The 56,194-nt window shown below is 69.8% G+C and carries 53 protein-coding genes and 1 tRNA gene (1 of these 54 cut by a window edge); 24 read left to right on the forward strand and 30 right to left on the reverse strand.

Going from position 1 to position 56,194, the window contains the following annotated elements:
• Both AB4079_RS14120 and AB4079_RS14125 read left to right on the forward strand, forming a co-directional pair.
• Positions 1-246, forward strand: a 246-nt coding sequence (locus tag AB4079_RS14120) for a Dyp-type peroxidase (protein ID WP_441787945.1), incomplete at its 5' end; no start/stop codon positions are given.
• Between the two features lie 76 nt (positions 247-322).
• A complete protein-coding gene (locus AB4079_RS14125) occupies positions 323-604 on the forward strand; it encodes a hypothetical protein (RefSeq protein WP_441787946.1) in 282 nt (93 codons plus the stop codon).
• A 35-nt stretch (positions 605-639) separates the two neighbouring features.
• On the opposite strand, the gene sufU is transcribed toward AB4079_RS14125, so the two are convergent.
• The gene (gene sufU, locus AB4079_RS14130; RefSeq protein ID WP_441787947.1) at positions 640-1,077 is read right to left on the reverse strand and encodes a Fe-S cluster assembly sulfur transfer protein SufU; all 438 of its coding nucleotides are present in this window, start codon (positions 1,075-1,077) and stop codon (positions 640-642) included.
• Positions 1,074-2,363 carry a cysteine desulfurase gene (locus AB4079_RS14135; RefSeq protein WP_441787948.1) on the reverse strand — a complete coding sequence of 430 codons (1,290 nt, stop codon included), beginning with the start codon at positions 2,361-2,363 and terminating at the stop codon, positions 1,074-1,076. Before AB4079_RS14135 ends, sufU begins: the two co-directional genes overlap by 4 nt.
• A 99-nt stretch (positions 2,364-2,462) precedes the next feature.
• Between AB4079_RS14135 and AB4079_RS14140 the strand changes: the two genes are divergently transcribed.
• The gene (locus AB4079_RS14140) at positions 2,463-2,660 is read left to right on the forward strand and encodes a hypothetical protein (protein WP_441787949.1); all 198 of its coding nucleotides are present in this window, start codon (positions 2,463-2,465) and stop codon (positions 2,658-2,660) included.
• A 56-nt stretch (positions 2,661-2,716) separates the two neighbouring features.
• The gene (locus AB4079_RS14145; protein WP_441787950.1) at positions 2,717-3,520 is read left to right on the forward strand and encodes an alpha/beta fold hydrolase; all 804 of its coding nucleotides are present in this window, start codon (positions 2,717-2,719) and stop codon (positions 3,518-3,520) included.
• 30 nt (positions 3,521-3,550) lie between these two features.
• On the opposite strand, the gene AB4079_RS14150 is transcribed toward AB4079_RS14145, so the two are convergent.
• Positions 3,551-4,954 carry an MFS transporter gene (locus AB4079_RS14150; protein ID WP_441787951.1) on the reverse strand — a complete coding sequence of 468 codons (1,404 nt, stop codon included), beginning with the start codon at positions 4,952-4,954 and terminating at the stop codon, positions 3,551-3,553.
• A gap of 257 nt (positions 4,955-5,211) precedes the next feature.
• Between AB4079_RS14150 and AB4079_RS14155 the strand changes: the two genes are divergently transcribed.
• Both AB4079_RS14155 and AB4079_RS14160 read left to right on the forward strand, forming a co-directional pair.
• Positions 5,212-7,839 (forward strand): DUF4062 domain-containing protein, encoded by a 2,628-nt coding sequence (locus AB4079_RS14155; RefSeq protein WP_441787952.1) that lies wholly within the window; start codon positions 5,212-5,214, stop codon positions 7,837-7,839.
• Positions 7,836-8,657, forward strand: a complete 822-nt coding sequence (locus AB4079_RS14160; RefSeq protein ID WP_441787953.1) for a hypothetical protein — start codon at positions 7,836-7,838, stop codon at positions 8,655-8,657. Before AB4079_RS14155 ends, AB4079_RS14160 begins: the two co-directional genes overlap by 4 nt.
• Here the strand turns inward: AB4079_RS14160 and AB4079_RS14165 are convergent, their stop codons facing one another.
• Together AB4079_RS14165 and AB4079_RS14170 are read right to left on the reverse strand one after the other, a co-directional pair.
• The gene (locus AB4079_RS14165; RefSeq protein ID WP_441787954.1) at positions 8,658-9,077 is read right to left on the reverse strand and encodes a type II toxin-antitoxin system VapC family toxin; all 420 of its coding nucleotides are present in this window, start codon (positions 9,075-9,077) and stop codon (positions 8,658-8,660) included.
• Entirely contained in the window at positions 9,074-9,319 is a 246-nt protein-coding gene (locus AB4079_RS14170; RefSeq protein ID WP_441787955.1) for a type II toxin-antitoxin system Phd/YefM family antitoxin, read from the reverse strand. The genes AB4079_RS14165 and AB4079_RS14170 overlap by 4 nt, the downstream gene beginning before the upstream one ends.
• 126 nt (positions 9,320-9,445) lie before the next feature.
• Between AB4079_RS14170 and hpaH the strand changes: the two genes are divergently transcribed.
• The 6 genes from hpaH (at position 9,446) to hpaD (ending at position 16,000) form a co-directional block, all read left to right on the forward strand.
• On the forward strand, positions 9,446-10,231 hold the full coding sequence (hpaH, locus tag AB4079_RS14175) for a 2-oxo-hept-4-ene-1,7-dioate hydratase (protein WP_441787956.1): 786 nt from the start codon (positions 9,446-9,448) through the stop codon (positions 10,229-10,231).
• Positions 10,216-11,043 carry an HpcH/HpaI aldolase family protein gene (locus tag AB4079_RS14180; protein WP_441787957.1) on the forward strand — a complete coding sequence of 276 codons (828 nt, stop codon included), beginning with the start codon at positions 10,216-10,218 and terminating at the stop codon, positions 11,041-11,043. The genes hpaH and AB4079_RS14180 overlap by 16 nt, the downstream gene beginning before the upstream one ends.
• Before the next feature lie 85 nt (positions 11,044-11,128).
• The gene (locus tag AB4079_RS14185) at positions 11,129-12,562 is read left to right on the forward strand and encodes a fumarylacetoacetate hydrolase family protein (protein WP_441787958.1); all 1,434 of its coding nucleotides are present in this window, start codon (positions 11,129-11,131) and stop codon (positions 12,560-12,562) included.
• A complete protein-coding gene (locus AB4079_RS14190) occupies positions 12,544-13,221 on the forward strand; it encodes a GntR family transcriptional regulator (protein WP_441787959.1) in 678 nt (225 codons plus the stop codon). The genes AB4079_RS14185 and AB4079_RS14190 overlap by 19 nt, the downstream gene beginning before the upstream one ends.
• A 26-nt stretch (positions 13,222-13,247) precedes the next feature.
• Positions 13,248-14,795, forward strand: a complete 1,548-nt coding sequence (gene hpaE, locus AB4079_RS14195) for a 5-carboxymethyl-2-hydroxymuconate semialdehyde dehydrogenase (protein ID WP_441787960.1) — start codon at positions 13,248-13,250, stop codon at positions 14,793-14,795.
• A gap of 71 nt (positions 14,796-14,866) precedes the next feature.
• On the forward strand, positions 14,867-16,000 hold the full coding sequence (hpaD, locus tag AB4079_RS14200; RefSeq protein WP_441787961.1) for a 3,4-dihydroxyphenylacetate 2,3-dioxygenase: 1,134 nt from the start codon (positions 14,867-14,869) through the stop codon (positions 15,998-16,000).
• A 100-nt stretch (positions 16,001-16,100) separates the two neighbouring features.
• Here hpaD and AB4079_RS14205 read toward each other — a convergent pair whose 3' ends face one another.
• Positions 16,101-16,439 carry a hypothetical protein gene (locus AB4079_RS14205; protein WP_441787962.1) on the reverse strand — a complete coding sequence of 113 codons (339 nt, stop codon included), beginning with the start codon at positions 16,437-16,439 and terminating at the stop codon, positions 16,101-16,103.
• 48 nt (positions 16,440-16,487) lie between these two features.
• Complete coding sequence (locus AB4079_RS14210) at positions 16,488-16,877, reverse strand: VOC family protein (protein ID WP_441787963.1); 390 nt, start codon at positions 16,875-16,877, stop codon at positions 16,488-16,490.
• A 99-nt stretch (positions 16,878-16,976) separates the two neighbouring features.
• Here AB4079_RS14210 and AB4079_RS14215 point away from each other — a divergent pair, with 99 nt between their 5' ends.
• Together AB4079_RS14215 and AB4079_RS14220 are read left to right on the forward strand one after the other, a co-directional pair.
• Entirely contained in the window at positions 16,977-17,558 is a 582-nt protein-coding gene (locus AB4079_RS14215; RefSeq protein ID WP_441787964.1) for a cyclodeaminase/cyclohydrolase family protein, read from the forward strand.
• A complete protein-coding gene (locus AB4079_RS14220) occupies positions 17,555-18,490 on the forward strand; it encodes a bifunctional methylenetetrahydrofolate dehydrogenase/methenyltetrahydrofolate cyclohydrolase (RefSeq protein ID WP_441787965.1) in 936 nt (311 codons plus the stop codon). The genes AB4079_RS14215 and AB4079_RS14220 overlap by 4 nt, the downstream gene beginning before the upstream one ends.
• On the opposite strand, the gene AB4079_RS14225 is transcribed toward AB4079_RS14220, so the two are convergent.
• The 9 genes from AB4079_RS14225 to AB4079_RS14265 form a co-directional block, all read right to left on the reverse strand.
• The gene (locus tag AB4079_RS14225) at positions 18,487-19,074 is read right to left on the reverse strand and encodes a hypothetical protein (protein WP_441787966.1); all 588 of its coding nucleotides are present in this window, start codon (positions 19,072-19,074) and stop codon (positions 18,487-18,489) included. The genes AB4079_RS14220 and AB4079_RS14225 overlap by 4 nt on opposite strands.
• Before the next feature lie 273 nt (positions 19,075-19,347).
• Positions 19,348-19,419 (reverse strand) — tRNA-Gln (locus tag AB4079_RS14230).
• Positions 19,420-19,476: 57 nt separating this feature from the next.
• Positions 19,477-20,457, reverse strand: a complete 981-nt coding sequence (locus AB4079_RS14235; protein ID WP_441787967.1) for an NAD(P)/FAD-dependent oxidoreductase — start codon at positions 20,455-20,457, stop codon at positions 19,477-19,479.
• A gap of 5 nt (positions 20,458-20,462) precedes the next feature.
• Positions 20,463-21,980: a glutamate--tRNA ligase gene (gene gltX, locus AB4079_RS14240; protein WP_441787968.1), complete on the reverse strand. Its 1,518-nt coding sequence runs from the start codon at positions 21,978-21,980 to the stop codon at positions 20,463-20,465.
• A 24-nt stretch (positions 21,981-22,004) separates the two neighbouring features.
• The gene (locus AB4079_RS14245) at positions 22,005-22,790 is read right to left on the reverse strand and encodes a fumarylacetoacetate hydrolase family protein (RefSeq protein ID WP_441787969.1); all 786 of its coding nucleotides are present in this window, start codon (positions 22,788-22,790) and stop codon (positions 22,005-22,007) included.
• Positions 22,787-23,662 carry a ketopantoate reductase family protein gene (locus AB4079_RS14250; RefSeq protein WP_441787970.1) on the reverse strand — a complete coding sequence of 292 codons (876 nt, stop codon included), beginning with the start codon at positions 23,660-23,662 and terminating at the stop codon, positions 22,787-22,789. Before AB4079_RS14250 ends, AB4079_RS14245 begins: the two co-directional genes overlap by 4 nt.
• Positions 23,663-23,909: 247 nt before the next feature.
• Entirely contained in the window at positions 23,910-25,040 is a 1,131-nt protein-coding gene (locus AB4079_RS14255; RefSeq protein ID WP_441787971.1) for a branched-chain amino acid aminotransferase, read from the reverse strand.
• A gap of 25 nt (positions 25,041-25,065) precedes the next feature.
• Positions 25,066-26,121, reverse strand: coding sequence for a 3-isopropylmalate dehydrogenase (locus AB4079_RS14260; RefSeq protein WP_441787972.1), 1,056 nt, complete (start codon positions 26,119-26,121; stop codon positions 25,066-25,068).
• Positions 26,122-26,212: 91 nt separating this feature from the next.
• The gene (locus AB4079_RS14265; protein WP_441787973.1) at positions 26,213-27,748 is read right to left on the reverse strand and encodes an MFS transporter; all 1,536 of its coding nucleotides are present in this window, start codon (positions 27,746-27,748) and stop codon (positions 26,213-26,215) included.
• 59 nt (positions 27,749-27,807) lie between these two features.
• Here AB4079_RS14265 and AB4079_RS14270 point away from each other — a divergent pair, with 59 nt between their 5' ends.
• Positions 27,808-28,371 carry a TetR/AcrR family transcriptional regulator gene (locus AB4079_RS14270; protein ID WP_441787974.1) on the forward strand — a complete coding sequence of 188 codons (564 nt, stop codon included), beginning with the start codon at positions 27,808-27,810 and terminating at the stop codon, positions 28,369-28,371.
• A 13-nt stretch (positions 28,372-28,384) separates the two neighbouring features.
• On the opposite strand, the gene AB4079_RS14275 is transcribed toward AB4079_RS14270, so the two are convergent.
• The 11 genes from AB4079_RS14275 to AB4079_RS14325 form a co-directional block, all read right to left on the reverse strand.
• Positions 28,385-29,608, reverse strand: a complete 1,224-nt coding sequence (locus AB4079_RS14275; RefSeq protein WP_441787975.1) for an RNA polymerase sigma factor — start codon at positions 29,606-29,608, stop codon at positions 28,385-28,387.
• 18 nt (positions 29,609-29,626) lie between these two features.
• Positions 29,627-29,992 (reverse strand): YciI family protein, encoded by a 366-nt coding sequence (locus tag AB4079_RS14280; RefSeq protein ID WP_441787976.1) that lies wholly within the window; start codon positions 29,990-29,992, stop codon positions 29,627-29,629.
• A gap of 93 nt (positions 29,993-30,085) precedes the next feature.
• Positions 30,086-31,678 (reverse strand): phosphoglycerate dehydrogenase, encoded by a 1,593-nt coding sequence (gene serA / locus AB4079_RS14285; RefSeq protein WP_441787977.1) that lies wholly within the window; start codon positions 31,676-31,678, stop codon positions 30,086-30,088.
• 195 nt (positions 31,679-31,873) lie between these two features.
• Positions 31,874-32,902 (reverse strand): ketol-acid reductoisomerase, encoded by a 1,029-nt coding sequence (ilvC, locus tag AB4079_RS14290; RefSeq protein WP_441787978.1) that lies wholly within the window; start codon positions 32,900-32,902, stop codon positions 31,874-31,876.
• A gap of 60 nt (positions 32,903-32,962) precedes the next feature.
• Positions 32,963-33,472: an acetolactate synthase small subunit gene (gene ilvN, locus AB4079_RS14295; protein WP_441787979.1), complete on the reverse strand. Its 510-nt coding sequence runs from the start codon at positions 33,470-33,472 to the stop codon at positions 32,963-32,965.
• A gap of 2 nt (positions 33,473-33,474) precedes the next feature.
• Positions 33,475-35,280, reverse strand: coding sequence for an acetolactate synthase large subunit (locus tag AB4079_RS14300; protein WP_441787980.1), 1,806 nt, complete (start codon positions 35,278-35,280; stop codon positions 33,475-33,477).
• Positions 35,281-35,333: 53 nt separating this feature from the next.
• Positions 35,334-37,028: a dihydroxy-acid dehydratase gene (ilvD, locus tag AB4079_RS14305; protein ID WP_441787981.1), complete on the reverse strand. Its 1,695-nt coding sequence runs from the start codon at positions 37,026-37,028 to the stop codon at positions 35,334-35,336.
• A 105-nt stretch (positions 37,029-37,133) separates the two neighbouring features.
• Entirely contained in the window at positions 37,134-37,946 is an 813-nt protein-coding gene (gene otsB / locus AB4079_RS14310; RefSeq protein WP_441787982.1) for a trehalose-phosphatase, read from the reverse strand.
• Positions 37,947-37,995: 49 nt separating this feature from the next.
• Positions 37,996-39,468 (reverse strand): alpha,alpha-trehalose-phosphate synthase (UDP-forming), encoded by a 1,473-nt coding sequence (gene otsA / locus AB4079_RS14315; protein WP_441787983.1) that lies wholly within the window; start codon positions 39,466-39,468, stop codon positions 37,996-37,998.
• Between the two features lie 153 nt (positions 39,469-39,621).
• The gene (locus AB4079_RS14320) at positions 39,622-40,527 is read right to left on the reverse strand and encodes an SGNH/GDSL hydrolase family protein (RefSeq protein ID WP_441787984.1); all 906 of its coding nucleotides are present in this window, start codon (positions 40,525-40,527) and stop codon (positions 39,622-39,624) included.
• A gap of 34 nt (positions 40,528-40,561) precedes the next feature.
• The gene (locus AB4079_RS14325) at positions 40,562-41,224 is read right to left on the reverse strand and encodes a TetR/AcrR family transcriptional regulator (protein WP_441787985.1); all 663 of its coding nucleotides are present in this window, start codon (positions 41,222-41,224) and stop codon (positions 40,562-40,564) included.
• A 119-nt stretch (positions 41,225-41,343) separates the two neighbouring features.
• On the opposite strand from AB4079_RS14325, the gene AB4079_RS14330 reads away from it, so the two are divergent.
• Positions 41,344-44,256 carry an MMPL family transporter gene (locus tag AB4079_RS14330; protein WP_441787986.1) on the forward strand — a complete coding sequence of 971 codons (2,913 nt, stop codon included), beginning with the start codon at positions 41,344-41,346 and terminating at the stop codon, positions 44,254-44,256.
• Complete coding sequence (locus tag AB4079_RS14335) at positions 44,256-46,136, forward strand: YhgE/Pip family protein (protein ID WP_441787987.1); 1,881 nt, start codon at positions 44,256-44,258, stop codon at positions 46,134-46,136. The genes AB4079_RS14330 and AB4079_RS14335 overlap by 1 nt, the downstream gene beginning before the upstream one ends.
• A 6-nt stretch (positions 46,137-46,142) precedes the next feature.
• On the opposite strand, the gene AB4079_RS14340 is transcribed toward AB4079_RS14335, so the two are convergent.
• Complete coding sequence (locus AB4079_RS14340; RefSeq protein WP_441787988.1) at positions 46,143-47,321, reverse strand: SLC13 family permease; 1,179 nt, start codon at positions 47,319-47,321, stop codon at positions 46,143-46,145.
• A 38-nt stretch (positions 47,322-47,359) separates the two neighbouring features.
• Between AB4079_RS14340 and AB4079_RS14345 the strand changes: the two genes are divergently transcribed.
• Both AB4079_RS14345 and AB4079_RS14350 read left to right on the forward strand, forming a co-directional pair.
• Positions 47,360-47,578 (forward strand): hypothetical protein, encoded by a 219-nt coding sequence (locus AB4079_RS14345; protein WP_441787989.1) that lies wholly within the window; start codon positions 47,360-47,362, stop codon positions 47,576-47,578.
• A 154-nt stretch (positions 47,579-47,732) separates the two neighbouring features.
• On the forward strand, positions 47,733-48,185 hold the full coding sequence (locus AB4079_RS14350) for a hypothetical protein (protein ID WP_441787990.1): 453 nt from the start codon (positions 47,733-47,735) through the stop codon (positions 48,183-48,185).
• 31 nt (positions 48,186-48,216) lie between these two features.
• On the opposite strand, the gene AB4079_RS14355 is transcribed toward AB4079_RS14350, so the two are convergent.
• Positions 48,217-49,593, reverse strand: a complete 1,377-nt coding sequence (locus AB4079_RS14355) for a glucose-6-phosphate dehydrogenase (RefSeq protein WP_441787991.1) — start codon at positions 49,591-49,593, stop codon at positions 48,217-48,219.
• A 29-nt stretch (positions 49,594-49,622) separates the two neighbouring features.
• On the opposite strand from AB4079_RS14355, the gene AB4079_RS14360 reads away from it, so the two are divergent.
• The 3 genes from AB4079_RS14360 to AB4079_RS14370 are packed head-to-tail and all read left to right on the forward strand — an operon-like array spanning position 49,623 to position 52,203.
• Entirely contained in the window at positions 49,623-51,398 is a 1,776-nt protein-coding gene (locus AB4079_RS14360) for a glycoside hydrolase family 15 protein (protein WP_441787992.1), read from the forward strand.
• A 14-nt stretch (positions 51,399-51,412) separates the two neighbouring features.
• Complete coding sequence (clpS, locus tag AB4079_RS14365; RefSeq protein WP_441788135.1) at positions 51,413-51,700, forward strand: ATP-dependent Clp protease adapter ClpS; 288 nt, start codon at positions 51,413-51,415, stop codon at positions 51,698-51,700.
• Positions 51,697-52,203, forward strand: a complete 507-nt coding sequence (locus tag AB4079_RS14370; RefSeq protein WP_441787993.1) for a DUF2017 domain-containing protein — start codon at positions 51,697-51,699, stop codon at positions 52,201-52,203. The genes clpS and AB4079_RS14370 overlap by 4 nt, the downstream gene beginning before the upstream one ends.
• A 39-nt stretch (positions 52,204-52,242) precedes the next feature.
• Here AB4079_RS14370 and AB4079_RS14375 read toward each other — a convergent pair whose 3' ends face one another.
• On the reverse strand, positions 52,243-53,364 hold the full coding sequence (locus AB4079_RS14375) for a baeRF8 domain-containing protein (RefSeq protein ID WP_441787994.1): 1,122 nt from the start codon (positions 53,362-53,364) through the stop codon (positions 52,243-52,245).
• A gap of 180 nt (positions 53,365-53,544) precedes the next feature.
• Here AB4079_RS14375 and AB4079_RS14380 point away from each other — a divergent pair, with 180 nt between their 5' ends.
• Together AB4079_RS14380 and AB4079_RS14385 are read left to right on the forward strand one after the other, a co-directional pair.
• On the forward strand, positions 53,545-55,620 hold the full coding sequence (locus tag AB4079_RS14380; RefSeq protein ID WP_441787995.1) for a hypothetical protein: 2,076 nt from the start codon (positions 53,545-53,547) through the stop codon (positions 55,618-55,620).
• Positions 55,617-56,194: the 5' portion of a LacI family DNA-binding transcriptional regulator gene (locus tag AB4079_RS14385; protein WP_441787996.1), read on the forward strand. Its footprint extends 445 nt past the window's final position; 578 of the gene's 1,023 nt are visible here — the first part of the coding sequence; its start codon is at positions 55,617-55,619; its stop codon lies off the right edge, out of view. The genes AB4079_RS14380 and AB4079_RS14385 overlap by 4 nt, the downstream gene beginning before the upstream one ends.

Consider the following 56,194-nt stretch of genomic DNA (forward strand, 5'->3'; position numbering starts at 1 on the left):
GAGGCGGGCGTCGAGCACGAGATCCTCCGCGACAACATGCCGTTCGGGCGACCCGGCCACGGCGAGTTCGGCACCTACTTCATCGGCTACTCGCGGGCGCTGTGGGTGATCGAGCGGATGCTGGAGCGGATGTTCGTCGGCGACCCGGCTGGCAGCTACGACCGCATCCTCGACTTCTCCACCGCCACCACCGGCGTGACCTTCTTCGCGCCGACCCGATCGTTCCTCGAGGCTCTCGGCGACTGAGCGCGGCGGCACGTTTCGCAACAGGTCGTCATCTTGTTGGCGACGGGATGCGGCGGCGCGGTACAAACAGTCGATCATGTCGCGCATCTTCACGAGCAAGTTCAACCCGGGTCGAGCCCGCTGGGAGCTGGTCGTCACCCCCGAAGGCGACGTCTACGCCTTCCCGCTGACGCTGCCGATCGCCCAGCGGCAGGCGCGGGGCGGCCACAGGCGGTACCTCGTCGGTCACGTCGTGAAGCGCACTCAGGCGTGGACGGCGTCCGGCCCGTCCGGACTGGTCTACGGGACGACGTTCCCGTCGCTGCCCTCCGCCCTCGAAGCCATCGCGGACGAGGTCGACCTGGCGCCGGTGCCCTAAGCGGGCGGATCAGGGACGCGGATCAGGCGGGCGGATCAGGCGGACTTGAGCAGCGCATCCTCCAACGCCACCCAGGGCAGCATCGCGCACTTCACCCGCGTGACGTACTTCGAGACGCCGGCCAGCGCGACCGCGTCGCCGAGCAGCTCCTCGTCGCCCTCCAGGGACCCCTTCGACTGCATGAGTTTGCGGAAGGCTCCGATGGACGCGGCCAGCCGCTCTCGGTCCACCTCGTGCACCAGATCGCTCAACAGGGACGCCGACGCCGTCGAGATCGAGCAGCCGTGGCCCTCCCAGCCGATCGAGAGGATGCGGCCCGCCGCGTCGGTTCGCACGCCGACGGTGACCTCGTCGCCGCAGGTCGGGTTGAACTGGTGCGAGCTCGCCGTCTCGTCGCCCGCGATTCCGTAGCCGTGCTTCTCGCGGGCGTGGTCGAGGATGACCTGCTGGTACAGGTTCTGCAGGTCGCTCATCGCGCACCACCCGTGGTGACGCCGAAGAACACGCGGGCGTCGGCGATCGCCTCGACCGCCGCATCCACTTCGTCGGCCGTGTTGTAGAGGTAGGTGCTGATGCGTGTGCTCGCGGTCGCCCCGAACCGGCGGTGCACGGGCTGCGCGCAGTGGTGGCCGACGCGGACGGCGATACCCCGGTCGTCGAGGAACTGGCCGACATCGTGTGAGTGGATGCCGTCGACCACGACGCTCGCGAGGCCCACGCGCGGCACGCCAGGGCCGGGGCCGAGGATGCGAACGCCCTCGAGCGCGCCGAGCCCGGCCAGCAACCGCTCGCCGAGCGCCTCTTCGTGCGCCTCGATCGCGGGCATCCCGACGCCCTCGAGGTAGTCGACGGCGGCGGCCAGCGCGACGGCCTGCGACACCCGCTGGGTGCCCGCCTCGAACCGCTGCGGGGCCGGGAGGTACTCGGCGCCTTCGAGGGTCACCTGCGTGATCATCGACCCGCCGGTCAGGAAGGGCGGGAGCGCGTTGAGGAGCTCACTGCGGCCGTACAGCGCGCCAACGCCCGTCGGGCCGAGCATCTTGTGCCCAGAGAAGACGGCGAAGTCGACGTCGAGCGCCGGCAGATCAACGGGAAGGTGCGGCACGGACTGGCACGCATCGAGCACGACGACAGCGCCCTGCTCGTGCGCCAGTGCGACCAGTTCGGCGACCGGGTTGATGCCGCCGAGGACGTTGGAGACGTGGGCGAAGGCGACGACCTTCGTCCGCGGCCCGATCAGCTCGGCCGCCTGATCGAGACGCAGTCGCCCGTCGTCGGTGAGCCCGATCACCCGCAGGGTCGCGCCGGTGCGCGCCGCCAGCTCCTGCCACGGGACGAGGTTGGCGTGGTGCTCCGCCTCGGTCACCACGATCTCGTCGCCGGCGGCCAGACGGAACCGTTCGGCGGCGGCACCACCGCGACCGAGGGATGCGTTGGACATCCCGTAGGCGAGAAGGTTGATGCCCTCGGTGGCGTTGGAGGTCCAGACCAGCTCGTCCGGCCGCGCGCCGACGAAGCCGGCGACACGCGCGCGGGCATCCTCGAACAGTTCCGTCGCCTCGCCGGCGACGGTGTGCGCGCCACGGTGCACGGCCGAGGTGTACCGCTCGACGAAGGCACGCTCGGCGTCCAGCACCTGGCGCGGCTTCTGCGAGGTCGCGCCGGAGTCGAGGTAGACGAAGGGGTGGCCGTTCACCTCCCGGGAGAGGATCGGGAAGTCCGCGCGGAGGGCGGCCGTGTCAAGGGTTTCAGTGCGCATACCGGCAACAACGCTACCGGGGCTCTCTTCAATCCCGCTGTATGTGTCGCGGGCGATCGCGCATCCGCGCACCGCACCGGTCGCCAGTAGGCTCTGGACATGGTCGAGCGGACGAACGGATCCCCCTGGTTCTTCATCGTCGGGATCCTGCTCGTCGTGGCCGGGCTGGCCGGACCGCTGCTGGTGGATGCCGCACTGGGCGACGTGCAGTGGCTGGTCCGCGGCGCGGGTGTCCTGGTCGCGATCGGCGGCGGCGTGTTGATCGGGTTCGGGGTGCGGCGGCGTCAGGGACGCTGACGGCGCACGGGCTCGGGCTCTGGCTCGGGCTCGGCGAGGGGCTACGCTGACGTGGCATGAGCACGCTCACCTCCTCCGACGGCAGCAGCATCGCGTACGAGATCGACGGGAGCGGCCCGGCCGTGATCCTCGTCGACGGGGCGCTCTGCTTCCGCGACTCCGGGCCGATGCGTCCGATCGCCGCCGCCCTCCGCGACCGGCTGACCGTCGTGCTGTACGACCGCCGCGGCCGCGGCGCGAGCACGGATTCGCTGGCGAACCCGTCGGCCCGTGCCGATGCGGTCGCCCGTGAGATCGACGACCTCTCCGCCCTGATCGGCGCGGCGGGGGGCTCGGCGGCCCTGTTCGGGATGTCGTCCGGCGGCGGTCTCGCACTGGCGGCCGCGGCGGCGCTCGGTCCGGACATCATTCCGCGGGTGGCGGTCTACGAACCGCCCTACCTGCCGGATCCGATGCTGCCCTCCGCCGAGGCATACACCCGCCAGCTGCTCGCCGCGCTGGCCGAGGGCGACCGTCCCAGCGCCGTCGAACTGTTCCTGCGCCGGGTCGGCGTGCCGGAGGCGGGCATCGAAGGGATGCGGCGCTCCCCCGGCTGGGACGCGACACTCGCCCTCGCGCCGACCCTTGCCTACGATGACGCGGCAATGGGCGACAGCCGCATCCCGGACGAGCTGCTGCAGGCCGTGAGGGCGCCGGTCCTGGGCCTGGCCGGCGAAATGACGCCCGACTTCCTGCGCCTGGGCGCCGAAGGCGTGGCCTCCGGCGCCCAGGACGGGACCTTCGAGATCGTCAGCGGCCAGACCCACGACGTGTCGGGCGAGGCGGTCGCGCCGCACCTGATCCGCTTCGTCGGGGTCTGAGCCCGGCGTCGGCTTCGCGGGCCCTGCGCATCAACCCCGCGCTGTGGCGCCGGCGCGCTCCGGCCGCTCCGCGAATCCGCGAATCGGGCTGACCGTCTGCTCGGCCTCATGGTCCGGGCCGAGCGCGATGCCGGTACGGTCACGCAGAACCAACGTGGCCAGGAGTCCCAGCACCGTCATTCCGGCGAGGTACCAGGTCACCGACAGCGTCGTGCCCGTGGCCTGCACGAGTGCGGTCGCGATGGTCGGCGCGAACGCGCCGCCGATGATGGCGCCGATCGCGTACGAGATCGACACACCCGAGAAGCGGATGGAAGCGGGGAACAGCTCCGAGTACAGCGCCGCCTGCGGCCCGTAGGTGAAGCCGAGCCCGATCGTCAGGATGGCGAGACCGAGGAACAGCAGCACGACGTTCGCCGTGTTGACCAGCGGGAACAGGGTGAACACGCCGACGAGCTGCAGGATCCAGCCGATGATGTAGGTGCTGCGGCGGCCGATGCGGTCGCTCAGCCAGCCGGCGAACCAGGTCGCCGCCAGCCAGGTCACCGCGGAGGCGGCGACCGCCCAGAGCACCGGGCCGCGCTCCAGTTTCAGCGGTCCGTCCGGGCTCGTCGCGTAGTTCTGGATGTAGCCGCCGGTCGTCATGTAGCCGACCGCGTTGTTGCCGGCGAAGACGAACGCGGCAACGATCACGAGCAGCCAGTGCTTGCGGAAGACCTGCACGATCGGCATGCGGGTGCGCTCGCGGCGCTCCGCGATCTCGGTGAAGACCGGGCTCTCCTCGACCCGACGACGCACCCAGTAGCCGATCGCGATGAGGACCACCGAGAACAGGAACGGCACGCGCCAGCCCCACGCGAGGAACGCATCCCCAGGGGCGATCAGGGTCATCAGGGCCATCGCGCCCGACGCGAGCAGCAGGCCGAGCGGGACGCCGATCTGCGGCGATGCACCGAATAGCCCGCGCTTGGCGGTGGGCGCGTGCTCGACGGCCATCAGCACGGCACCGCCCCACTCACCACCGGCAGAGATCCCCTGGAGGACCCGCAGCAAGATGAGCAGGACGGGCGCGGCGACACCGATCGCGTCGTACGTGGGAAGCAGACCGACCAGGGCGGTGGCGAGACCCATCAGGATCAGGGTCACCACCAGCACCTGACGCCGCCCGTAGCGGTCGCCGAAGTGACCGGCGAGGAACGCCCCAAGCGGCCGGAACAGGAAACTCACGCCGACCGTGAGGAACGACAGCACGGTCGCGAACTGGGGACCGGCCGGCGCGAAGAACAGCTGGCCGAAGACGAGGCCGGCCGCCGAGGCGTAGATGAAGAAGTCGTACCACTCGACGGTGGTACCGATCACCGTCGCGAAGACGACCCGGCGGCGGTCCACGTGCGATCGAATGCTTCCGGTGGGTGTGAAAGGGGATGTGCTCATCGTTGTGTACTCCCGAGGTGGTGCAGACATCATTGTCCGGAGCGGCGCTCCGATTCCGGCAATGATATACGATTTCACATCCAACGCAACGGCCCCTGACCGCACCGTGTTCGCCCCGCCATCGAGTCCTCACAAAGTGCACGCGACACGCCACGTGGGCGTGCACTTTGTGAGGACTCGACGGTGGGGCGGTGGAGAGGTGGAGAGGTGGAGCTGGGGCCTGGTGCGAGGCGGGTCCGGGGGCAGACAATGCGGACATGAGCGCGGGGCATCCCGTGATCCGTACGCCCGACCAGCGGCTGCGGGTCTTCGTCAGTTCGACCCTCAAGGAGCTCGCCGCCGAACGGCATGCGGCACGCTCCGCCATCGAGCGTCTGCATCTCGCGCCCGTGATGTTCGAACTCGGCGCGCGACCGCATCCCCCGCGGGAGCTCTACCGCGCCTACCTCGAACAGAGCGACGTCTTCGTCGGCCTCTACTGGGAGCGCTACGGCTGGGTCGCACCCGACGAGCAGGTCTCGGGCCTTGAGGACGAATACAACCTCTGCCCGCCCGACCTTCCGCGCCTCATGTACATCAAGTCCCCCGCGCCCGGCCGCGAGCCCCGGCTGACGGAGTTGCTCGACCGCATCCGAACCGACGACCGTGCGTCCTTCAAGTACATCGAGTCCTCCCAGGAGCTGGAAGTGCTGCTGGAGGCGGACCTCGCCGTGCTGCTCGCCGAGCGGTTCGAGCTGAGCCGCGCCGCGACCACGGGGAGGACGACACCGGTCGCGTCGCTCGCGACCGCGAGCCCCGAACCAGCGGTGTCCCTCCCGTCCCCGCTGACTCCGCTCATCGGCCGCGAAGAAGACGTCGCGGCCGTGCGCGCGATGCTGGTCGGGGGCGCCCGGCTGCTGACCATCACCGGCCCGGGCGGGATCGGCAAGAGCCGGCTGGCGATCGCCGCCGCGTCCGGGATGAGCGAGAGCTTTCCCGACGGCTCCGTGTTCGTCGACGTCGCGCCCGTCCACGACCGGGCGGGCCTGACCGGCGCGCTCGCCCGGGCACTCGGGGTGCGCGACACAGGCGACGCACCCCTGGACGAGAAGGTGTCCACCGCGCTCGGGAACCGCCGCATGCTGCTCCTGCTCGACAATTTCGAGCAGGCGCTCTCCGCCGCGCCGGCCGTGACAGCGCTTCTCGCTGCCGCACCCGCGCTGAGCGCCCTGGTCACCAGCCGGTCGCTGCTCCGGGTGAGCGGCGAGCGCAGCTACGACCTCGGCCCGCTGCCGGCCGACACCGCGGCGGCGCTCTTCGTCGAACGCGCCCATGCGGTGCGTCCTGACTTCGAGATCACGCCCGCCAATGCGAACGATGTCGCGCGGATCTGCGCGGCGCTCGACGGCGTCCCGCTGGCCATCGAGCTGGCCGCTGCCCGCATCCGGGTCCTGCCCCCGGCCGACCTGGCACGCCGCCTCGACCGTCGCCTTCCCCTGCTCGTGGGCGGCGCGCGCGACCTCCCGGAGCGCCAACGCACCCTGCGGGCGACCATCGAGTGGAGCACGCAACTGCTCGATGCACCGGAACGCACGCTGCTGGCGCGGCTCGGCGTCTTCGAGGGCGGCTTCAGCCTGGAAGCGGCCGAGTCGGTAGCCGCAGCGTCGGTCGCCGAGACGGCACCGCCGGACTCGAGTGTCGCCGACACCCTTTCCTCGCTCGCCGCGCTGGTGGACAGCAGCCTCGTCCGCCAGCACGACGATATGCACGAGTCCCGCTTCTCGTTGCTGGCCACCGTTCGGGAGTACGCGCTGGAGCAGCTGGAGCGAGAAGGTGCCCTGCCGGACGCGCGTGCGGCGCACGCCGCCTACTTCGCGGCGCTCGGCGAGCGCGCGGACCCCGAGCTGGAGGGCGGCGCCCAGCACGACTGGGTGATGCGACTCGGCAACGACGCCGGCAACCTCCGCGCCGCCGCGCGCTACCTGCTCGGCCAGCGCGACTGGGAGCGCGCGGCGCACTTCGCCTGGAGCCTGTACGTCTACTGGTGGGTGGCCGGACTGCTCGGCGAGGTGAGGGGGTGGATGGAGCAGCTGCTCGCGAGCGGCGACCCACTCACCGACCGCACCCGCGCCATCGCGCTGTATTACACCCAGGCGATCGCGTTCTGGCAGGACCACGAGGGCACCGTCGTCACCCGGCTGACGGAGAGCGCCGACCTGTTCCACCGCTCGGACGACGCCGACGGGGAAGCGCTGGCCCTGATCTCCTACGCGCTGGCCGTGCTCGCGTCGCCCGAGCCGGATCCGGCCGCCGCCGACCAGGCGATGGAGAACAGCCTCGCGCTGTTCCGCACCCGCGGCGATCGCTGGGGGCAGGCGATGGCGCTCGTCATGCTCGGGCGCGTCGCCCTCCTCCGGCAGCAGGTGGATTCGGCCCTCGGGAACTTCGAGGAAAGCCTGACCTTGGCCCGCGAGAACGGGGACGAGCTCGGCGTCACGATCGCCCAGCACCACCGCGGGTGGGCACGCCTGCTTCTCGGCGACCCGGCCGGCGCGACGTCGGACTTCGCCGCCTGCCTGGCACTGTCGAGCCGGCTCCAACATGTGGAGGGGGTCGCCTACGCGCTGGAGGGGCTCGTGGCGGTTGCGGCTCTCGGCGGGGATGTCGTGCGGGCCGGCCGGCTGCTCGGCGCCTCCCGCACCCTCCGCGAGCGCACCGGGTTGCACAACGCTCCCGCTTTCTCGTTCCATCAGCTTTTCGTCGACCGGATGCTGGCGGCGGGAGCCGACCCCGGCGCGTTCGCTGTGGCGGTCGACGCGGGGCGGGCGCTCTCGGTGGCGGAGGCCGAGGCGGAAGCGAAGGGCCACGAGGCGCACGGTGACGGATCGCCGAGGCAAGCGGAGTGAGCGACCGCATCCATCCCTACACGCGCGTCGTCGGCGCGATCATCGTCCCGTTCCTCGTGGCGGCGTTCATGCTGCTGTACCCGCTGGCCGCCACGACGGACCGGTTCTTCGCGTGGACCATCCTGCCGCCGATCACCGCGATGCTCCTGGGCAGCGCCTACGGCGGCGGCATCGTGTTCTTCGTGCATGTGGTCCGGCCGAACCGGTGGCACGCGGTCCGCTACGGTTTCCCCGCCGTGCTCCTTTTCTCCGTACTGCTCGCGATGGCGACATTCATCCATCTCGACAGGTTCCATTTCGGCTTCCTGGCCTTCGACGTCTGGGTCACGCTCTACGTCACGACGCCCTTCCTCGTCGTCGCCGCGATGATCGTCAATCGCGGCGAGGACTCTCGTCGCCCGGCCGAGCGCGACGTCGCCCTGCCGGGTTGGGTCCGCCTCCTCTTGGCTCTGATCGGTCTCTGCTCGCTGGCCGTCGGACTCGTCCTGTTCGTCGCTCCGCAGTTCGGCATGTCCGTGTGGGCGTGGACGCTCACCCCGCTGACGGCCCGCGTCTGCGGCGCCATCCTGACGCTCCCCGGGATGGTGAACCTGTGGATGCTGCGCGACGCACGGTGGAGCGCCTTCCGCCAGATCTTCCAGGCGCAGTTGGTCGGCCTGGGCCTGATCCTGCTCGCCCTCGCGCTGCGGGGAGGAGAGCTGCTGTGGACGCGACCCGCGGCGCCGGTGCTGGTCTGCGGCCTGGTCCTCTCATTCATCGCCTATTCCGCCCTGTACATCTGGGCGGAACGGCGGCGGCCCGGACACCAACGTGTCTGACTAAGCGCCGCTCTCCCACGGGCTGAAGAGCGGGACACGGAACGTGCGGAAGTTGCGCGTATTCCGTGTGACGACAGCGAGGCCGTTCACCTCGGCGGTCGCTGCGATGAGCGCGTCTGCCTGGGGCCGCGGATCTGGCACGTGGTAACCGGCAGCCACGGCGGCGACCTCCTGGTCGACGGGGAGGATGCGTTCGGCGAAAGCCTCCAGGACCTCGTCGATCCAGACCCGCAGGTCGGCTCCCTGCTCCGGATCGCTGCGCTCTTTGCGTGCAGCGCCCAACTCGATTTCGAACACCGTCATCGCGGACAGGTGCAGCGAATACGGATTCTGCGACTCCAGCCACCGCACGACAGCGGCATCCGCACGATCAGGCCGTCGCGTCGCGGAGAGCACCATCGTGTCGATGAGCCACTTCACAGCTCGACGTCCCGGGCGTCGATGGTGGCGCGTGGGAATTCGTAATCGAAGTCGCCCCTGGTGTCTTGGCGGAGCATTTCGACGATGTTGCGCTGCCTACCGGAGAGTCGTTCGTACTCCGCGTACGTCAGGAGCACGAACGACGGCTCCCCGCGGTCGGTGATGATCAGCGGTTCCGAGGCCGCGCTCCTCTTGGCCGCGGAGGTGTCTTGGTTGAATGCTCGTGCCGTGATGATCGCCATACCGCCTCTTCGATGTTTCTACGTAGACACAACATAACACGACCGATGGATGCCCGCGCGGCCGGAAATGATATACGATCCCTGGCAGGGCGATCGCCCTCCTCCGACGTCGAAGGGAGCCCTCCGGTGCTCGACAGCCCGACCATCCGGCAGATCGCGGACGAGCTGGCCGCGGCCGAGCGCGACCGCACCACGGTCCCGCTCCTCACCGCCCGCCACCCGGACATGACGGTCGAGGACTCCTATGCCGTCCAGAGGGTGTGGGTCGAACGCGGCCTCGCCGATGGCCGGAGGCTGGTCGGCCGCAAGATCGGCCTCACGTCGAAGGTGATGCAGCAGGCCACGGGTATCACCGAGCCGGACTACGGCGCCATCTTCGCCGACATGGTCTACGAGACCGGGTCGGTCATCCCCTTCGACCAGTTCTCCAACGTCCGCATCGAGGTCGAGCTGGCGTTCGTGCTGCGGTCCGCGCTGGAGGGCCCGGAGGTCACGCTGTACGACGTGCTGGATGCGACGAAGTACGTCGTCCCGGCGCTCGAGATCCTCTCCTCCCGCATCGAGATGCAGGGCCGCACCATCGTCGACACCATCTCGGACAACGCCGCGATGGGCGGGATGGTGGTGGGCGGCCGCCCCGTCGCGGTGGATGCCGTCGACCTGCGCTGGGTCGCCGCCCTGCTGTACCGCAACGAGACGATCGAGGAGTCCGGGGTCGCCGCCGCCGTCCTCGACCATCCTGCGTCCGGTGTCGCCTGGCTCGCCAACAAGCTCGCCCAGCACGGGACGCGGCTGGAGGCCGGCGACATCGTCCTCGCCGGCTCGTTCACCCGCCCGATGTGGGTGGAGCGCGGCGACACCGTCCACGCCGACTACGGAACCCTGGGGGCCGTCACATGCCGATTCGTCTGAACCCGTTCGAGCACACCCCGACGCCGACTTTCGCCGACCGGCTCCGCGAGGCCGACCGCACTCTGTTCGGGATGTGGTCGTGCGGCGGCAGCCCGCTGGTCGCCGAGATCTGCGCGGGCAGCGGCCTGGACATCGTGCTGATCGACGGCGAGCACTCCCCCGTCGGGCTGGAGTCGATCCTGAGCCAGCTGCAGGCGGTCGCCGCCTATCCCGTCGTGCCGGTCGTGCGTGCGCCATACGGCGACACGGTCATCCTCAAGCAGCTGCTCGACCTGGGCGCGCAGAACGTCCTCGTACCGATGGTCGACAGCGTGGAGCAGGCCGAGGCGATGGTCCGCGCTGTCCGCTACCCGCCGCAGGGTGTGCGCGGCGTCGGCAGTGCGCTCGCCCGCTCGTCGCGCTGGAGCCGCATCCCGGACTACCTGGCGCGCGCGAGCGAACTGGTCTCGTTGAGCGTGCAAATCGAGACGGCGGATGGGCTGGACGCCGCAGCCGGGATCGCGGCGGTCGACGGCGTGGACGCGCTCCTGGTCGGCCCCGCCGACCTCGCCGCCTCGATGGGGCTGCTCGGCCAGCAGAACCACCCGGATGTGGTGGCGGCTGTGGAGCGGGTGATCGTTGCCGGAGTCGACGCAGGCACCCCCGTCGGCGTGAACGCCTTCGACCCTGCCACCGCCGAGCGCTACGCCGCCGCCGGCGCGGCCTATGTGCTCGTCGGAGCCGACGTGACGCTGCTCGCCCGAGCCTCCGAGGCGCTGGCCGAGCGGTTCATCGGCGCCTCCCCCGAGGCGCCCGCTGCTGCGAGTTATTGAACGCATTGCCAACGGTGGACAAATTGTATATGATTTCGGATATGGTCCGCGAGACCCAGTCCCCGACGACGAGGAGCCCCACCCCGTGAATGACATCAGCCGGCCCGGCAAGATCATCGCGGTGCACCTCAACTACCGGTCGCGTGCCGCCCAGCGTGGCCGCACTCCGGCCCAGCCGTCGTACTTCTTCAAGCCGTCCTCCTCCATCGCCGGCACCGGCGGCGAACTGGAGCGCCCAGCCGGCACCGAACTGCTGGCTTTCGAGGGCGAGATCGCCCTGATCATCGGCCGCACCGCCCGGCGCGTCAAGCCAGAGGAGGGCTGGGAGTTCGTCTCCGGCGTCACGGCCGCCAACGACTTCGGCCTCTACGACCTGCGTGCTGCCGACAAAGGCTCCAACCTCCGCTCGAAAGGCGGCGACGGTTTCACACCGCTCGGGCCCGTCGTCCTCCCGGCCGCCGAGCTCGATCCGGATGCGCTCCGCGTCCGCACCTGGCTCAACGGCGACCTGGTCCAGGAGGGCACCACCGACGACCTCCTCTTCCCCTTCGGGCGCCTGATCGCCGACCTCTCGCAGCTGATGACCCTGGAGCCCGGCGACATCATCCTCACCGGCACCCCGGCGGGCTCGTCGGTGACCGTTCCCGGCGACACCGTCGAGGTGGAGGTGGATGCGCCCCGCGCACCCGGAGCTCCCAGCACCGGCCGTCTGGTCACGCGCATCACCGAGGGCAGCATCCCCTTCGGCGACTTCGGCACCAAACCCAGCGTCGACGACCTGCAGCGCGCGGAGGCGTACGGCACCCCTCCGACTCCGGGGTTCGTGCTGACGGACGAATTGCGGGCCAAGCTGGCCAGCGTCGCCACCGCCACCCTCAGCTCGCAGCTGCGCAAGCGCGGACTCGACAATGTGAGCATCGACGGCCTCACCTCCACCCGCCCTGGAGTGAAAGTGGTCGGGACGGCGCGGACGCTCCGCTACATCCCCAGCCGCGAGGACCTCTTCGCCTCCCACGGCGGCGGGTACAACGCCCAAAAGCGTGCCTTCGACTCCGTCGGCGCCGGCGAGGTGCTGGTCATCGAGGCGCGAGGAGAGCGCGGCAGCGGCACCGTCGGCGACGTGCTGGCTCTCCGCGCGCAGGTCAACGGCGCGGCCGGTATCGTCACCGACGGCGGCGTGCGCGACCTCGCGGTGGTCGCCGCTCTCGACATCCCGACCTACCACAACGGTCCCCATCCCGCGGTCCTCGGCCGGAAGCACGTGCCCTGGGACACCGACGTCACCGTCGCCTGCGGCGGCGCGTCCGTACAGCCGGGCGATGTGATCGTCGGCGATGCGGATGGGCTGCTCGTCATCCCGCCGCCCCTCGTCGAGGAGGTCGTCGCCGACGCCATCGAGCAGGAGCGCCAGGAGGAGTTCATCGCCGAGCAGGTGTCGGAAGGCGCCCGCGTCGACGGCCTGTTCCCGATGAACGCCGAATGGAAAGAGAGGTACCGCGCATGGCTGACGCAGCGCTGAAGGCCGCGCCGAGCAAGTCGCAGCTCGCCTACGACTTCGTCCGCGCCCGCATCGACGACGGGCGGTACGTCTCCGGCTTCCGGCTCGTGCTCGGTCAGATCGCCGGCGAACTCGGCGTCAGCGTCGTCCCGGTGCGTGAGGCCATCCGGCGACTAGAGGCGGAAGGCTTGGTGACGTTCGAGAAGAACGTCGGCGCCCAGGTCGCCCTGCTGCAGGAGGCCGAGTACACCTACACGATGGAGACGCTCGCGCTCGTGGAGGGCGCGGCGACCCAGCTGTCCGCACCCCTGCTCACCGCGGACCACCTCGAGCGGGCCCGGGCGGTGAACCGCGAGATGATCGCGTGCCTCGACGACTTCATCCCGCACCGTTTCACGCAGCTCAACCAAGAGTTCCACGCGGTGCTGTTCGAAGAGTGCCCGAACCCGCACATCCTGGACCTCGTGCACCGCGGCTGGAACCGCCTCACGGTGCTGCGCGACTCCACCTTCAGCTTCGTGCCCGGACGCGCCCGCGAGTCGGTCGACGAGCACGAGCACATCGTCGCCCTCATCGAGTCCGGCGCCGACGCGCTCGAGATCGAACTCGCCGCTCGCCGCCACCGGCTGGCGACGCTGGACTCGCTGCACGCGTACCAGAACGAGCACAAGCAGCACTGACCGTACCCACCGACAGGAGGCCGCGCATGGCGCAGCACCACATCCCCGAAAACCTTCCGGAGAACATCCAGCACTTCATCGACGGCGAGTTCGTCGACAGCGTTTCGGGCAAAACGTTCGACGTGCTCGACCCGGTCTCCAACGAGACCTACGTGCAGGCCGCCGCCGGGCAGAAGGAGGACATCGACCTCGCCGTCGCCGCCGCCAACCGGGCCTTCAGGGACGGCCCGTGGCCCCGGATGAAGCCGCGCGAGCGCGCTCGGGTGTTGAACCGCATCGCCGACGCCGTCGAGGCTCAGGATGCGCGCCTCGCGGAGCTCGAGACCTTCGACACCGGGCTGCCGATCACGCAGGCCCTCGGCCAGGCCCAGCGCGCGGCCGAGAACTTCCGCTTCTTCGCCGACCTGATCGTGGCGCAGGCCGACGACGCCTACAAGGTGCCGGGCAGCCAGCTCAACTACGTCAACCGCAAGCCGATCGGCGTCGCCGGTCTGATCACGCCGTGGAACACGCCGTTCATGCTGGAGAGCTGGAAGCTGGCGCCCGCACTGGCGACGGGCAACACGGTCGTCCTGAAGCCGGCCGAGTTCACGCCACTGTCGGCCAGCCTCTGGGCCGAGATCTTCCGCGCTGCGGGGGTTCCCGACGGTGTCTTCAACCTCGTCAACGGACTCGGCGAGGAGGCGGGCGACGCACTGGTCAAGCATCCGGATGTGCCGCTCATCTCCTTCACCGGCGAGAGCCGTACCGGGCAGATCATCTTCGCCAACGCCGCGCCGTTCCTGAAGGGCCTGTCGATGGAGCTCGGCGGCAAGTCCCCCGCCGTCGTCTTCGCCGACGCCGACCTGGACGCCGCGATCGACTCCACCCTGTTCGGCGTGTTCTCGCTCAACGGGGAGCGCTGCACGGCCGGCTCGCGCATCCTCGTCGAGCGTCCGGTCTACGAGGAGTTCCTCACCCGGTACGCCGAGCGGGCGAAGAACATCGTGGTCGGTGACCCGCACGACCCGAAGACCGAGGTCGGCGCGCTCGTCCACCCGGAGCACTACGAGAAGGTCATGAGCTACGTCGAGATCGGCAAGCAGGAGGGCCGGCTCCTGGCCGGCGGCGGCCGCCCGGAGGGTCTGGAGACCGGCAACTACGTCGCCCCGACCGTTTTCGCGGACGTCGCACCCGACGCTCGGATCTTCCAGGAGGAGATCTTCGGCCCGGTCGTCTCGATCAGCCCCTTCGACACCGACGAAGAAGCGCTGGAGCTCGCCAACGGCGTCCGCTACGGGCTCGCCGCCTACCTCTGGACCAGCGACCTGCAGCGCGCGCACACCTTCGCACAGAACGTCGAAGCCGGGATGGTGTGGCTCAATTCGCACAACGTCCGCGACCTGCGCACACCGTTCGGCGGAGTGAAGGCGTCCGGACTGGGGCACGAGGGCGGGTACCGCTCCATCGACTTCTACACCGACCAGCAGGCCGTCCACATCACGCTGGGTCCCGTCCACACCGCCCGGTTCGGAGCGACCGTCCATCAGCCCGAGGAGGCTGCGGAAGCCGCCGAAGACGCGGGCGACGCCTGACCCGGCACACGAGAACGCACCGGACCCACACACTCGACCCACGACGCACTCAACGCAGAGGAAGCACCACCATGACCATCACCCACGGCTCCCCGGAGCCCACTGTGACCGAGACCAACCCGATCCCGGCGCCGACCGACCGCATCCGCACCCCGAAGTCCGCCCCGCCGGATGTGGTCCGCTGCGCCTACATGGAGCTGGTCGTCACCGACCTCGCGGCCAGCCGGGAATTCTACGTCGACGTGCTGGACCTGGTGGTCACCGAGGAGGACGAGAACGCCGTCTACCTGCGGTCGTTCGAGGAGTTCATCCACCACAACCTGGTGCTGCGCAAGGGTCCGGTCGCTGCCGTCGCCGCGTTCGCCTACCGCGTCCGCACCCCCGAAGACCTGGACCGTGCCGTCGAGTTCTACACCGAGCTCGGCTGCCGCGTCGAGCGCCGGGCGGACGGGTTCACGAAGGGCGTGGGTGACTCCGTGCGCGTGGAGGACCCGCTCGGCTTCCCGTACGAGTTCTTCTACGAGGTCGAGCACGTGGAGCGTCTGGCCTGGCGCTACGAGCTGTACACGCCGGGCGCCCTGGTCCGCATCGACCACTTCAACCAGGTCACTCCCGACGTGCCGCGTGCCGTCGCCTACATGGAGGACCTGGGCTTCCGGGTGACCGAGGACATCCAGGACGAGGCGGGCACCACCTACGCCGCCTGGATGCGCCGCAAGCCGACCGTGCACGACACCGCCATGACCGGCGGAGACGGACCGCGGATGCACCACGTCGCCTTCGCCACGCACGAGAAGCACAACATCATCGCGATCTGCGACAAGCTCGGCGCACTCCGCCGCAGCGACTGCATCGAGCGCGGCCCGGGACGCCACGGCGTCTCGAACGCGTTCTACCTGTACCTGCGCGACCCCGACGGCCACCGCGTCGAGATCTACACGCAGGACTACTACACGGGAGACCCGGACAACCCTGTCGTCACCTGGGATGTGCACGACAACCAGCGCCGCGACTGGTGGGGCAACCCCGTCGTGCCGTCGTGGTACACCGAGGCGTCGACCGTGCTCGACCTCGACGGCAACCCGCAGCCGCTGACCACGCGCACCGACGACTCCGAGATGGACGTCACCATCGGCGCCGACGGCTTCTCGTACACCCGCAAGGACGACGAGCCGCAGGGTTTCAAGCTCGGCGCCCAGCTCTAGCCGGCCTCCTGCGCCATCCGCGGCGGCGTCTGCGGTCGTTCGTCACGTGCGCGGCGGGGCGCCCGCCCGCGAACGTGACAAACGGCGGCGCTGAAAAGCGCTAGCGGGAGCCGAGCTGCGAGCCCACCATGCTGTAGCCGCCGCGCGGGTCGGGCGACGGCTGGGGTTCGTCGAACCGGGGATTGGGGCGGCCGGATGCACTTTCGGGTACGCGGTGGGCGCGCCGGGCGGCGAGGATGCCCACGACGGTCGCGGCGAGCAGCACGACACCGAGGGCGACGAGCGCCCATCCGACCGGCTCACCACGCGTGAGCAGGACGACACCGAACGGCGCGGCCAACCACGTGCCGAGACCCGTCACGCAACTCAGCACCACCAGCAGCGTCACCCGCCGTCGCCGACGTTCGTCCCGCTGCAGACCCTCCATCAGTGCGCTCATGAGCGAACACCCCCTCGGCCACACACTAGTGGAGGAGCGGGTCGGGCGTCAGGGGCTCTCGACCACCTCGAACCGGTTGCCGTCCGGGTCGTGGGCCGCGAACATCGCCGGCACTCCCGGCCAGCGCAGCAGCTCCCCCACCTCCGCCCCGCGCTCGCTCAGCGCCTCGTACGCGCGCCCCGCGTCCCGTGCCTCGAAGCGGATACCCGTCTCCACGCCCGAGGGTGTCGACTCGTTCGCGAGAACGAGGGACACCGACACCGCGGCTCCCGTCGGCGCGAGCATGATCCAGCGTCCGCCGATCTGCGGGAGCGGGGCGTCGACGCGCACCTCGAGCCCGAGCACGTCACGGTAGAAGGCGAGCGCGCGATCCTGGTCCACGACCGGGATGCCGATGGTGTTCACGCCGACGATGCCGACGCCATTCGTGTCCGTCATGGCGGCATCCTGCACCGTCGGTGAGGCGTTGGGAAGACTGGGGGTGGCCGCCGTCCTGCACGTGCCGGCGTCGCTGACGGGCGCGGATAGGCTTGACGGGTGCATCAGGGCTTGTGGACCATCCCCACCGCGGAGTTGCTGTCGAGGACAGCGTCGGCCGAACCGACCCCCGGCGGCGGCTCGATCGCGGCGATGAGCGGAGCGCTCGGTGTCGGCCTCATGCAGATGGCGGTCGCGATCACCGCCGACCCCGAGCTGGAGGGGTTGGATGCCCGGCTCGGCGACGTGCAGGCGCGGATCGTCCCCGCCGCCGATGCGGACGTCGCCGACTTCGAGAGCGTGATGTCCGCCTATCGTCGACCTCGCTCGGACGAGACCGAGCGGCAGGAGCGATCGCAGGCGATCGAGGCCGCGACGATCAGCGCCACCGAGAGTCCACTCCGGCTCGTCGCCGCGCTCGTGGACGCGCTCGATCTGTCGCACGACATCCAGCCGGCGGTGAAGCAGGCCGTCGTCAGTGATGTGATCGCCGGACGCGACATCGTGACCGGGGCGGCGTGGGCGGCCATCCGCACCGTCGACATCAACGTCGCTCAGCTCCAGCGCTCCGACTCCGCACGTGCACCCGAACTGCAGCGGACCCGTGACGAATTCGCCCGCCGTCTCCAGGAGGCCTCATGACCGCCCGTGTGCTCGACCCGTCCCCCGTCGCCGCCTCCTACCGCGACGAAGTGCGTCGCGACGTGGAGCGCCTGGCGGCCCGGGGCCGCCGCCTTCGCGTCGTCGGCCTCCTCGGTCAGGACGACGGTCCCGCCGCAACCTATGCGCGGTTCGCGCGCCGCGGCTTCGACGACGTCGGCATCGAGTTCGACCTGCGCCACGTCACGCCGGACGAGACCGAAGCCGCCGTCGCTGCCGCGAACGTCGATCCTGACGTCGACGGCATCTTCCTGTACTACCCCCTCACCGACCGCCGCGGCGACCGCTGGCTCCGTGAGCTGGTCGACCCCCGCAAAGACATCGAGGGGATGCACTCGTTCTGGAGCCGCCTCCTCTACGAGAACCAGCGGTTCGTGGACCCGGAGCAGGACGTCCGGGCGATCCTGCCGTGCACTCCCCTGGCGATCCTCAAGCTGTTGGACCGGGCCGGGATGCGCGGCACCCGCGAGAACGCCCCGCTCGACGGCGTCACCGCCTGCGTCATCAACCGCAGCGAAGTCGTCGGTCGGCCCCTGGCGGCGATGCTCGCCAACGACGGAGCCGTGGTGCACTCGCTCGACATCTCCGGAGCCGTCACCTTCGAGCCCGCCATCGGCCGTCACACCCACGAAGTACGGGACTCGGGGATCGACCGCGCGAGCGCTCTGGCCGCCGCCGACGTCGTCATCTCGGCCGTGCCTTCACGCGACTTCGAACTGATCCGCGGCGACGAGATCCGCGCCGGCGCGATCTGCGTCGACGTCGCCGAGTTCACCAACTTCGACGAGTCGGTGAAGGAGCGCGCCGGCGTCTTCGTGCCGCGCGTCGGCCCGCTGACCATCGCGATGGCCGCACGCAATCTCGTGCGGTTGGCGGGCATCGCGGAGGCGCAGACGGCCGTCGACGCCGGCTAAGCGCGCTTCACCGGGAAGCTCGTCGCCCGGAAGTGCTTCCGGTCAGCGGTGACATCCCGAAAGTACCGGTTCGCATCCGGCAGCCACAGCAGCACGACACTGGCCGCTACGACCACGGTCGCTACGTCGGTGATGACCGTTTGCACAGCCCCGACAGCTGCGACCATCCCGCCGAGTTCTCCCACCATCCCGACCAGCCACACGGCGGCCAGAAGCGAGACGACGATACGCGCCCAGCCGGAGCCGCGCAGGAACGCCAACGCGACGATCACGTGTACGGCGGCACCGATCAAGACGATAGCGATGGTGAGGACGATGGTGCCGATCACGATCGCAGGTGTGACCTCCACCGTGTGGCCGTTGTGCACGAAGGAGTGCACCCGGCTGGTCACATAGTCATGCAGGTCCGTCGTGGCCCACCGGACGACCAGGAGGACGACGCTGATCGCGGAATCCGCAATCGCCACCCAGAAGGCCACGCGAACTGTGGGGGGAACGGGACGCGAGGAGCGGAAACGCGCGGGGACGGGGGCCTGCACGACGAGCGAGCGGGACAGCGGAGCAGACGGGTCGAACCTGGGCACGGACGAAGGCTATCGGAACACCGCGGTGTCGCTGGATACAGGCCACGCGCCCGCATCTCGTGGGGCTAGCCGTCGGAGATTGAGGCGCTGCCGTCGGAAATCTGCCAGTATCAGGCGTCAAATCTCCGACGCACCGCGGCCGGTCGGAGATTCGTGCCACACTCTCCGACGCTGAGGACCGCGGCTCACACCCACCGGCGGCGGGACGCCGGAATGGCCGCGAGAAACCAAAAAACCCCGGTGATCACCGGGGTTTCGACTGGACATTTTTTGCTGGGGTACCTGGACTCGAACCAAGAACAACGGTACCAGAAACCGCCGTGTTGCCAATTACACCATACCCCACTGCTTCGGACCGCGGCCCGGGCACGAGAACTAACTCTAGCCTACCCGCGGGGCGGACTACAAAACGGCGGCGCCGTCGAGCGAGAGTCCGATGAGGTCGCGGTTGACCGCCGCCGCCACGACCGCGCCGGAGCCTGCTGCGACGATCAGCTGCTGCGGTCCGGGGGCGGTCGTCTCCCCCGCAGCGTACACGCCGGGCAGTGACGTGCGCCCGTTGGTGTCGATCAGCAGGTAGCCCTCGGCGTCGCTGTCGAGCTCCAACGCGTCGGCGAACGACAGCGCCGGCGACCAGACGGGGCGCAGAAAACCGCCCGCGCGCTCGACGATCGTCCCGTCGTCCAGGCGGACGCCGGTCATGACGCCCTTCTCCCCCACCACGTCGTCGATGCGGCGACGCTCGACCCGGACGCCGAGCTGCGCGAGCGTCCGCTCCTCGTCGGCCCCGACCGTGTCCGAGCCGTTCGTGAAGACGATCAGGTCGTCCGTCCACTGGGTGAGCAGCAGCGCACGCTCGGCGAGGTCGGTAGTCTCGCCGATGAGCGCGAGCGGCCGCCCGGCCGACTCGAAGCCGTCGCACTCGACACAGCTGTGCAGGTAGGTGCCATAGTAGGCGCGGATGTTCGGGATGGCCGGCATGGCCTCGGTCACACCCGTCGCGATCAGCACGGCTTCCGCCCGGACGTCCACATCGGCTCCGCCGCGCACGCCCCGGCCGGTGACGCGGAAGCCGTCGCCCTCCACCTCGACGGCGCCGACCTGCGCGAAGACGACGGCCGCGTTGTCGTAGGCGTCGACCTCCTCACGGCCCATCCGGCGCAGCTCCAGCGGAGAGACGCCGTCACGGGTGAGGAATCCGTGCGCCAGCAGGGTCGCGGCGTGCCGCGGACGGTTGCTGTCGACGACCAGTACCCGCCGCCGGGCGCGTGCCAGGTTCAGCGCGGCCGACAGCCCGGCCGGTCCCCCTCCGACGACGACGACCTCGTACGACGCACCGGACGCCCCCGACGAACCGGACGCACCAGCCGTCTCCGCGCTCACCGCGTCTACCCCAGCGCCGCGGACAGCCGGTCGAGCCGCGCGATGGTCTCGGCCTTGCCGAGGATCTCCATCGACTCGAACAGCGGCGGCGACACCCGGCGACCGGACACCGCCACACGCAGTGGGCCGAAGGCGACCCGCGGCTTGAGGCCCAGACCCTCGACGAGGGCGTCGCGCAATGCAGACTCGAGCGCGTCGTGCGTCCACTGCGACTCGGGCACCAGCTCCAGAGCGCCGAGGGATGCGGCGAGCACCTCGCCGGCGTTCTCCGGCAGGGAGCTGCGCGCGTCATCCGCGACGACGAGCGAGGCAGCATCCGTGAACAGGAAGCCGAGCATTCCCGGCGTCTCGCCGAGCAGCTGCACACGCTCCTGCACCAGTGGCGCAGCCTGGGCCAGCACCGCGTGCTGTTCGGGTGTCAACGGCTCCTCCACCACTCCGGCAGCGCGCAGGTACGGGACGGTGCGCTCGGCGAAGTCGGCGACATCCAGCAAGCGGATGTGGTCACCGTTGATCGACTCGGCCTTCTTCAGGTCGAAGCGGGCCGGGTTGGGGTTGACGTCCTTCACATCGAACGCGGCGACCATCTCCTCCAGCGAGAAGACGTCGCGGTCGTGCGTCAGCGACCACCCGAGCAGGGCCAGGTAGTTCACCAGCCCCTCGGGGATGAACCCACGGTCGCGGTGGTGGAACAGGCTCGACTCGGGGTCGCGCTTGGAGAGCTTCTTGTTACCCTCGCCCATCACGTACGGGAGGTGCCCGAACCGCGGGACGAACGTGGTCACTCCGGCGTCGATGAGCGCGTGGTAGAGCGCGATCTGACGCGGAGTGGACGACAGCAGGTCTTCGCCACGGAGCACGTGCGTGATACCCATGAGCGCGTCATCGACCGGGTTCACGAACGTGTACAGCGGGTGGCCGTTGGGGCGCACGACGACGAAGTCGCTGAACGAGCCGGCCTTGAACGTGATCTCACCGCGCACGAGGTCGTCGAAGCTGAGGTCGTCGTCCGGCACCCGCAGGCGCAGGGCGGGCTCGCGGCCCTCGGCGCGGTACGCGGCCTTCTGCTCCTCGGTCAGGTCGCGCTCGAAGTTGTCGTAGCCGAGCTTCGGGTCGCGGCCGAGCGAGATGTTCCGGGCCTCGATCTCTTCTCCGGTCGCGAAGCTCTCGTAGATGTGGCCGGACTCGCGCAACCGCGCGATCAGGTCGCGGTAGATGTCGTACCGCTGCGACTGCCGGTACGGCCCGTCCGGGCCGCCGACGTCGATCCCCTCGTCCCAGTCGAGGCGCAGCCAGCGGAGCGCCTCGAGGATGAGCTGGTAGCTTTCCTCGCTGTCGCGCGCCGCGTCGGTGTCTTCGATGCGGAAGATCAGCTTGCCGCCGGTGTGCCGGGCGTAGGCCCAGTTGAACAGCGCCGTGCGGATCAGACCGACGTGGGGCGTGCCGGTCGGGGACGGGCAGAAGCGCACGCGCACATCGGCGCCGGCGGCTTCGGAGAAGGGGTGAGCGATCGAGTCAGACATACGTGTCCGATCCTACCGGGAGGGCTACTTCGGGGAGCGCACCGGATTAACCAGCGAACCGACGCCTTCGACCTCCACCTCGACGGTGTCACCGGGCTTCATGGGCCCGATTCCGGACGGAGTTCCGGTCAGGATGACGTCCCCCGGCAGCAGGGTGAAGACACTCGATGCGTAGGCGATGATCGACGGGATGTCGTGCACCATGTCCGAGATCGGCGCCTCCTGCTTGAGCTCGCCGTTCAGGCGGGTCCGCAGCACGGCGTCCGGCGCCAGCTCAGTGTCGATGACCGGCCCGAGCGGGCAGAAGGTGTCGAAGCCTTTAGCGCGTGTCCACTGCCCGTCCTTCTCCTGCAGGTCGCGTGCGGTGACGTCGTTGGCGACGGTGTAGCCGAAGATGTGGTCCGCGGCATCCTCTGGCGCGACGTTGCGGGCGATCTTGCCGATCACGACCGCGAGCTCTCCCTCGTAGTCGACGCGCTCCGACTGCGGCGGAACGACGATCGCGTCCCCGAGGCCGATCACGGCGGTGTTGGGCTTGAGGAACAGCAGCGGCTCGCCGGGGGCTTCTCCGCCCATCTCGGCGGCGTGCTCGCGGTAGTTCTTGCCGACCGCGACGACCTTCGACCGCGGGATGACCGGGGCGAGCAGCGAACCGACCTTGGCGAGCGGGACCCGCTCCCCCGTCGTCTCGAAGCCGACGAAAAGCGGGTCGCCGGCAAGAACGACGAGGGCGTCCTCGTCGACGATCCCGTACTCGATCACCGGGCTCTTGTCGCCGTCGCGGGTGTGGCTGAATCGTGCGATCTTCACACGTTCGAGCCTAGCGCGGTGAGGATGCGCGTGAGCGCGGGCGTCGGGATGGCGTGACGTTCGCCCACCCGCTGCAGTGCTCCGCCGATGGCGTCGAGCTCGCTGGGGGCGCCCGCCGCGAGGTCCTCCTGCAGTGAGGTCCGCATCCCACCGGGAACGCTGCGCAAGGTGCGGACCAGATCGAGCTCTGAGGCCGGCACGCCCTCGGCGACCGAGCAGGCGACAACCTCGGCGACCACGGCCTCTGTCAGCTCCGGGTCTTCGCTGAGCGCTGTGCCGGCGGGCTGCCGCCAGTACGACGTGAGCAGTGCGAGCGACGCGAGCAGGCGGAACTTCGCCCAGAGGACCTCCGCCTCGGTCCCTCCCACGCGAACGCTGGGGCCCGCGCCCGTGAGCGCGCGGACCGAGGCGGACCCGGCGGCCGCCTCCGGCGCCTCGATGCGGACGAACGGGCTCCGGTGGTCGATGACGGTCATCGATGCGCGCAGCGCCGACACCGCGACGGATGCGCCCGCGACCGGGACCCCGGGCAGCGCGGCCCGCAACGGCGCCATGTGCTCGACGCCGTTCAGGAACGAGATCATCTCGGATGGGCGCGCAACGACGATTCCGGGCAGCACATCGTCGAGACCGTACGCCTTGGTGGCCAGAATGACGCCGGCGCCTGCTGGCACCTCCGTCTCGGCTCGAACACGTTCGACTCCGCTGCCGAACTGCTCACTGCGCACCTCGATGCCGTCACGGCGGATCGCCTCGACGGTCGCCGGTCGCCCCACCGCGACGACCTCGTGGCCGGCCCGCTTCAGCAGCCAGGCGAACAGGCCGCCGACCGCACCGGGCCCGACCACCGCGAACACCGTCCCGTCATCCATCCCTCGATGCTAGTCGCGGCGGAAAGGGAGGAAGAGTGGCCGGCTTTCGCACCGGGGGTGGGGATGCGGAGGACTCGCCGACCAGAAACCGCCCGGACTCCTCCCTCTCCAACACCGACCTTCCGGCCGCGGCCGACCCCGCACGACGAAAACGGAGGAGATGCTGGCCGTGCAGGCCCGCATCTCCTCCGTTGTTCGACATTCGCGGCGTCCGGGGAGCAGAACTCCTCCATTCGCGACGGCGGCCTTACGCGTCGAGGCGGTACATCCAGTTGTGGCGGTCGTGCTCGCGGCCGTACTGGATGTCGGTCAGCTCCTTGCGCAGCGACATGGTCAGCTCGCCCGGAGGTGCCGTGATGTCGCCGACGGTGAAGCTGTCCGACTTGAGTTCGCCGATCGGGGTGATCACGGCCGCGGTACCGCAGGCGAAGACCTCGACCACGTCGCCGCTCTCGACGCCGTCGCGCCACTCGTCGATCGTCACCTTGCGACGCTCCACGGCGTGGCCTCGGTCGCGCGCCAGCTGCAGCACCGAGTCGAGGGTGATGCCCTCGAGGATGCTGTCGGACTCCGGAGTGACCAGCGTGCCGTCCTTCTTGACCAGCACCACGTTCATCCCGCCGAGTTCCTCGATGTACGTCCCCTCGACCGAGTCGAGGAACAGCACCTGCGCGCAGCCGTGCTCGTACGCCTCGGCCTGCGGGAGCAGGCTGGAGGCATAGTTGCCGCCGGTCTTCGCGGCGCCGGTGCCACCCCGTCCGGCACGCGACCAGTGGTCCGAGAGCCAGATCGACACGGGAGCGACGCCGCTCGGGAAGTACGCCCCAGCGGGGCTGGCGATCAGGTAGTAAGCGACCTTGTTCGCCGGGCGCACGCCGAGGAACGCCTCCTTGGCGAACATGAACGGGCGCAGGTAGAGGCTCGTCTCCGCCGCATCCGGCACCCAGTCGCCGTCCACCGCGATCAGTTGCTTCAGCGAGTCGAGGAAGTGCTCGACCGGCAGTTCCGGCAGGGCCAGACGGTACGCCGACCGCTGCATGCGTGCGGCGTTCGCTTCCGGGCGGAAGCCCCAGATCGAGCCGTCCCCGTGGCGGTACGCCTTCAGGCCCTCGAAGATCTCCTGCGCGTAGTGGAACACCGCGGCCGACGGCTCCAGCTGGATGGGACCGTACGGCGAAACGCGCGGCCGGTGCCAGCCGCCCTTGGCGGACCAGCAGATGTCGACCATGTGGTCGGTGAAGTAGTTGCCGAAGCCCGGGTCGGCGAGGATCTCCGCGCGGGCGGCCGCATCGCGGGCGGCTTCGTTGCGGGAGACGTTCCAGAGCAGGCCCGAGGTCTCGGTGGGGCCACTGGTGAGGGAGATGCTGGTCGAGGTCATGACAGGTCCTTTACGCGACGGTGAATCAATTCTGCGCCACAAGCCCGGCGATCGCGTCGCCGATCTCGGCGGTCGTTCGCGGAGCGCCCGTGCGGGCGGCGAGGTCGGCGGTCACCGCGGACTCGACCCGCTCCGCAAGCTCGGGCTCGCCCAGATGGCGGAGCAGGAGCGCGGTGGAGAGGATCGCGGCGGTGGGGTCGGCCTTCTGCTGGCCGGCGATGTCGGGGGCCGATCCGTGAACCGGCTCGAACATGCTCGGGAAGGCCCCGGCCGGGTTGATGTTGCCCGAGGCCGCCAGCCCGATGCCGCCGCTGATCGCGGCGGCGAGGTCGGTGAGGATGTCGCCGAAGAGGTTGTCCGTGACGATCACATCGAATCTAGCAGGATCGGTGACCAGGAAGATGGTCGCGGCGTCGACGTGGAGGTAATCGACGGCGACGTCAGGATGTTCGGCGGCCACCGCATCCACGATCCGCTTCCACAGACCGCCGGCGAAGGTGAGCACGTTGGTCTTGTGGACGAGGGTCAGCTTCTTGCGTCGGCCGGCCGCCTGTTCGAACGCGTAGCGCACGACGCGCTCGACCCCGTAGGCCGTGTTCACCGAGACCTCGTTGGCGATCTCGTGCGGTGTGCCCTGACGGATCACGCCGCCGTTGCCGACGTAGGGACCCTCTGTGCCCTCCCGCACCACGACGAAATCGACCGCGCCCGGGTTCGCGAGCGGGCTGGCGATGCCCGGGAACAGTGTCGTCGGCCGCAGGTTCACGTAGTGATCCAGCGAGAAGCGCAGCTTCAGGAGCAGGCCGCGCTCGATGTTCGCACCGGCCAGCCGCGGGTCGCCCGGCTTGCCGCCGACCGCGCCCAGAAGGATCGCATCGTGGCGGGCGATCGCCTCGAGGTCGTCATCCGTCAGCACATCCCCGGTGTCCAGGTAACGGTCGGCGCCGAGCGAGAAGTGCGTCTTCTCGAACGACAGCCCGCTCCCGGCGGTCACCGCATCCAGGACCTTCACGGCCTCGGCGATGACCTCGGGTCCGATCCCGTCACCCGGAATGACGGCGAGCTTGACGGAACGGGACATGGCACTCCTGCGCTGATCGATGGGCGGAACGGTACTGCCACCCTATCGCCGCCGACCGTCACGCCGGGCGGGGCGAGGCTCGGCGGCGCGGTCAGGAGCGGACGTGGCGGAGGGTGACCAGCGCGACGACGGCGGCAGCAGCGACGAGGGCGACACCGATCACCGCGGTGACCCCCACACCGCTGTCGAAGGCGGCGCGCGCGGACTGGAGCAGCTCCTCGGCCAGCGGACCCGGCAGGCTCGCCGCGACGGAGACGGCACCGCCCAGCGTCTCGCCCGCGGCCTCCGCCTGTGCGGCGCTCAGTCCGGAGGGCACCACGAGGGCGCCGCGGTACGACGCCGTGATCAGGGTGCCGAGCGTGGCGGTGCCGAGCACCGCGCCCAGTTCGTAGGCCGTCTCCGAGACGGCGGACGCGGCACCCGCCTTCGCCGCGGGCGCGGTCGAGATGACGAGCTCGTTGGAGACGGTCTCGGCCGCGCCGATGCCCGCTCCGAGCAGAACGAAGGCCGCGAGCAGAACTGTCCACGGTGCCCCGCCTCCGGTCAACGCGATGAGCAGGTAGCCGGCGGCGGACAGCGTCAGCCCGCCGGCGATGACCGCACCGGGGCGGATGCGCCGCGCGATCGGTACGACCACGAGACCCGCGACGATCATGGCGACGAGGCCGGGCAGCAGCACAAGGCCCGACTGCAGCGGCGTCAGCCCGATCACCAGCTGCAGGTGCTGCGAAACGAAGAAGAGGAAGCCGACCAGCGACACGACGCTCAGCAGATTCACCACGATCGCTCCGCTGAACGCGGGGCGGCCGAAGAGGCGCATGTCGAGCATCGGGACCGGGCGCCGCAGCTGACGGCGCACGAAGAGCGTTCCGGATGCGACACCGACCGCGATCGCGGCAGCGGCGAGGGCGGAGAAGCCGTCGACAGCGAGCGAGGTGATCCCGTAGACGATGGGCGCCATCGTGAGCAGCGAGAGCACGATGCCCGGCACATCCACCGGCCCGGGCGACGGGTCGCGGGATTCGCGCACCAGCAGCGGAGCGAGCACCAGCAACGGGATCAGCACCGGCACCGCCAGCAGGAACACCGAGCCCCACCAGAAGTGCTCGAGCAGGACACCGCCGACGATCGGTCCGAGAGCGGAACCCGCGGCGAAGCCGGCCGCCCAGATGGCGATCGCGAGCCGACGCTGCTCCCGGTCGGCGAACACGCTGCGGAGAAGGGAGAGGGTCGACGGCATCAGCATCGCCCCGAAGACGCCCAGCGCGGCGCGGGCGCCGATCAGCAGTTCCGCTGTCGGTGCGAAGGCCGCGAGGGCGGAGACGGAGGCGAAGCCTGTCGCGCCGATCAGCAGAAGACGCCGACGGCCGATCCGGTCACCCAGGCTGCCCATGGCGACGAGCAGGCCCGCCAGCACGAGCGGATACACGTCGACGATCCAGAGCATCCCCGTCGCGCTCGGTTTCAGGGCCTCCGAGATGGACGGGAGCGCGAAGCTCAGCACCGTGTTGTCGACGGAGACCAGAAGGGTCGGGAGCATGAGCACCGCGAGCGCCGCCCAGGCGCGACCGCCGGCGCGCGCTGGGCGAGCCGTGGGAGCGAGGGCGGTGGCGATGGTCGGTGACATGAATTTACTGTACCGTCTGGACGGTACAGCGGCAAGCGAGCGCGGGCTAGCATGTCCTCATGCCGAGTGACTCCCCCGCCGCTTCCCGAACAGCGCGGGATCGCGTGCTCGACGCCTTCGAGGAGTTGCTCGCCGAGCAGAGCGAGCGGGCGGCGACGCTGGACGCGGTCGCGGCCCGGGCGGGCGTCTCCAAGGGCGGTCTGCTCTATCACTTCGCGTCCAAGGATGCGCTGGTGCACGGCGTGCTCGACCGGTTCTCCGGCCTAGTCGCCGACGACGTCGAGCGGATGCGCGCCGCGTCGGCGGGACCGGTCGACTACTTCCTGCGCACGTCGATCCCCACCGACTCCCGGTTCGAGCAGGCCGTCGTCGCGGTCGCCCGGCTCGCGCAGGCCGCCGACACCCGCGCCAGGGATGCACTCGCCGACGCACAGCGTCTCTGGCTGGGCGTCCTCGAGGAGGCGGTCGGCGATCCCCTGGCGGCCCGCATGGTCATGCTCATCGGCGACGGGATGTACTACAACACGGCGCTCCTGCCCGCGGCCAATACGGTGCTGCGCGACGAGACGGATGTGGACGAGCTGATCGCCCTGGTGCGGAAGATCTCCGGGCCGACGCCCTGACGCCCGCGCGCCGTCAGCCGAGCGCCGACAGGATCCGCCCCAGCGACCGCGCGGTGCGGTCGTCCCCTGCCACAGCGATCGCCCGGCGGAGCTCAGCGGCCGACTCGGTGTCCCGTCCTGCAAGACGCAGCAGATCGGCGCGGGCGGCATGGGCCTGCGCCGCCAGCGGCTCCCGGAAGAGCTCCGGATCAGCGGCGAGGCCGGCGAGGCCGACCTCCGGTCCGGCGTCCAGGCTGTGGCCGAGCGCAACCAACCGGCCCAGCCGTGCGGACGGACTCGGCCACTGCCGGACCAGCCCGTCGTACAGCCGCGCGATCGCGGGCCAATCGGTGGCCTCCCAGCTCGGAGCGATCGCGTGCAGGCCGGCGATGCCAGCCTGCAATGCATACCGGCCGTCGCCCGCCAGCGCGGCCGCCGCGAGCCGCTCCCCCTCCGCGATCAGCGCGGTGTCCCAGCGCGATCGGTCGGCCTCGCGCAGGGTCGCGAACTCGTCGCTCTCGGTGAGGCGCGTCGACTGCCGCGCCTCGGTCAGCAGGAGCAGCGCCAGGAGGCCAGCGCTCTCCTCCGCGGGCGCACTGCGGTAGGCGTCGCGTGCGAGGGCGATCGCGTCCGTACGCACGACGTCGTCCGCGCTCTGGTGCCCGACCGTGTACAGCAGGTAGATCGTGGTCAGGGCGTCGGGCATCCGCTCGGCGACGGCGGCAGGATCGTCCAGGACGAACCGCAGACCCGTTCCGTGGATGCGCTTTTTGGCGCGCGTGATTCGCGCGGCCATGGTCGGCTCGGAAACGAGGAAGACGTCGGCGATCCGTGCAGTGGGCAGACCGCAGACGAAACGGAGGGCCAACTCCACCCGCGCTTCCGCGGTGAGCGTGGGATGCGCGACCAGGAGGATGAGTTCGAGCCGCTCGTCACCGGTGAACATGGACTCCTCCCCCCGTTCGGCATCGTCGGTGATCGCCCGCTCGGCGCGTGCGATCTCAGCGGCGAGAGCCGGCGTGGCCCGCGCGGCGCTTCGCTCCCGCCGCAGACTGTCGAGGGCGACCCGGCGTGCGACCGTGGTGATCCAGGCGGCCGGATTCCTCGGCGCCCGGCCGCGCGCCGCCTCCGCGACGGCGCGCGCGAACGCCTCCTGCACCGCGTCTTCTGCGAGCAGGAGGTCGCCTGTGCTGCGGGCGACGGCCCCGAGGATGCGCGGCGACTCCTCGCGCCAGGCGCGTTCGAGCTCAGCGCTCACCGGCGGAGACGCCGCCACTCAGCGCACCGCGTCCAGCACCAGCACCGGATACAGCTCGATCGAACCATGGGTCGGGCACAGTGCCGCCAGTTCGCGCGCCTGCTCCGCGCTCGAGGCGGTGAAGCCGTAGAAGCCGGTGACGACTTCGTTGGTCTCGCCGAACGGCCCGTTCGTGAAGACCGGTGCGCCGTCGGCGCCGGGAGTGATCCTGGTCGCCTGGGTGGCTGCCTGCAGCGCGCTGCTGGCGGTGATGCGCTCGCCTGCGGCGGCGACGGCGGCCTGGAAGACCTGGTGGCCGGCCATTCCGGCCTGCCACTGCTCGGCCGTCATCTCGTCGGGGTTCCAGTTCGGCTCGCGGATGAGCAGAACGTACTCGTCAGACATGGTGTCTCCTCGGTTCGTAGGGATATCGACACCCCTACGACGCAAGTAGGCCACAAGAATCGACAGCCGGGAAGAATAAACTTCCCGGCAGGTTCAGGACTCCGTGATGTCGATCTCCTGCATCAGGTCCGCGTCGATCGCCAGCCGCACCTTCTCGATCAGGCCGTCGGGCACCCGCGAGTCGACGGTGAGGACGCTGAGGGCCTTGCCGCCGGCCGAGGTCCGGGCGACCTGCATTCCGGCGATGTTGATGGCCGCTTCGCCGAACTCGCGGCCGTAGACCGCGACGATGCCGGGGCGGTCGTCGTAGACCATGACCACGAGGTGCTCGGCGACCGGCACCTCGACGTCGTAGCCGTTGATCCCGACGATCTTCTCGATCTGCTTCGGGCCGGTGAGGGTACCCGCCACCGAGATCTGCGATCCGTCGCTGAGCGCACCGCGCAGGGTGATCAGGTTGCGGTACTCCTCGCTGACCGAGTCGGTGATGAGCCGCACCTCGATGCCCCGCTGGTCGGCGAGCAGCGGCGCGTTCACGTACGAGACGGTCTCACTGACGATGTTGGTGAAGATGCCCTTGAGCGCGGCGAGCTTCAGCACGCTCACGTCGTAGTCGGCGAGTTCGCCGCGGACCTCGACATCGACGCTGGTGACCGGGCTGCTGGCGAGGCCCGAGAACACCTGGCCGAGCTTCTCGACGAGCGGAATTCCGGGGCGCACGTACGGGTCGATGACACCCCCTGCGACGTTGACCGCATCGGGGACGAGCTCGCCGGACAGCGCCAAGCGGACCGATCGAGCGACCGAAACGCCCGCCTTCTCCTGGGCCTCGTCGGTGGACGCGCCCAGGTGCGGGGTGACGACCACGTTCTCGAGCGCGAGCAGCGGCGACTCCTGGGGCGGCTCCGACACGAAGACGTCGAGACCGGCACCTGCGATCGTTCCGGTGCTGAGGGCACGGTGGAGGGCATCCTCGTCGATCAGGCCGCCGCGCGCGACGTTGACGATGAACGCGGTGGGCTTCATCTGCGCGAACTGGTCGTCCGAGATCATGCCGGTCGTCTCCGGCGTCTTCGGCATGTGGATGGTGACGAAGTCGGCCTGCGCGAGCAGCTCGTCGAGGGTGACCAGCTGGACGCCCAGCTGCTGGGCGCGGGCGCTGGTGACGTACGGGTCGTAGGCGATCACGTTCGTGCCGAAGGCCTGCAGGCGCGCGGTGATGAGCGCGCCGATGCGGCCGAGACCGATGATGCCGACGGTCTTCTCGTACAGCTCGACACCGGTGTACTTCGAGCGCTTCCACTGTCCCTGCGCGAGCGCGCTGTGCGCGGCCGGGATGTGGCGGGCGAGGCTCAGGATGTGACCGACCGTGAGCTCGGCGGCCGAGATGATGTTGGAGGTGGGGGCGTTGACCACCATGACGCCCGCGTTCGTGGCGCTCTTGATGTCGACGTTGTCGAGACCGACGCCCGCTCGGGCGATGACCTTGAGGGCCTTGGCGGCGGCGATGACCTCTGCGTCGACCTTCGTGGCGGAGCGCACCAGGATCGCGTCGGCGTCGGCCACCGCGGCGAGGAGCGCCGGCCGGTCGGTCCCGTCCACTGAGCGGACCTCGAAGTCGGGCCCGAGGGCGTCGACGGTGGCGGGCGAGAGTTCTTCGGCGATCAGGACGACCGGCTTTGTCACGTGGCAGTTCCTTACAAAGGGAGGGCTGGCTTGGGAGGTGCGCCACGGTCCGTGGGGCGCGGAACGGCTTAACTCTAGCGGGGCGTCAAGCGCCCTTTTCGCCGCGTTACGACGGGACGCAGAGGGGTGCCGCACGCGTCGCGTGCGACACCCCTCTGGTCGTGCTGGTTTACTGCCGAACGGTGAGCGCTCGCGTCAGCGAGCGACCTCGCCGTCGACGTAGTCGTCGTCGTTGGACGCGTTCCAGGCGAACAGCTTGCGCAGCTCGCGGCCGGTGGCCTCGATGGGGTGCTGCTCACCCTTCTTGCGGAGTTCGAGGAACTCGGGTGCGCCCGCGTCCTGGTCGGCGATGAAGCGCTTGGCGAAGGTGCCGTCCTGGATGTCGGAGAGTACGGCCTGCATGTTCTCCTTGACGTGCGGGTCGATGACGCGCGGGCCGGAGACGTAGTCGCCGTACTCGGCGGTGTCGGAGACGCTCCAGCGCTGCTTGGCGATGCCGCCCTCCCACATGAGGTCGACGATCAGCTTGAGCTCGTGCAGCACCTCGAAGTAGGCGACCTGCGGCTGGTAGCCGGCCTCGGTGAGGGTCTCGAACCCGTACTGGACGAGCTGCGAGACGCCACCGCAGAGGACGGCCTGCTCGCCGAACAGGTCGGTCTCGGTCTCTTCGGTGAAGGTGGTCTTGATGCCGCCGGCGCGCAGTCCGCCGATGCCCTTCGCGTAGGAGAGGACAAGCGGCCAGGCGTTGCCGGTCGCGTCCTTCTCGACCGCGACGATCACGGGGACGCCACGGCCGGCCTCGTACTCGCGGCGCACCGTGTGGCCGGGGCCCTTCGGCGCGACCATGATGACGTCGACGCCCTCGGGGGCCTCGATGTAGCCGAAGCGGATGTTGAAGCCGTGCCCGAAGACGAGGGCGTTGCCCTCCTGCAGGTTGCCCTGGATGTCGTCGGCGTACAGGTGACGCTGCACCTGGTCCGGAGCGAGGATGACGATGACGTCGGCCCAGGCCGCCGCGTCGGCCGCGCTGAGGACGCGGAAGCCCGCCTCTTCGGCCTTGGGCTTCGACTTCGAGCCCTCCTTGAGGCCGATGACGACCTCGACTCCGGAGTCGCGGAGGTTCTGCGCGTGGGCGTGGCCCTGCGAGCCGTAGCCGATGACCGCGACCTTCTTGCCCTGGATGATCGAGAGGTCTGCGTCGTTGTCGTAATAGATCTCAGCCACTGGTGCTTTCTCCTTGCTGGTTGATTCGGGGGAACTCGTTTTTCGTCGCCCGGAGGCGAGTTAATTCTTGAAGACGCGTTCGGTGATGGACTTGCCGCCGCGGCCGATCGCGAGGAGGCCGGACTGCGCCATCTCCTTGATGCCGTACGGCTCCAGCACCTTGAGCAGCGCCTGGGTCTTGCCGCTGTCGCCGGTGACCTCGATCACGAGCGCGTCGGTTGCAACATCGACGACGCGAGCGCGGAAGAGATTGACCGCCTCGAGCACCTGGGACCGGGTGGAGTTGTCCACCCGCACCTTGATCAGGAGGTGTTCGCGCTGCACCGACTGCGCCTGGTCGAGTTCGACGATCTTGATGACGTTGATCAGCTTGTTCAGCTGCTTGGTCACCTGCTCGAGCGGGAGCTCCTCCACATCGACGACGACGGTGATCCGCGAGAGGCCTTCGACCTCGCTGGTTCCCACCGCGAGCGAGTGGATGTTGAACCCGCGCCGGGCGAAGAGCCCCGCGACGCGGGTCAGAAGGCCGGGCTTGTCCTCCACGAGGAGGCTCAGAACGTGGGTGCTCATGGTCACTCCCCTCCGAACGACGGGCTGTGGTCGCGGGCGTACTGGACGTAGCTGTTGCTGACGCCTTGCGGCACCATCGGCCACACCATCGCGTCGGCGCTCACCACGAAGTCGATGACGACCGGGCGGTCGTTGGTCTCGAGCGCCAGCTTGATCGCCGCGTCCACCTCTTCCTCTTTCGTGACACGGATGCCGAGGGCGCCGTATGCCTCGGCCAGCTTCACGAAGTCGGGAACGCGGACGGTGTCGTGGCCCGTGTTCAGGTCGGTGTTGGAGTAGCGACCGTCGTAGAACAGGGTCTGCCACTGCCGCACCATTCCGAGCGACGAGTTGTTGATGATCGCGACCTTGATCGGAATGTTGTTGATCGTGCAGGTGGCCAGCTCCTGATTGGTCATCTGGAAGCAGCCGTCGCCGTCGATCGCCCACACCGTGCGGTCCGGCTGCGCGACCTTGGCGCCCATCGCCGCAGGCACCGAGTAGCCCATCGTGCCTGCGCCCCCGGAGTTGAGCCAGGAGTTGGGGCGCTCGTACTTGATGAACTGGGCGGCCCACATCTGGTGCTGGCCGACGCCCGAGGCGTAGACGCCTTCTGGGCCGGTCAGCTCGCCGATCCGCTGGATGACGTACTGCGGCGCGAGCAGGCCGTCCGTGGTCGGCGTGTAACCCAGCGGGAATTCCTCGCGGAGCCCGTTCAGGTAGGTCCACCACTCGACCAGCGTAGGTCTGCCCGCCCGGGTCGCGTCCTGGTAGGCCGCGGTCAGATCGACGATGACATCCTTGGCATCGCCGACGATGGGGACGTCGGCGACACGGATCTTGGAGATCTCGGCAGGGTCGACGTCGACGTGCACGATCTTCGCGTTGGGCGCGAACAGCGAGGTGTTGCCCGTGACGCGGTCGTCGAACCGCGCACCGAGCGAGATGATGAGGTCGGCTTCCTGCAGCGCCAGCACGGCGGGAACCGTCCCGTGCATCCCCGGCATGCCGAGGTGCTGCTTGTGCGTGTCCGGGAAAGCGCCGCGCGCGGTCAGAGTCGTGACGACCGGCGTGTTGGTGGCCTCGGCGAGTTCGAGCAGTTCCTGTGACGCCCGCGAGCGGATCACACCGCCGCCGACGTAGAGCACCGGCTTGCTGGCCTCGGCGAGCAGCTGTGCGGCTGCGAGCACCTGCTTGCCGTGTGCCTTCGTGATCGGCCGGTAGCCCGGCAGGTCGACCTTGGGCGGCCAGACGAACGGCGCCGCATTCTGCTGGGCGTCCTTCGTGATGTCGACCAGGACGGGGCCTGGGCGGCCCGTGCCGGCGATGTGGTACGCCGCGGCGATGGTCCCCGGGATGTCGTCGACGTCTTTCACCAGGAAGGAGTGCTTGGTGATCGGCATGGTGATGCCGACGATGTCCGCCTCCTGGAAGGCGTCCGTGCCCATCAGCGTGGAGAACACCTGACCGGTGATGAACACGACGGGCACGGAGTCCATGTGCGCGTCCATGATCGCCGTGACGAGGTTCGTCGCGCCCGGGCCGGAGGTCGCCATGGCGACGCCCACACGATTGGACGCGACCGCGTAGCCTTCGGCCGCGTGGCCGCCGCCCTGCTCGTGGCGGACCAGGATGTGACGGATCTTGGTGGAGTCCATGATCGCGTCGTAGATGGGGAGGATCGCACCGCCCGGAAGTCCGAAGACGTCGGTGACGCCGAGGAGTTCGAGCGTGCGGACGACCGACTGGGAGCCGGTCAGTTTCTCGGGCGACGCCTTGCCGGGCGCCGCGGACGGCAACACTGTACTGGGGGTTGCATCCGTGGACATGCCTGTCATAGTCCCTTACGTACGAACGGTGGTTTACGGTGCTGGCGCGAAGCTCAGCCGGTGACGGCTCCTTCAGCTGCGGAGCGCACGAGCTTGGAGAACTTCGCGAGAACGCCACGGGTATAGCGCGGAGGAAGAGGCGCCCAGCCTTCACGGCGGGCGGTCAGCTCTGACTCGTCGACAAGTAGGTCGAGGGAGCGAGCCGCGATATCGACCCGTATCAGATCACCATCGCGCACGAAGGCGATGGGACCAGCGTCCACCGCTTCGGGTGCTATGTGGCCGATGCACAGGCCGGTTGTGCCGCCTGAGAATCGTCCGTCCGTCAATAGTAGTACATCCTTGCCGAGCCCTGCGCCCTTGATCGCCGCAGTGATGGCGAGCATCTCGCGCATGCCGGGGCCGCCCTTCGGGCCCTCATAGCGGATGATGACCACGTCGCCCGCGAGGATCCGGCCCTCGGTCAGCGCGTCCATCGCCTCGCGCTCGCGCTCGAACACGCGAGCAGGCCCCTCGAACACCTCGGCGTCGAAGCCGGCCGTCTTCACGACGGCGCCGTCCGGAGCCAGGCTGCCCTTCAGGATGGTGATGCCACCGGTCGGGTGAATCGGGTTGTCGAGTGTCCGCATCACCTCGCCGTCCGGCGCGGGCGGGTTGATCTCGGCCAGGTTCTCAGCCACGGTCTTGCCGGTCACCGTCAGGCAGTCGCCGTGGATCAGGCCGGCGTCGAGGAGCGCCTTCATCACGACGGGCACGCCGCCGTGGCGGTCCACGTCGTTCATGACGTACTTTCCGAACGGCTTGAGGTCTCCGATGTGCGGGACCTTGTCGCCGATCCGGTTGAAGTCGTCGATCGTGAGGTCGACCTCGGCCTCGTGCGCGATCGCGAGCAGGTGCAGCACCACGTTGGTGGAGCCGCCGAACGCCATGGCGACCGCGATCGCGTTCTCGAACGCCTCCTTGGTCAGGATGTCGCGCGCCGTGATCCCCTTCTTGAGCAGGTTCACGACGGCCTCGCCCGAGCGGTGCGCGTAGTAGTCGCGGCGGCGGTCCGCCGAGGGCGGCGCGGCGGAGCCCGGGAGGCTCATCCCGAGCGCTTCGGCGACGGACGCCATCGTGTTCGCGGTGTACATGCCGCCACAGGCGCCCTCACCCGGGGCGATGGCGCACTCGATGCGCTTGAGGTCTTCCTCGCTCATCTTGCCGGCCTTGCACGCTCCGACCGCCTCGAACGAGTCGATGATGGTGACGTCTTTCTCGGTGCCGTCGGAGAGCTTCACCCAGCCGGGGGCGATCGATCCGGCGTAGAGGAACACCGCTGCGAGGTCGAGGCGCGCGGCCGCCATCAGCATGCCGGGGAGCGACTTGTCGCAACCCGCAAGCAGCACGGTGCCGTCGAGCCGCTCGGCCATCATCACGGTCTCGACCGAGTCGGCGATGACCTCGCGCGAGACGAGCGAGAAGTGCATCCCCTCGTGCCCCATCGAGATGCCGTCGGAGACGGAGATGGTGCCGAACTGGAGCGGATAGCCGCCCCCGGAGTGAACGCCCTCTTTGGCGCCCTGCGCGAGGCGGTCGAGCGAGAGGTTGCAGGGCGTGATCTCGTTCCAGGACGAGGCGATGCCGATCTGCGGCTTCTCCCAGTCTTCGTCACCCATACCGACGGCGCGGAGCATCCCGCGGCTGGTGGTGGCTTCGATTCCGTCCGTGACGACGCGCGAACGCGGCTTCCAATCGACTTCTGGCATGGAACAACTCTAGGACGTCTCGAATGCCGCTCGGACCATGTGCCCAAGCCCGTGGAACGGCTGCCCCGGACCTCAGACTGGGGACGACTCCGCGGCGGCGCGTGGCTAGGAGCGGAGGTGCGCCTCGCGGGCCTGCGCCAGCAGGCCCAGCAGCGTGGCGATCGCGCGCTCGTCGGCGACGCGGTACTGCGCCGCGGTCTCGCCCGTGCCCACCTTGATGCCGACATCGCCGCGGTCCGGCCGCAGCACCGAGAAGCCGTCCTCGTCGGTGACGTCGTCGCCCGCGAAGAGCACGGCGGTGGCCTTGGTGTACTCCCGCAGCCGCTCGACGCCGTCCCCCTTGTGCGCCTCGCGCACCGAGAACTCGATGATGTCCTTGCCGTCCCGGATCGTCAGGGAGGAACTGACCGCGGCGGCCGCCTCGCGGGCGCGGGCGACGACCTCGGGTCCCCGCTCGCCCACCAGCCGGTAGTGCACGCCGAAACCGACCGGCTTGATCTCGAGCTTGGTGTCGGGGACGCTGTCCACGAGCTCCTGCAGCGTCTCCCCCAGCCGCTCCAGCGTGCGCCGCTCGTCGTCGGTCAGGTCGAGCGAAACGCCGTCGCGCCCGAAGCGGATCTCGACGCCGTGCGAGCCGATGAGCAGGGCATCCTCATCGGCCTCCGTCACGGTCTCCAGGCTCGACAGCGGCCGGCCGGAGACGTAGGCCACCCAGGTGTTCGGCAGGTGCTCCAGCCGGTCGAGCGCGGCCTTCGATTCGGGCAGTGTCCGGGCGCCGCGCGGCACGTCGACGAAGGGCGCGAGCGTCCCGTCGAAGTCGAAGGCCAGGAGCAGTCGGTCTTCGGTCGCGAGCCTCTGCAGGGCGGAGGCGAGGGCGACGGCGGAGGCGGGCGGGAGGTGCGAGGCGGTGTCGGTCATGGTCCTTCAGAGCGGCTGTGTGGGTGGGGACGGAGAGGGAGGGAGGAGCTCAGCGCCGATTGACGGGCGGGTCCTGCAGCGGGTGGTCGCCGTGGGCGGCGCGGGTAAGCGCGTCGAGGAACGACGCCGACCAGCGGGCGACGTCGTTGGTCAGGACCTTCTTGCGCAGAGCGCGCATGCGCCGCGTGCGATCCCGCTTCGGCATGGCGAGCGCCTGCAGCACGGTCTCCTTCAGGCCTTCGATGTCGTGCGGGTTGATGAGCAGCGCCTGCCTCAGCTCGTCGGAGGCGCCCGCGAACTCGCTGAGCACGAGCACTCCGTCTTCGTCGACGCGCGTCGCGACGTACTCCTTCGCGACGAGGTTCATGCCGTCCCGCAACGCCGTCACGAGCATGACGTCGGCGGCCAGGTACAGCGCGACCATTTCTTCGCGCGGGTAGCCGTGGTGCAGGTACGCGACCGCAGTGTGACCCAGCGTCGAGTAGTCGCCGTTGATGCGGCCGACGGTCAGTTCGATCTCGTCGCGTAGCTGGCGGTATGTCTCGACGCGCTCTCGGCTGGGGCTCGCGACCTGGACGAGCGTGACGTCCTCTGCGCGGACAGTGCCCTCCTCCAGCAGCTCGCCGAACGCCTGCAGACGGTGGCCGATCCCCTTCGTGTAGTCGAGGCGGTCGACGCCGAGCATGATCTTCTCGGGGTTGCCCAGCTCCTCCCGGATCTCGCGGGCGCGGGCCTGGATGTCGGGGCGCCTGGCGAGCTCCTGGTAATGGTCGGCATCGATGGAGATCGGGAAGGCGCGTGCGAGCACCGTCCGCACGAGGCCGCCGCGGCGATCGGTGGTCACGTGGCGGTGCGAACCGGCTGCCGGGTCGTCCGTGTCGATCGGCACCTCGATGATCGGGCCACGGGTCTCGTACCCCTTCAGGCGCCGCACGGCGCGCGAGAAGTTGCCCGCGTCGGCGACCCGCTGGAACCCGATCACGTCGGCGCCGAGCAGTCCGTCGATGATCTGGCGGCGCCACGGCAGCTGCGAGTAGATGCCGTACGGCGGGAACGGGATGTGGTTGAAGAAGCCGATCACGAGGTCCTGCCGGAGCTCGCGGAGCATCGCCGGAACGAGCTGCAGCTGGTAGTCGTGCACCCAGACGACCGCGCCCGTGGCGGCGACCGATGCGGCGGCCTGGGCGAAGCGCCGATTGACCTTCACATACGAGTCCCACCACTCGCGGTGGTAGCTGGGCTGTGCGATGACGTCGTGGTAGAGCGGCCAGAGCGTGTCGTTCGAGAAGCCCTCGTAGTACTCCTGCAGCTCTTGCTCGGAGAGCGGCACGGGCAGGATGTTGATGCCGCCGGCCTCGAACGGCTCGATCGTCTCGTCAGACACGCCGGCCCAGCCGATCCACACGCCGTCCTGCGACCGCATGACCGGCTCGAGCGCCGCCACCAGTCCGCCGGGCGAGGGGCGCCAGTCGGCGTTTCCGCTGTCGTCGACCACCCGGTCGACCGGGAGGCGGTTGGACACGATGATCAGGTCGTACGTGTCGCCGTCGGTGGCAGCGTCGGTCGCGGAGCTGGTCGGTGCAGGCGTGGCGGTGATGGTGGGTCAACTCCCTCGGAGGGTCGGGACGTGAACACCAGCCAGGGTACCAGCGACGTTACGGCGCCTTCGGGCGGTCTACTGCGCCTTCCCGAGCAGATGGAGCAGGCGGCTCGCGTACTCGGCGTACCCCGTCGCGGTCGGGTGGAAGATGTCCGGACCGGACGTGTTCAGCCACGGCGTGCGGTCGCCGATGGCGTGTCCGGCGAAGTCGACCGGAAGGTAGGTCATCGCCGCGCCTTTCGCCCGACGCTCCTCGACGGCCTGGCGGATGACCTCGTTCAGTCCGAGGGTCGCGGCGTTGATCGCGGTCGAGGTCTGGAAGTCCGGCGCGCCCGGGTCGGAGGAGTCGTACAGCAGCGTGTACCCGGTCACGACGATGCGCGCGTTCGGTGCGGCCTGCGCGACGGCGCTGTAGACGGTGTCCAGCCGGTCCGGAAGCACGTTGAGCAGGGACAGCGCCGCGGTGACCTGGTTGCGGCAGGCGACGGCTTTGCCTGCCGCGCAGTCGCCGGCGATGGCGGCCACGCCGAGGTCGTTGCCGCCGATACTGAGGGTGACCAGGTCGGTGCGGTCGTCCAGGGCGATCAGCTGGTGCTTCAGCAGGTCGGAGGTGGTTGCGCCGGCGCAGGCCGCATTGACGACCAGGTCGATGCCGGCCTTTCGGGCGAAGACCGACGGGTACGCGTCGGGGCTCAGCCGGCACTTGCCCTGCTCTTCGCCCGCGCCCATCCCGGCCGCGAACGAGTCGCCGATCGCGACGTACCGGGTGAACTGGGTGAGCGGTTCCTTGCGGAACGGGTCCGGTGCAGCCGTGGGCGTCGGGGACGCGGTGACCGCATGGCGCGGCGGTTCGGCGCTGCTGGGCGAGCCCGAGCACGCGCTCAGGGCGAGCGCAGCGGAGGCCGCAGCGAGCACGGCGACGGCGCGGAACACACGGGAGACGCGCGGCGCGCGGGAGTCTCGGGATGCTTCGGGTCGCATCCCGAAACACTAGCCCGCATCCCTTGGGGAACGCTCAAATCCGCTCGGTGAGCGCGAGCAGGATCGCCGGTACCGATTCTGAGAGCCGCTCCTGGAAGGTGCGCTGGTCGTCTGCGAGCACGGCCCTGGCCTCCCCCTGGGCGCACAGCTCGGCGATCAGGCGCACCGCCTCCGCCGGATCGATGGTGAAGCGGCGGCGAGCGCTGGAGAGCGCCTCGACCACGATCTCCGTCAGGTCGGCGAAGAACTCGTCGTGGTAGCGGAGGTAGTCCGCCGCGATCGTGTGGTCGCGCAGGGCCATCAGCTGGAACTCCGCCTGGACGAGCCACCAGCGGCGGTCGTCGGACTGCAGCTCGAGGATGCGGGTGATCGTCTGGATCACCTCGTCGTCTCCCAGGTCGCTTCCCTGCTCGCCCACCAGCGGGGTGAGGTACTGCGCGACACCGGTGTTCAGCTGTTCGAGTCGCATGGTCTTCTCCCGGTCCATCAGGGCGAAGAACAGTTCTTCTTTGCTGGAGAAGTTGGAGTAGAAGGCGCCGCGGGTGAAGCCGGCGGCCTCGGCGATCGTTTCGACGCTGGCGGCGCGAACGCCCTGTTCGGCGAACACGTCGAACGCAGCGTCGAGCAGGCGAGCCCTGGTCCGCTGGCGTCGCGCGGACTCGGTGCGTGCCTCCTCACTGAGAGTTGTGCTGTCCAAGCTGAAACCTTCCTGAGTCGGAGTTTCGATACAGCAGTGTATCCGATACGGTTCTGTACGGATACAACGGTGTATCGAACCTCTTCCATCGCTTTCGGTACTCACCCACTGGAGAACCCGTGTCCTCGCTCCTGTACTCGGTCGGCCGGTGGGCCTTCCGCGCCCGCAAGCTCGTCGTGATCATCTGGATCGGGCTCCTCGCCCTTCTCGGCGGCGGGGCCCTCCTCTTCAACCAGGGTACGGACAACAGCTTCAGCATTCCCGGCACCGAGTCGCAAGAGGCGCTCGACACGCTCAGTCGCACATTCCCGCAGGTCAGTGGCACGACCGCTCAGATCGTGGTCGTGGCCCCGGACGGGAAGACGGTCGACGACAGCGACATCAAGCAGCCGATCGAGGACACCGTCGGAGCCGTCAAAGAGATCGACGGCGTGTCCGGTGTCAGCTCCCCCTACTCGACTCAGGTCAAGAACCTCATCTCGGCCGACCGTTCGGCCGCCATCATCACGGTCCAGCTGAAGGGCCAGATGACCACCGTGACGGCCGAGACCAAGGCCGCGGTCAAGGAGGCCGGGGCCGACCTGGCGAAACAGCTGCCCGATGGCGCGAAGTCGGCCGTGGGCGGTCAGCTGTTCTCTCAGAACATGCCGTCACTCTCGGTGATCGAACTGCTCGGCGTCGCGATCGCCCTGGTGGTGCTGATCCTGACCTTCGGATCGTTCCTGGCGGCGGGGATGCCGCTGCTCACGGCCATCCTCGGCGTGGCCATCTCGATGTGCCTGATCTTCATCGCGACACTATTCGGCTCGATCTCCTCCACAACGCCGATGCTGGCCCTGATGCTCGGACTCGCGGTCGGCATCGACTACTCGCTCTTCATCATCTCCAGGCATCAGGGACAGTTGAAGGCCGGAGTGCCACCGGAAGAATCCGCGGCGCGCGCCGTCGCGACGGCCGGATCGGCCGTGCTCTTCGCCGGGATCACGGTGATCATCGCACTGGCGGGCCTCGCTGTGGCAGGCATCCCCTTCCTGACGACGATGGGCATCGCGGCGTCGGCTGCCGTCGCGGTGGCGGTGGTCATCGCGCTGACGCTGACGCCCGCGTTGCTCGGCTTCGCCGGCGCCCGGCTGACGCCCGGCCGGCGTGCGGCCGCCCGAGATGCGAAGCGGCGCCGGCCAACCGGAGAAGCGGAGGGGACGGCGATCGAGCACACTCCGGCGGCCGAACCGGCTCCGGCGCCGACGCAGGCCTCCGACTTCACCCATGCCGCGACGGCCGAGATTCCGCCCGGCTTCTTCCGGCGCTGGGTGCGGACCGTCACGCGCATCCCGATCGTCACCGTCGTCGCCGTCGTCGTCGGTCTGGGGATCGCGTCCCTGCCCGCGCTGCAGCTGCGGCTCGCGCTGCCGGACGCCGGCTCCCAGCCCGCGAGCTCGCCGGCCCGCGTCGCCTACGACCTGGTCTCCGAGCACTTCGGGCCGGGTTACAACGGTCCGCTGATCGTGACCGGCTCCATCATCCAGAGCAACGACCCGGTGGATCTGATGAAGAAGATCGGCGCCGAGATCGCCGATCTGCCGGGTGTCGCGTCGGTCCCGCTCGCCGTCCCGAACGCGACCGCCGACACCGGCATCGTGCAGGTCGTCCCGACCACAGGTCCGAACGACCAGAAGACCGCCGACCTCGTCGCCGAGATCCGGGGGAAGCACCAGCACTTCCTCGACGAGTACGGCGTCGACCTGAAGGTGACCGGCAACACGGCCGCGCAGATCGACGTATCGTCCCGGCTCGGCGGCGCCCTGCTGCCGTTCGGCCTGCTCGTCGTCGGGCTGTCCCTGATCCTGCTGACGATGGTCTTCCGGTCCATCGCCGTGCCGATCAAGGCGGCGCTCGGCTACCTGCTCTCGGTCGGGGCGGCTTTCGGCGCCGTGACGGTCGTGTTCGAGTGGGGCTGGCTGGCGGATGCGCTGCACGTCGACAAGACCGGCCCGATCATCTCCTTCATGCCGATCATCCTGATGGGCGTCCTCTTCGGCCTCGCCATGGACTACGAAGTGTTCCTGGTGAGCCGCATCCGCGAGGACTACGTGCACGGCGGGAACGCGCGGCGCGCCATCCAGAGCGGGTTCGTCGGCTCGGCGAAGGTGGTCACGGCCGCCGCGATCATCATGATCTCGGTCTTCGCCGCCTTCGTGCCGGAAGGCGACGCCTCGATCAAACCCATCGCCCTCGGGCTCGCCGTGGGCGTCTTCGTCGACGCGTTCCTCGTCCGGATGACGCTCGTGCCCGCCGTGCTGCAATTGCTCGGCGACAAGGCGTGGTGGATGCCGCGCTGGCTCGACCGCATCCTGCCGTCGTTCGACGTGGAGGGCGACGGCCTTCAGAAGGAGCTCGAGCTCGCGGAATGGCCGGAACCGGGCACGCAGACCGTGGCCGCGGCCGACGGCCTGACGGTGAGCGCACGCAAGCGCCGGCTGGTCGGCGACGTGTCCTTCCGGCTCGGGAACGGCGAGGCCTTCGTCGTCCACGGCGGCGACCGCACCGCCGCTCTCGCGCTCCTGATGGCGATCACCGGACGCACCCACGTCGACGGCGGGACCGTCAAGGTCGCGGGCTTCGTGCTGCCGACCCGCGGCTCGGCGGTCCGTTCGCGCACCTCGATCGTGCGCCTGGACCACTCCGAGACGCCCGTCGACGACATCCGCCGCGCCCTGGCCAGTGGGCCGCAACTGCTTGCCCTCGACGCAGCGGACTCCGTCACCGACCCGGTGGAGCGCCGTCGCATCCACGGCGAGCTGACCGCCGCGCTCAGCCGCGCCCGGGTCGAGGATCGCCCGTTCGCGATCGTCGTGAGCTGCGTGGATCCCTCCGGCCTGGACGACCTGCTGCCCTCGACCGTCGAGCCGACCGCCGTCGACCTGGACGACGCGCCCCGCCGCCCGCGTGTCGTGACCGCGGCCGACCCCACCGACCCCTCCGACTCCGACCGCGCCGAGCACGGCGCCCACCTCGAGAAGGCGAACGCCTGATGTCCACGCCCCCCTCTCCCCTGCGCCGCCCCCGGTCCCTGTTCTCGCTCGAGCGGATGCGCTCGGACAAGCGGATCACCTGGCTCACCATCGCGGGCATCCTGCTGGTCCCCATCGTCATCGGCGGTCTGCTGGTCTGGGCGCTCTGGAACCCGACCGAGCGCCTGCACGACGTGAGGGCGGCCGTCGTCAACCTCGACCAGCCGGTGAAGCTGAACGGCCAGACCGTCCCTCTCGGCCGCCAGTTGGCCGCGGGACTCCTCGACAGCACGAACGACAACTTCGACTGGGTCCTGACCGATAAGAAGGACGCGGACAAGGGCGTGGCCAGCGGCGAGTACGTGTCCGTGGTCACGATCCCCGAGAACTTCTCGAAGGCGGCGACCTCGACCGCCGGCGCGGCGTCGGCCGCGACGCAAGCCACCATCGAGGTCCGCACCAGCCCGGAGTCGAAGCTCGTGGACCCGGCCATCAGCCAGGCGGTGACCACGACGGCGACCTCGGTGCTGAACAAGCAGCTCACGTCGACGTACATCGAGAACGTCTACCTCGGCTTCAACACGCTCGGGGAGCAGCTGGGCACGGCGGCCACCGGGGCTGACAAGCTCGCGACCGGACTCACACAGCTGGCGAGCGGGACGCACCAGCTCGCCGACGGGACGTCGCAACTCGCGACGGGCGCCTCATCGCTGGCGGGCGGGGTCTCTCAGCTCGCAGACGGAACTTCCGGCCTGGCGAGCGGTCTGCAGCAGCTGTCCCAGCGCGGACCGGAGTTGAACGGGGGCGCGCAGAAGCTCGCGGACTCAGCTGCCACGGCGTCATCCACTCTGACCCCCGCTGCCGCCGCGATCACCACGGCGACGCAGCAGAACTGCGCTCCGCCGATCGTCGACCCGAAGCTCGGGGCGCTCTGCCAGGCGCTCTCCGGCCAGCTCGTCAACCTGAACACGGCGCAGGCGTACAGCGCGGGTGTCGCATCAGGCGCGCAGACCTTCGCCTCGCAGCTCGGTCAGTACACCGGCGGCGTCGCGCAGTCCGCGTCCGGCGCGCAGCAGCTCGCCTCCGGCGCCTCCCAGTCGGCGGACGGCGCGCAGCAGTTCGCGACCGGCGTGCAGCAGCTCAGCGACGGCGTCCCCGCGCTCGCCTCCGGCGCCGACCAGTCGGCGTCCGGTGCGACGTCGCTGGCCTCGGGCCTCCACACGGCGGTGAAGCAGCTCCCCCACTACGACAGCGGCGAGCGGACCAGCCTCGCGAAGGTGGCGGCCGAGCCTGTCACGCAGAAGACCTCGGGCACCGCCGCCTTCGGCAGCACGAGCATCCCGCTGTTCGCCTCCGTCGCTCTCTGGCTGGGCGCTCTCGCGACGTTCCTCGTGCTCCAGGCCCTCTCCCGTCGCGCGCTGCTGACTTCGCGCGCCGCCGGGCGCATCGCCCTGGACGGGTTCCTCCCCGCCGCCGCGCTCGGCGTGGTCCAAGGCGCCCTCGTCGCCGGAGTGATGGCGCCGGCGCTCGGGCTCGAGGTCGGGCACTGGTTCGGCTTCGCCGCGCTTGCCGCTGCGACGGGCATCGCCTTCGCCGCGGTCAACCACGGGCTGGTCGCTCTGCTCGGCGGAGTCGGGCGGTTCCTCTCGATGCTGGTCGTTGTGGTGACCCTGGCCTCCGGCATCGTGTCGACGGCGCCTGGATTCTTCGACGCCGCGCTGCCGTGGCTGCCGACCTCCCCCGCCGTCACGGCGCTGCAGGGAGCGATCGACGGCTCGGCGGATGCCTGGCGCGGGCTGGGCGGCCTGCTGCTGTGGGCGGCGTTCGGCTTCGCTCTCGCCCTGATCGCGGTCGCCCGGCGCCGCGTCATCGCCGCGGCCCAGTTGCTGCCGGCCGAGTAGCGGCGATCAGCTGGTGAACGCCAGCGCCAGTGTCGAGAGGACGACCGTCACCGGCGCGACGATCAGCCCCAGAAGCATGTAGCGGCTCCACCGGATCTCAACGTCGAAGGACGTCAAGCGCTGGTGCCAGAGCAGGGTCGCCAGCGACGCCCACGGGGTGATCAGGGGGCCGGCATTCACACCGATCAGGAGCGCGGCCAGGCGCACCGGGCTGTCCGCGACCGGCTCGAGGGCCAGGTAGGCCGGAAGGTTGTCGATCGCGTTCGCGCCGACCAGGCCGGTCATCGAGAGCCGCAGCAGGGCCAGCGGGGAGTCGCCCGTCCCCGACACCATGGCCATCAGGGTCCCGAGCCCCGCCGCGTGCAGCGCCTCGATGCACAGGAACAGTCCGAGCGCGAGCAGCACGAGCTGCCACGGCAACAGCCAAAACCTCAGCACCGTCCGCCGGCGGATCAGGAACACCACCGCGAGCACGAGCGCGGCGATCGTCGTCGGCAGCCACACCGGCAGCCCGGACACCAGCAACGGCATCAGTACGACCACGACAGCACCGGAGATCCAGAACAGCACCTGGTCTTCGATCCCGTCCTCGTCGCCTGTCTCGTAGCGGACGAGCAGCGACCGCCGCGCGATCAGGAAGACGACGACCATGGGCACCGCCATCGCGACCAGCGCCGGCGCGAGCATCAGCGACGCGAACGCTGCGGGCGACGGATCGCCCATCGTGTGCTGGGCCAGCAGGTTGGTGAGGTTGGAGACCGGGAGCAGCAGCGACCCGGCGTTCGCCATCCACACGGTCGTCAGAGCGAACGGCAGCGGGTTCAGCCCGGCGTGCCGCGCCATCACGATGACCACCGGGGTGAGCAGGACGGCCGTCGTGTCGAGCGACAGGAAGATCGTGCTCAGAGCGGCGACCAGCACGACCAGCAACCAGAGGACCCACGCTCGGCCGCGTCCCCACCGCGCCGTCTGTTGGGCCAGCGCGGTGAAGACGCCCGCTTCGGCCGCGAGTTCGGTCACCACGGTGATCGCGACGACGAAGAGCAGGATGGGCCACACCCGGTCCCACAGTTCGACGACCTCGGGAACGGGCAGCAGCCCAGCCGCCACGGCGATGCCACCGAGCACGAGGAGCACGGCGCCGACGAGTGCGGTGCGCATCCTCCTCCTCCCGGTCCAGACCATGGAAGCGTACGCTACGGGGCGACACCGAAAGGAACGGGATGCGCAAGTACCTCTTCAACGGGGCCGTGATCAGTGCGGCGATCGGCCTGTGGACCACCGTCCAGACGTCCAAGAACGGGCCGCGCGACTGGCGCATCCCTCTGATGTGGATCAACGCGGCCATCTCTCTCGCGCTGGCGGTCGGAGCGGTGGTGCAGGAGTCACGGGAGGCGTCCGAGCGCCAGTCGAAGCCGGTTCGTGCCGGAAAGGGTCGCTGACCCGCCGATTTCCGCCGATTCTCTCGGCGTGTCCAGCGGGTTCCCGCGCTGAACGTCCAGGACACTTGTAGTTATTGGTGAACCTGGAAGGGGTTGCGCGATGTTTGGTCGTAGGCGGCACGCCGCGGCAGTTCCAGCGGCTCCGGTCCCTCAGTTGACGGACGCCCAGATCCTCGAGCTCGTCCACGTCAAGGTGGCTGAGCTGATCGGCGAGAACGGTGAGTGGACGGTCGTCCGTCGCGCTCAGAACGACACCGACACCATCTTCCACTCCATCCTCGCCCAGTCCGTCTCGGTCGGTATCGCCGCCGCGATCGCCGACGCGCGTCGCCGGCTCGAGGCCGGCGAGTCGCTCTCCGAGCCGCTGCACCTCGCGCCCGCCGTCGCCGACGAACCCGTCGTGACCGTCGTCGAGCCGCTCGCCGCCGAGCCCGCAGCGTTCGTCGCGGAGACGGCCGTCGAGGGCACCCCCGCTGAGGAGGCGCCCGTCGCGGAGCTCGAGCCGGCCGCGTTCGGCTGGGAGCCCGCGCCGATCACGCAGTGGACGGACCTCCGCAGGCCGGTGACCGGCGAATTCCCGGTCATCACGCAGCGCTCAGCGGCCTGACCGCCTGCGCGCCGGCGATCGGCATGCGCCGTCAGCCCAACTCCGCCCAGTCATTCGGGCCCTCCGACCCCGCCGGGTACTCCTCGAGGGGCACTCTCCCATCGCGCCATGCCGCGATCACCGGTTCGACGATCCGCCAGCACTCGACAGCCGTGTCGGCTCGAACGGACAGCGACGGGTCGCCGTCGAGGATGCCCTCCAGCACCTCGCCGTAGGCCAGCAGGGCACCCGGCCCGAAGTCGGCCGTCAGCGTCGTCCGTTCCAGCTCGTACGGGTCGCCGCTGCCGTTGATGTTGAGCTCGATCGACATCGAGTCCGGGGCGAACAAGAGCCGCAGCTTGGCCGGCTCGCTCGCCCCCGTGAGCCCGGAGGGCACGTGCTGGGCCGGCGTGAAGGTGATCACCATCTCGCGGCGCCTGCCGCCGAGGGCCTTCCCGGAGCGCAGGGTGAACGGCACGCCCTTCCACCTCCAGGTGTCGACCTGGAGCGTCACCTCGGCGAGTGTCTCCGTCTCGCGCGACGGATCGACGCCGGCCTCGTCGGCGTACGCCGGCAGCTTCTTTCCGTCGATCTCCCCCGCGGCGTACCGTGCGCGCCGGCTGGCGGCGACCGGGTCGCCGTCCCACACCTTCGTCGCACGCAGCACCAGCTGCTTCGCGTCGCGGAGGTCGGGCGCGCCCAGGGTCGACGGAGGCTCCATGGCGAGCACCGCGATGACCTGGAGCAGGTGGCTCTGGATCATGTCCATCAGGGCACCGGCGCCGTCGTAGTACCGCGCACGGTTCTCCAGCGCCAGTGTCTCGTCGTAGATGACGTCCACCCGCTCGATGTGCAGGCCGTCCCAGATCGGCTCCAGGATGCTGTTGGCGAAGCGCACGCCGAGGATGTTGAAGACGCTGGAGCGCCCCAGGAAGTGGTCGACCCGGTGGATCTGGTCCTCGGGGACCAGCTTGGCGAGCTGTGCGTTGAGTGCGATCGCGCTCTTCCGGTCGGTGCCGAACGGCTTCTCCAGCGCGAGGGTCAGCCCCTCGGGCAGCTCGAACGTTCCCAGCGCGTGGCATGCCTTCGCGGCGATGGCGGGCGGCACCGCGAAATAGAGGGCGGGGACGCCGTCCACACTCGCCAGCAGGTCCTTCAGGTCGTCCGCGCTCGTGGCGTCGGACTTCACGTAGCGGGTCTCCTTCAGGAGCCGTTTCACGGCGTCCCCTGAGGCGTCGACGGTCGCGAACGACTTCTCGACGATCGCGCGCCAGCCGTCGTCGTCCAAATCGTCGCTGCTCGATCCGACCAACGAGAACGACCGCTTGGGCTGATCGGTGAGCAGCTGTCCGATGGCAGGGAGGAGGAGCCGTGACGTGAGATCGCCGGATGCTCCGAGAATCACAAGAGTGTCCACGGACTGCGTCATGCCCATCACAGTACGGCCATACTGGGAATATGTCGCTCCCCATCGAGGATTACGCCCTGATCAGTGACTGCTTCACCGGGGCGCTCGTCGGTAAGGACGGCAGCATCGACTGGCTGTGTCTGCCCCGCTACGACTCCCGCTCCATGTTCGGCGCTCTGCTCGGCACCGAGGACCAGGGCCGCTGGCTGCTCGCCCCCGCCGACGCGTCCGCGACCAGCACGCGCCGCTACGAGAAGGACACGATGATCCTCGTGACCCGGTGGGTGACTCCTGACGGCGAGGTGGAGGTCGTCGACCTGATGCCGATGCACGACCACCGCGCCGACATCGTGCGGCGCGTGCGCGGGGTCCGCGGCACTGTGCGCATGCAGCAGGACCTGCGGATCCGGTTCGGCTACGCGACCGCGATCCCATGGGTCCGGCAGGAGAAGGCGGAGAGTCCGCACGCACTGATCGCCGTCGCGGGCCCGGACGCGATCGTCGTCCGCGGCGCCGAGCTGCACCCGGCGAACCACTCGCATCAGGGTGAGTTCACCGTGAAGGCCGGTGAGACCGTCGACCTCACCCTCACCTGGTATCCGTCGCACCGGGACGCTCCCCCAGCGCTCGACGTCGAGGCGTCCGTGGAGCTCACCCGCGGCTGGTGGACCGAGTGGGCGAGCGGATGCGACCACCAGGGGCCGTATCGGGACGAAGTCGTCCGCTCTCTGGTGCTGCTCCGCGCGCTCTCGCACCTGGAGACCGGCGGCATCGTCGCGGCAGCCACCACGTCGCTTCCGGAGGCGTTCGGCGGCGAACGGAACTGGGACTACCGCTACGTGTGGCTGCGGGATGCGTCACTCACCATCGGCGTGCTGCTCGCCCACGGCTACAACGACTACGTCGACCACTGGCGCGACTGGCTGCTCCGGGCGATCGCCGGCGACCCCGGCGACGTGCAGATCATGTACGGCCTGGCCGGGGAACGTGACCTGGACGAGCGCATCATCGACAGCCTCCCTGGCTATCAGGGCGCGCATCCGGTGCGCATCGGCAACGGCGCCTCCACCCAGTTCCAGGCGGACGTGGTCGGTGAGGTGATGCTCGCCCTCGACCGCGGCCGACGTGCCGGCAACGCGGAGACCCGGTTCTCGTGGGCCCTCCAGCGCGCGTTGATGGGCTACCTGGAGCAGCACTGGCGGGAGCCGGATCACGGCATCTGGGAGATCCGCGACAAGCCGCGCCATTTCACCCACTCGCGGGTGCTGGTGTGGGCGGCGTTCGACTGCGCCATCCGCGCCGTCGAGGAGTACCACCTGGACGGACCGGTCGAGCGGTGGAAGCGCGAGCGCGCCGCCATCCGCGCCGACATCGAGGCCAACGGGTGGGACGCGCACCGCGGCACGTATGTTCAGCACTTCGGCAGCTCCGAGGTGGATGCGTCGCTCCTGCAGCTGGCGCCGGTCGGCTACATCGACGCCGACGACCCGCGCATGCTGGGCACGGTCCGCGCGATCGAGGAGGACCTGCTGCGGGATGGTCTGCTGCTGCGCTACCGCACCGAGTCGGGGGTCGACGGCCTCCCGCCCGGGGAGCACCCCTTCCTCGCCTGCTCGTTCTGGCTGGTGGAGCAGTACGCCGCTTCCGGCCGCCGGGAGGACGCCGTCCGCATGATGGACCGGCTGGTCGGTCTGGCGAACGATGTCGGTATGCTCTCCGAGGAATACGACGTCGAAGGCCGCTCCCACGCGGGCAACACGCCGCAGGCCCTGACGCACTTGGCCCTGGTCCGCGCGGCGGACGCGATCGGCGGTATACCGCTGTGAGTTCCAGCCCCACCATGGACGCGGGGACCCTCGAAGACACCGGCACGGACGTGCTGCTCGAGCTGGGCTCCCCGTGGATCACCATCGTCTGGAACGACCCGGTCAACCTGATGAGCTACGTGACCTACGTCTTCCAGACCTACTTCGGCTTCTCCCGCCGAGAAGCGAAACGACTGATGATGCTGGTGCACAACGAGGGTCGCGCGGTCGTCGCCACAGGAACCCGTGAGGAGATGGAGCGGCACGTGGAGGCCATGCACGACTACGGCCTATGGGCGACGCTGACCAAGGCGGACGCATGATCCCTTTCCGGAAACGGAAGGACGGCCGGGTGGTCGGGCGCTTCCAGGAGGAGGAGGCGCAGCTCCTGGTCTCCCTCGCCGAGGAGGCGATCGAACTCGCGCGTTCCGCCGCCGAACCCGACGTGACGGCCGGCTCCGACGCCGCGCTGCACAGGCTGCTGCCCGACGCGTATCCCGATGATCCGGAGGCCTCGGCGGAGTTCCGCCGGTTCACCGCGGCCGGTCTCGCCGACCGCAAGGAGGCGAACGCACGCACGGTGATCGAGTCGCTGCCCCTGGGGGATGCCGATCTGGTCGAGGTCTCCCTGGACGAGACCCAGGCCACCGCCTGGCTGCGCTCGATCACCGACATCCGCCTGGTCCTCGCCGCACGACTCGGCATCTTCGAGGACGGCGACGAGGGCGACATCCACGACGACGAGTCGGCGCTGCAACGCGTCGTATACGACTGGCTCGCCGGGGTGCAGGAGTTCCTGGTGCTGGCGCTGCAGGCGCGGCGCTGACCACGCACGCGGCGCCGACCGCTCCTACCGCTCCGACGCTCAGACCGGGTACCGCACCGCAGCGGCGACCGCCCCTCCCCCGGGCACGTCTTCGGCACGCAACGCGTACACCTTCGCCTTCGACCCGAGCGCGCGGCGCAGGATCTCGTCGACGACCCCGTAGTCGCCCGGCTCGTCGTCGCTGCCCAGGTTGATCGCCCCGGTCTCGTCGTCGACCGTCCCCGGCACGCGCCGGTCGATGTCGATCACGAGCGACTCGACCGCGCCGAACGTCGCTGCGCGAGCGATGTCGCTCAGGTCGACGAGCGCCGTTCCGGCGGCGATCCGCGCCTCGTAGTTCTCCCGGAGCGCGGCCACCTTGCCGGCGTACAGCCGGTCGAGCACGCCGCGTGCGGCGGCGGCGAGCTCCTCGTCCGTCTTCTCCTCCGGGTTGCCGCCGATCGTCTCTGCGATGAGCCGCGGGTGTTCGCCCGCTCCGCGGAAGATGCCGGCGAGCGGCTCGGCCGCGGCCAGGATGAGCGGCTCGGTCGAGTTCGCCAGCAGCGGGTGGAGGGCGCGCTCGATCGCCTGGACGTACTCCAGCATCCGCACTTTCTGGCCTTCCGAGCCCTGCAGGCGGCCGTCCGGCGAGCGCCCGCTCACCGAGGACAGCCCGACCGCCGCCGCGACGTCCCGCGGCATGCCCGGAACGTCGACGCGCTCCGGTGGCCGGTCGGGCGTGACGTGCAGCAGCCGCACGGAGTTGCCGGCGAGGGCCAGGATGAGCGCCGACTGCGGGAAGGTCAGCGCCCGGAGCAGCGGCTTGACGTAGAACCGGTCGGCGATCTCGCACGCCGTTCCGAGCCGGTTCGGAAGGCGGAACGTCTCGGAGATCTCGCCGTCGAGGAACACAGCGAGTGAGCGCGACTGATAACGCCAGAAGTCCCGGTCTTCCAGGATGCTCTCCCCTTCCGTCTGGATCGAGTGGATGCGCGACCGCGGCACCCCCAGCTTCTCGAGCGCGCGGACCGCGCTCGTCAGATGGTTCTTGAGCTCGATGCGCGCCCGGTCCGCCTCCGCCGGTGTCGTCCCGGTGGGCAGGTAGATGCTCACGCACCCGGGTTGCCGTAGTGCGGCGATCCGTTCGACGTCGGCCTTGGTGGGAATGTCCTTGTACTCCACAGGTGGTCCTCCTGCCCCGTCGGTGCGGCATCGTCGGTCGCGGTCCCGCCAGTCTCGTCGCGCTTCAGGGGCGTTCACAAGGGTCATGTTGACTTTCGCACGATCCGCGCCTACCGTCCCTTAAACCGGTTTAGATGACGACGTGGATCACGCGCCGCACGACCACGAGGGGCCGCAACGATGCGCAACCGACAACTGACCATGCCGCGGGCGGCGCTTGCGCTGACGCTGGGCGGTGCACTCGCCGTCACCGGCGTCGCGCTCCCGGCGCAGGCCGCGATTCCGGCTCAGGCGACCTCGTCCACGGTCGCCCCGGCGACGCCGAAGCTCACCAATCTGTCGCATCTCGACTTCCTCCTCGACGACGTGCCCCTCCTCGCCGGCGTGCCAGGCCACACCACCTACCGCGCGGCGGAGGAGCCGTCCGCGCGCGCTCCGTGGGTCTACGCCGACCGGCAGGCCGACGGGAGCTTCCACCGCGTCGGAGGCGGACCGATCACCGACCCGGTCCGGGGCTGGTACGCGCAGGGCGCGTACGACGCGGACGACATCTCCCGTGCCGCCGTCGTGTACCTGCGCGATTGGAAGCAGAACGGCACGGCGTCCAGTCGGACCACGGCGTATGAGCTGCTCCGTTCTCTCACCTACCTGCAGACCGCCGACGGTCCGAACGCCGGGAACGTGGTCCTCTGGCAGCAGCACGACGGGACACTGAACCCGTCGGCGATTCCGAAGGAGCTCCCGGACCCGTCCGACTCGGCCGAGTCGTTCTGGCTGGCGCGCACGGTGTGGGCGCTCGGCGAGGGCTATGCCGGCTTCCGGTCGGCCGACCCGGCGTTCGCGTCGTTCCTCGCCGACCGGATGCACCTGGCGTTGTCCGCTCTGGAGCGCCAGTCGCTCGCCCAGTACCCGCAGACACAGCTCGCAAACGGGGTCTCCGTACCGGGCTGGTTGATCGTCCGCAGTGCCGGCGCGACGGCCGAAGCGGTCCTCGGGCTGAGCGCCTTCGTGGCCGCGTCGCCGAGCGACGCCGCCGCGCACACCGCGCTGGCGCACTACGCCGACGGCATCGCCAAGCTGCAGAGCGGCGGCGTCGGCCAGTGGCCGTTCGGCGCCCTGCTCCCCGAGGCGAACTCCCCCACGTTCTGGCACGCCTGGGCCGGGATGCAGCCGGCCGCGCTCACCGCCGCCGCGGGCGTACTCGGCGACAGCACCCTCCAGACGGCAGCGACCACGGACCTCGCCCAGTTCACGGCGCAACTCCTCGCGACGGGCGGTCCGGACAACGGCTGGACGCCGACCCCGGCGGACCGCAGCCAGATCGCGTACGGCGTCGACTCCCGCGTCGAGGGGCTCATCGCCGCCTCCGACGCGACCGGAGCAACGGGGCTGGCCGCCCTGGCCGGTGCGCAGGCGGCCTGGTACTTCGGCGCCAACCGCTCCGGCGCACCGGCCTACGATCCGGCGACCGGCGTCTGCGTCGACGGCATCGCGCCGGATGGCACGGTCAACCACAACTGCGGGGCCGAGTCGGTCATCCACACGCAGCTGAGCATGCTCGCGCTTGATGCGCATCCCGCTATCGCCCGCACCGCCACCGCGCTCACCCGCACCACCGCGACCGACGGGCTCAGCGTCGTCGAGGCGGAGAGCGGGACCACGACCGGTTCCGTGACCACGGTGACCCCGCCGTCGGCATGGACCGGGTCCGCCAACTGGTCGGGCGGGGCCTATCTGCAGGCGGGCGCCGGCTCGACCGTCACGCTCACGCTCCCGGCGGGCCACCCCGCCGCGCGCATCCTGCCCATCGCCGATCTCGGACCCGGGGGCTCGGGGACGACGAGCTGGACGGCGTCCAGCTGGCGACTCACCCTTCCCCTCGGCCGCACCGACAACGTGCGCGCCGGCGCACAGGGCATCGCGCCCAGCCCGGTCTTCCTTCTGCCGCAGACGCTCGCCGTCCCCGTCCCGGCCCAAGCGACCAGCGTGACGGCGAAGGTCGACGGCACGGCACGGTTGGATGCGATCCTCGTGCAACCGATCGTGTCGCATCTCGGGCTGGCCGGCACGACGAGCCTCGACGTCTACGTCAACGCGACGAAGCTGCCTGTTCCGCAGAAGATCGACGCGACCGGTCCGGTGACCGCGACAAGCTACGACTCCGCGGGGCGGCAGGCCGGGAGCGCCCGCACCGTCGGCGCCCACGGCTTCGTGCTCGTCCTGCCGGGCGGCCTCACCACGGTGAGCCCGAAATGAGCACCGAAAGCGTCACCATCAACGACGTCGCGCGAGCGGCGGGCGTGAGCAAGTCATTGGTCTCGCTCACCCTCAACGACCGGCCCGGAGTGAAGAGCGAGACACGGGAACGCATCCTGCAGACCGCGCACGATCTCGGCTGGGCGCCGCACCCCGGTGCCCGCGGACTCACCACCCGGCGCGCCTACGCGCTCGGCCTGGTGCTCCACCGCCAGCCGCGGACGATCGAGGTCGACCCGTTCTTCGCCGCCTTCATCGCGGGCGTCGAGACCGTGCTTGCGGAGCGCGGCAACGTGCTCGTGCTGACCGTCGTGCCGGACCGGGAAGCCGAAGAGCGCGCGTACGCCCGGCTCGCCGCCGACAAGCGCGTCGACGGCTTCCTCCTGACCGATCTGCTGGCCGACGACGCGCGCATCCCCCTCATCGAACGGCTGGGCTCCTCCGCCGTGTCGCTCGGTGCGCCCCCCGGCGGCAGCCCCTTCCCGGTCATCACCCGCGACTACGACGCCGGCATCGACGACCTCGTCGCGCACCTGGTCGGTCTCGGGCATCGCCGGATCGCCCACGTCTCCGG

The organism is Leifsonia sp. 2MCAF36 (genome assembly GCF_052115525.1).
Lineage (GTDB): Bacteria > Actinomycetota > Actinomycetes > Actinomycetales > Microbacteriaceae > Leifsonia.

What these genes read in the sequence shown, in the direction of transcription:
- AB4079_RS14220 (WP_441787965.1), top strand. Translation starts at nt 17,555, where the DNA reads ATGACCGCCCGTGTGCTCGACCCGTCCCCCGTCGCCGCCTCCTACCGC.
- otsB (WP_441787982.1), bottom strand. Translation starts at nt 37,946, where the DNA reads ATGACCGACACCGCCTCGCACCTCCCGCCCGCCTCCGCCGTCGCCCTC.
- hpaD (WP_441787961.1), top strand. Translation starts at nt 14,867, where the DNA reads ATGACCATCACCCACGGCTCCCCGGAGCCCACTGTGACCGAGACCAAC.
- AB4079_RS14370 (WP_441787993.1), top strand. Translation starts at nt 51,697, where the DNA reads ATGATCCCTTTCCGGAAACGGAAGGACGGCCGGGTGGTCGGGCGCTTC.
- AB4079_RS14335 (WP_441787987.1), top strand. Translation starts at nt 44,256, where the DNA reads ATGTCCACGCCCCCCTCTCCCCTGCGCCGCCCCCGGTCCCTGTTCTCG.
- AB4079_RS14205 (WP_441787962.1), bottom strand. Translation starts at nt 16,439, where the DNA reads ATGAGCGCACTGATGGAGGGTCTGCAGCGGGACGAACGTCGGCGACGG.
- ilvD (WP_441787981.1), bottom strand. Translation starts at nt 37,028, where the DNA reads ATGCCAGAAGTCGATTGGAAGCCGCGTTCGCGCGTCGTCACGGACGGA.
- AB4079_RS14135 (WP_441787948.1), bottom strand. Translation starts at nt 2,363, where the DNA reads ATGCGCACTGAAACCCTTGACACGGCCGCCCTCCGCGCGGACTTCCCG.
- AB4079_RS14145 (WP_441787950.1), top strand. Translation starts at nt 2,717, where the DNA reads ATGAGCACGCTCACCTCCTCCGACGGCAGCAGCATCGCGTACGAGATC.
- hpaE (WP_441787960.1), top strand. Translation starts at nt 13,248, where the DNA reads ATGGCGCAGCACCACATCCCCGAAAACCTTCCGGAGAACATCCAGCAC.
- AB4079_RS14155 (WP_441787952.1), top strand. Translation starts at nt 5,212, where the DNA reads ATGAGCGCGGGGCATCCCGTGATCCGTACGCCCGACCAGCGGCTGCGG.
- AB4079_RS14280 (WP_441787976.1), bottom strand. Translation starts at nt 29,992, where the DNA reads ATGTCTGACGAGTACGTTCTGCTCATCCGCGAGCCGAACTGGAACCCC.
- gltX (WP_441787968.1), bottom strand. Translation starts at nt 21,980, where the DNA reads ATGTCTGACTCGATCGCTCACCCCTTCTCCGAAGCCGCCGGCGCCGAT.
- AB4079_RS14250 (WP_441787970.1), bottom strand. Translation starts at nt 23,662, where the DNA reads ATGGATGACGGGACGGTGTTCGCGGTGGTCGGGCCCGGTGCGGTCGGC.
- AB4079_RS14355 (WP_441787991.1), bottom strand. Translation starts at nt 49,593, where the DNA reads ATGACGCAGTCCGTGGACACTCTTGTGATTCTCGGAGCATCCGGCGAT.
- AB4079_RS14340 (WP_441787988.1), bottom strand. Translation starts at nt 47,321, where the DNA reads ATGGTCTGGACCGGGAGGAGGAGGATGCGCACCGCACTCGTCGGCGCC.
- AB4079_RS14360 (WP_441787992.1), top strand. Translation starts at nt 49,623, where the DNA reads ATGTCGCTCCCCATCGAGGATTACGCCCTGATCAGTGACTGCTTCACC.
- AB4079_RS14140 (WP_441787949.1), top strand. Translation starts at nt 2,463, where the DNA reads ATGGTCGAGCGGACGAACGGATCCCCCTGGTTCTTCATCGTCGGGATC.
- AB4079_RS14180 (WP_441787957.1), top strand. Translation starts at nt 10,216, where the DNA reads ATGCCGATTCGTCTGAACCCGTTCGAGCACACCCCGACGCCGACTTTC.
- AB4079_RS14300 (WP_441787980.1), bottom strand. Translation starts at nt 35,280, where the DNA reads ATGTCCACGGATGCAACCCCCAGTACAGTGTTGCCGTCCGCGGCGCCC.
- AB4079_RS14380 (WP_441787995.1), top strand. Translation starts at nt 53,545, where the DNA reads ATGCGCAACCGACAACTGACCATGCCGCGGGCGGCGCTTGCGCTGACG.
- AB4079_RS14320 (WP_441787984.1), bottom strand. Translation starts at nt 40,527, where the DNA reads ATGCGACCCGAAGCATCCCGAGACTCCCGCGCGCCGCGCGTCTCCCGT.
- AB4079_RS14150 (WP_441787951.1), bottom strand. Translation starts at nt 4,954, where the DNA reads ATGAGCACATCCCCTTTCACACCCACCGGAAGCATTCGATCGCACGTG.
- AB4079_RS14125 (WP_441787946.1), top strand. Translation starts at nt 323, where the DNA reads ATGTCGCGCATCTTCACGAGCAAGTTCAACCCGGGTCGAGCCCGCTGG.
- AB4079_RS14255 (WP_441787971.1), bottom strand. Translation starts at nt 25,040, where the DNA reads ATGACCTCGACCAGCATCTCCCTCACCAGTGGCCCCACCGAGACCTCG.
- clpS (WP_441788135.1), top strand. Translation starts at nt 51,413, where the DNA reads ATGGACGCGGGGACCCTCGAAGACACCGGCACGGACGTGCTGCTCGAG.
- AB4079_RS14265 (WP_441787973.1), bottom strand. Translation starts at nt 27,748, where the DNA reads ATGTCACCGACCATCGCCACCGCCCTCGCTCCCACGGCTCGCCCAGCG.
- AB4079_RS14270 (WP_441787974.1), top strand. Translation starts at nt 27,808, where the DNA reads ATGCCGAGTGACTCCCCCGCCGCTTCCCGAACAGCGCGGGATCGCGTG.
- sufU (WP_441787947.1), bottom strand. Translation starts at nt 1,077, where the DNA reads ATGAGCGACCTGCAGAACCTGTACCAGCAGGTCATCCTCGACCACGCC.
- AB4079_RS14170 (WP_441787955.1), bottom strand. Translation starts at nt 9,319, where the DNA reads ATGGCGATCATCACGGCACGAGCATTCAACCAAGACACCTCCGCGGCC.
- AB4079_RS14190 (WP_441787959.1), top strand. Translation starts at nt 12,544, where the DNA reads ATGGCTGACGCAGCGCTGAAGGCCGCGCCGAGCAAGTCGCAGCTCGCC.
- AB4079_RS14210 (WP_441787963.1), bottom strand. Translation starts at nt 16,877, where the DNA reads ATGACGGACACGAATGGCGTCGGCATCGTCGGCGTGAACACCATCGGC.
- AB4079_RS14260 (WP_441787972.1), bottom strand. Translation starts at nt 26,121, where the DNA reads ATGTCCCGTTCCGTCAAGCTCGCCGTCATTCCGGGTGACGGGATCGGA.
- AB4079_RS14345 (WP_441787989.1), top strand. Translation starts at nt 47,360, where the DNA reads ATGCGCAAGTACCTCTTCAACGGGGCCGTGATCAGTGCGGCGATCGGC.
- ilvN (WP_441787979.1), bottom strand. Translation starts at nt 33,472, where the DNA reads ATGAGCACCCACGTTCTGAGCCTCCTCGTGGAGGACAAGCCCGGCCTT.